At 69.7% G+C, this 55,494-nt stretch carries 53 protein-coding genes, 1 tRNA gene, 1 pseudogene and 1 riboswitch (2 of these 56 cut by a window edge); of the genes and pseudogenes, 27 read left to right on the plus strand and 28 right to left on the minus strand.

Annotation, left to right across the window (positions count from 1 at the left end):
- Positions 1-882, minus strand: the 5' portion of a protein-coding gene (locus tag ACH4EW_RS18255) for an ABC transporter ATP-binding protein (protein WP_398257975.1). The gene continues 255 nt to the left of window position 1, outside the view; 882 of the gene's 1,137 nt are visible here — the first part of the coding sequence; the start codon lies at positions 880-882; its stop codon lies beyond the left edge, outside the window.
- A gap of 180 nt (positions 883-1,062) precedes the next feature.
- Between ACH4EW_RS18255 and ACH4EW_RS18260 the strand changes: the two genes are divergently transcribed.
- A tRNA-Thr gene (locus ACH4EW_RS18260) sits at positions 1,063-1,136 on the plus strand.
- A gap of 482 nt (positions 1,137-1,618) precedes the next feature.
- Here ACH4EW_RS18260 and ACH4EW_RS18265 read toward each other — a convergent pair.
- Positions 1,619-2,092 (minus strand): ArsI/CadI family heavy metal resistance metalloenzyme, encoded by a 474-nt coding sequence (locus tag ACH4EW_RS18265; RefSeq protein ID WP_398257977.1) that lies wholly within the window; start codon positions 2,090-2,092, stop codon positions 1,619-1,621.
- 82 nt (positions 2,093-2,174) lie between these two features.
- On the opposite strand from ACH4EW_RS18265, the gene ACH4EW_RS18270 reads away from it, so the two are divergent.
- From ACH4EW_RS18270 to ACH4EW_RS18280, 3 genes are read left to right on the plus strand one after another with little or no spacing between them, the layout of a single operon-like run.
- On the plus strand, positions 2,175-2,576 hold the full coding sequence (locus tag ACH4EW_RS18270) for an ArsR/SmtB family transcription factor (RefSeq protein WP_398257979.1): 402 nt from the start codon (positions 2,175-2,177) through the stop codon (positions 2,574-2,576).
- Positions 2,573-3,688 (plus strand): ACR3 family arsenite efflux transporter, encoded by a 1,116-nt coding sequence (gene arsB / locus ACH4EW_RS18275; RefSeq protein ID WP_398257981.1) that lies wholly within the window; start codon positions 2,573-2,575, stop codon positions 3,686-3,688. The genes ACH4EW_RS18270 and arsB overlap by 4 nt, the downstream gene beginning before the upstream one ends.
- The gene (locus ACH4EW_RS18280; RefSeq protein ID WP_398257983.1) at positions 3,681-4,094 is read left to right on the plus strand and encodes an arsenate reductase ArsC; all 414 of its coding nucleotides are present in this window, start codon (positions 3,681-3,683) and stop codon (positions 4,092-4,094) included. Before arsB ends, ACH4EW_RS18280 begins: the two co-directional genes overlap by 8 nt.
- A 140-nt stretch (positions 4,095-4,234) precedes the next feature.
- On the opposite strand, the pseudogene ACH4EW_RS18285 reads toward ACH4EW_RS18280, so the two are convergent.
- Together ACH4EW_RS18285 and ACH4EW_RS18290 are read right to left on the minus strand one after the other, a co-directional pair.
- Positions 4,235-5,861: pseudogene (locus ACH4EW_RS18285) on the minus strand (tyrosine-type recombinase/integrase).
- Positions 5,862-6,029: 168 nt separating this feature from the next.
- On the minus strand, positions 6,030-6,455 hold the full coding sequence (locus ACH4EW_RS18290; protein WP_398257985.1) for a hypothetical protein: 426 nt from the start codon (positions 6,453-6,455) through the stop codon (positions 6,030-6,032).
- 401 nt (positions 6,456-6,856) lie between these two features.
- Between ACH4EW_RS18290 and ACH4EW_RS18295 the strand changes: the two genes are divergently transcribed.
- Together ACH4EW_RS18295 and ACH4EW_RS18300 are read left to right on the plus strand one after the other, a co-directional pair.
- Positions 6,857-7,324, plus strand: coding sequence for an NUDIX domain-containing protein (locus ACH4EW_RS18295; RefSeq protein ID WP_398257987.1), 468 nt, complete (start codon positions 6,857-6,859; stop codon positions 7,322-7,324).
- Between the two features lie 3 nt (positions 7,325-7,327).
- Positions 7,328-8,086 (plus strand): hypothetical protein, encoded by a 759-nt coding sequence (locus ACH4EW_RS18300; RefSeq protein ID WP_398257989.1) that lies wholly within the window; start codon positions 7,328-7,330, stop codon positions 8,084-8,086.
- Between the two features lie 351 nt (positions 8,087-8,437).
- Here ACH4EW_RS18300 and ACH4EW_RS18305 read toward each other — a convergent pair whose 3' ends face one another.
- Together ACH4EW_RS18305 and ACH4EW_RS18310 are read right to left on the minus strand one after the other, a co-directional pair.
- Positions 8,438-9,601: a M20 family metallopeptidase gene (locus tag ACH4EW_RS18305; RefSeq protein WP_398257991.1), complete on the minus strand. Its 1,164-nt coding sequence runs from the start codon at positions 9,599-9,601 to the stop codon at positions 8,438-8,440.
- 55 nt (positions 9,602-9,656) lie between these two features.
- Entirely contained in the window at positions 9,657-11,210 is a 1,554-nt protein-coding gene (locus ACH4EW_RS18310; RefSeq protein ID WP_398257993.1) for an AbgT family transporter, read from the minus strand.
- Positions 11,211-11,376: 166 nt separating this feature from the next.
- Between ACH4EW_RS18310 and ACH4EW_RS18315 the strand changes: the two genes are divergently transcribed.
- A complete protein-coding gene (locus ACH4EW_RS18315; protein ID WP_398257995.1) occupies positions 11,377-12,459 on the plus strand; it encodes an AsnC family transcriptional regulator in 1,083 nt (360 codons plus the stop codon).
- A 152-nt stretch (positions 12,460-12,611) separates the two neighbouring features.
- Here ACH4EW_RS18315 and ACH4EW_RS18320 read toward each other — a convergent pair whose 3' ends face one another.
- Positions 12,612-14,012: an NAD(P)/FAD-dependent oxidoreductase gene (locus ACH4EW_RS18320; RefSeq protein WP_398257997.1), complete on the minus strand. Its 1,401-nt coding sequence runs from the start codon at positions 14,010-14,012 to the stop codon at positions 12,612-12,614.
- Between the two features lie 63 nt (positions 14,013-14,075).
- A complete protein-coding gene (locus tag ACH4EW_RS18325; RefSeq protein WP_398257999.1) occupies positions 14,076-14,750 on the minus strand; it encodes a rhomboid-like protein in 675 nt (224 codons plus the stop codon).
- Between the two features lie 163 nt (positions 14,751-14,913).
- Here ACH4EW_RS18325 and ACH4EW_RS18330 point away from each other — a divergent pair, with 163 nt between their 5' ends.
- Positions 14,914-15,402 (plus strand): GNAT family N-acetyltransferase, encoded by a 489-nt coding sequence (locus ACH4EW_RS18330; RefSeq protein WP_398258001.1) that lies wholly within the window; start codon positions 14,914-14,916, stop codon positions 15,400-15,402.
- 53 nt (positions 15,403-15,455) lie between these two features.
- A complete protein-coding gene (locus tag ACH4EW_RS18335) occupies positions 15,456-16,133 on the plus strand; it encodes a pentapeptide repeat-containing protein (protein WP_398258003.1) in 678 nt (225 codons plus the stop codon).
- 35 nt (positions 16,134-16,168) lie between these two features.
- Here the strand turns inward: ACH4EW_RS18335 and ACH4EW_RS18340 are convergent, their stop codons facing one another.
- Complete coding sequence (locus tag ACH4EW_RS18340) at positions 16,169-16,666, minus strand: hypothetical protein (RefSeq protein WP_398258005.1); 498 nt, start codon at positions 16,664-16,666, stop codon at positions 16,169-16,171.
- 276 nt (positions 16,667-16,942) lie between these two features.
- On the opposite strand from ACH4EW_RS18340, the gene ACH4EW_RS18345 reads away from it, so the two are divergent.
- Positions 16,943-18,352 carry a M1 family metallopeptidase gene (locus ACH4EW_RS18345; protein WP_398258007.1) on the plus strand — a complete coding sequence of 470 codons (1,410 nt, stop codon included), beginning with the start codon at positions 16,943-16,945 and terminating at the stop codon, positions 18,350-18,352.
- Between the two features lie 225 nt (positions 18,353-18,577).
- Here ACH4EW_RS18345 and ACH4EW_RS18350 read toward each other — a convergent pair whose 3' ends face one another.
- Positions 18,578-19,153, minus strand: coding sequence for a TerD family protein (locus ACH4EW_RS18350; protein WP_398258009.1), 576 nt, complete (start codon positions 19,151-19,153; stop codon positions 18,578-18,580).
- 192 nt (positions 19,154-19,345) lie between these two features.
- Between ACH4EW_RS18350 and arfB the strand changes: the two genes are divergently transcribed.
- Positions 19,346-19,780, plus strand: coding sequence for an alternative ribosome rescue aminoacyl-tRNA hydrolase ArfB (gene arfB, locus ACH4EW_RS18355; protein ID WP_398258011.1), 435 nt, complete (start codon positions 19,346-19,348; stop codon positions 19,778-19,780).
- Positions 19,781-19,878: 98 nt separating this feature from the next.
- Here arfB and ACH4EW_RS18360 read toward each other — a convergent pair whose 3' ends face one another.
- Positions 19,879-20,385 (minus strand): flavin reductase family protein, encoded by a 507-nt coding sequence (locus tag ACH4EW_RS18360; RefSeq protein ID WP_398258013.1) that lies wholly within the window; start codon positions 20,383-20,385, stop codon positions 19,879-19,881.
- 370 nt (positions 20,386-20,755) lie between these two features.
- Between ACH4EW_RS18360 and cdgB the strand changes: the two genes are divergently transcribed.
- Both cdgB and ACH4EW_RS18370 read left to right on the plus strand, forming a co-directional pair.
- Positions 20,756-22,399 (plus strand): diguanylate cyclase CdgB, encoded by a 1,644-nt coding sequence (gene cdgB, locus ACH4EW_RS18365; RefSeq protein WP_398258015.1) that lies wholly within the window; start codon positions 20,756-20,758, stop codon positions 22,397-22,399.
- A gap of 152 nt (positions 22,400-22,551) precedes the next feature.
- Positions 22,552-23,505: a CBM35 domain-containing protein gene (locus tag ACH4EW_RS18370; RefSeq protein ID WP_398258017.1), complete on the plus strand. Its 954-nt coding sequence runs from the start codon at positions 22,552-22,554 to the stop codon at positions 23,503-23,505.
- A 93-nt stretch (positions 23,506-23,598) separates the two neighbouring features.
- Here ACH4EW_RS18370 and ACH4EW_RS18375 read toward each other — a convergent pair whose 3' ends face one another.
- The 4 genes from ACH4EW_RS18375 to ACH4EW_RS18390 all read right to left on the minus strand — a co-directional run bounded on the left by ACH4EW_RS18375 (position 23,599) and on the right by ACH4EW_RS18390 (position 27,816).
- The gene (locus tag ACH4EW_RS18375) at positions 23,599-24,450 is read right to left on the minus strand and encodes a ketose-bisphosphate aldolase (RefSeq protein ID WP_398258019.1); all 852 of its coding nucleotides are present in this window, start codon (positions 24,448-24,450) and stop codon (positions 23,599-23,601) included.
- Positions 24,451-24,508: 58 nt separating this feature from the next.
- Positions 24,509-25,489 carry a 1-phosphofructokinase family hexose kinase gene (locus ACH4EW_RS18380; protein WP_398258021.1) on the minus strand — a complete coding sequence of 327 codons (981 nt, stop codon included), beginning with the start codon at positions 25,487-25,489 and terminating at the stop codon, positions 24,509-24,511.
- 162 nt (positions 25,490-25,651) lie between these two features.
- Complete coding sequence (nagA, locus tag ACH4EW_RS18385) at positions 25,652-26,884, minus strand: N-acetylglucosamine-6-phosphate deacetylase (RefSeq protein ID WP_398258023.1); 1,233 nt, start codon at positions 26,882-26,884, stop codon at positions 25,652-25,654.
- Positions 26,884-27,816: an ROK family protein gene (locus ACH4EW_RS18390; RefSeq protein ID WP_398258025.1), complete on the minus strand. Its 933-nt coding sequence runs from the start codon at positions 27,814-27,816 to the stop codon at positions 26,884-26,886. Before ACH4EW_RS18390 ends, nagA begins: the two co-directional genes overlap by 1 nt.
- A 203-nt stretch (positions 27,817-28,019) precedes the next feature.
- On the opposite strand from ACH4EW_RS18390, the gene ACH4EW_RS18395 reads away from it, so the two are divergent.
- The gene (locus ACH4EW_RS18395) at positions 28,020-28,289 is read left to right on the plus strand and encodes a DUF3263 domain-containing protein (RefSeq protein WP_398258027.1); all 270 of its coding nucleotides are present in this window, start codon (positions 28,020-28,022) and stop codon (positions 28,287-28,289) included.
- Positions 28,290-28,302: 13 nt separating this feature from the next.
- Here the strand turns inward: ACH4EW_RS18395 and ACH4EW_RS18400 are convergent, their stop codons facing one another.
- Together ACH4EW_RS18400 and ACH4EW_RS18405 are read right to left on the minus strand one after the other, a co-directional pair.
- Positions 28,303-28,521 (minus strand): hypothetical protein, encoded by a 219-nt coding sequence (locus ACH4EW_RS18400; RefSeq protein WP_398258029.1) that lies wholly within the window; start codon positions 28,519-28,521, stop codon positions 28,303-28,305.
- 82 nt (positions 28,522-28,603) lie between these two features.
- Positions 28,604-28,783, minus strand: a complete 180-nt coding sequence (locus tag ACH4EW_RS18405) for a hypothetical protein (RefSeq protein WP_398258031.1) — start codon at positions 28,781-28,783, stop codon at positions 28,604-28,606.
- Between the two features lie 67 nt (positions 28,784-28,850).
- Here ACH4EW_RS18405 and otsB point away from each other — a divergent pair, with 67 nt between their 5' ends.
- Positions 28,851-29,729 (plus strand): trehalose-phosphatase, encoded by an 879-nt coding sequence (gene otsB, locus ACH4EW_RS18410; protein WP_398258033.1) that lies wholly within the window; start codon positions 28,851-28,853, stop codon positions 29,727-29,729.
- A gap of 308 nt (positions 29,730-30,037) precedes the next feature.
- Here the strand turns inward: otsB and ACH4EW_RS18415 are convergent, their stop codons facing one another.
- A complete protein-coding gene (locus ACH4EW_RS18415) occupies positions 30,038-31,432 on the minus strand; it encodes a trehalose-6-phosphate synthase (RefSeq protein WP_398258035.1) in 1,395 nt (464 codons plus the stop codon).
- Positions 31,433-31,486: 54 nt separating this feature from the next.
- Positions 31,487-32,437, minus strand: a complete 951-nt coding sequence (locus tag ACH4EW_RS18420) for a glucosyl-3-phosphoglycerate synthase (protein WP_398258228.1) — start codon at positions 32,435-32,437, stop codon at positions 31,487-31,489.
- 153 nt (positions 32,438-32,590) lie between these two features.
- A riboswitch (SAM riboswitch) is annotated at positions 32,591-32,756 on the plus strand.
- A gap of 18 nt (positions 32,757-32,774) precedes the next feature.
- Between ACH4EW_RS18420 and thrC the strand changes: the two genes are divergently transcribed.
- From thrC to ACH4EW_RS18445, 5 genes are all read left to right on the plus strand, one after another.
- A complete protein-coding gene (thrC, locus tag ACH4EW_RS18425) occupies positions 32,775-34,076 on the plus strand; it encodes a threonine synthase (RefSeq protein ID WP_398258037.1) in 1,302 nt (433 codons plus the stop codon).
- A gap of 30 nt (positions 34,077-34,106) precedes the next feature.
- The gene (locus ACH4EW_RS18430) at positions 34,107-34,385 is read left to right on the plus strand and encodes a MoaD/ThiS family protein (RefSeq protein ID WP_398258039.1); all 279 of its coding nucleotides are present in this window, start codon (positions 34,107-34,109) and stop codon (positions 34,383-34,385) included.
- 423 nt (positions 34,386-34,808) lie between these two features.
- Positions 34,809-35,015 carry a cold-shock protein gene (locus ACH4EW_RS18435; RefSeq protein WP_003967346.1) on the plus strand — a complete coding sequence of 69 codons (207 nt, stop codon included), beginning with the start codon at positions 34,809-34,811 and terminating at the stop codon, positions 35,013-35,015.
- Between the two features lie 316 nt (positions 35,016-35,331).
- Positions 35,332-36,954: a chaperonin GroEL gene (gene groL / locus ACH4EW_RS18440; RefSeq protein ID WP_072487928.1), complete on the plus strand. Its 1,623-nt coding sequence runs from the start codon at positions 35,332-35,334 to the stop codon at positions 36,952-36,954.
- 392 nt (positions 36,955-37,346) lie between these two features.
- Positions 37,347-38,402: a hypothetical protein gene (locus tag ACH4EW_RS18445; RefSeq protein ID WP_398258042.1), complete on the plus strand. Its 1,056-nt coding sequence runs from the start codon at positions 37,347-37,349 to the stop codon at positions 38,400-38,402.
- Positions 38,403-39,028: 626 nt separating this feature from the next.
- Here ACH4EW_RS18445 and ACH4EW_RS18450 read toward each other — a convergent pair.
- Entirely contained in the window at positions 39,029-40,648 is a 1,620-nt protein-coding gene (locus ACH4EW_RS18450; RefSeq protein ID WP_398258044.1) for an adenosine deaminase, read from the minus strand.
- Positions 40,649-40,915: 267 nt separating this feature from the next.
- On the opposite strand from ACH4EW_RS18450, the gene ACH4EW_RS18455 reads away from it, so the two are divergent.
- From ACH4EW_RS18455 to ACH4EW_RS18465, 3 genes are read left to right on the plus strand one after another with little or no spacing between them, the layout of a single operon-like run.
- Positions 40,916-41,164: a hypothetical protein gene (locus tag ACH4EW_RS18455; RefSeq protein WP_398258046.1), complete on the plus strand. Its 249-nt coding sequence runs from the start codon at positions 40,916-40,918 to the stop codon at positions 41,162-41,164.
- The gene (locus ACH4EW_RS18460) at positions 41,154-41,390 is read left to right on the plus strand and encodes a hypothetical protein (RefSeq protein ID WP_398258048.1); all 237 of its coding nucleotides are present in this window, start codon (positions 41,154-41,156) and stop codon (positions 41,388-41,390) included. Before ACH4EW_RS18455 ends, ACH4EW_RS18460 begins: the two co-directional genes overlap by 11 nt.
- A 47-nt stretch (positions 41,391-41,437) precedes the next feature.
- Positions 41,438-42,283 carry a hypothetical protein gene (locus ACH4EW_RS18465; protein WP_398258050.1) on the plus strand — a complete coding sequence of 282 codons (846 nt, stop codon included), beginning with the start codon at positions 41,438-41,440 and terminating at the stop codon, positions 42,281-42,283.
- Here the strand turns inward: ACH4EW_RS18465 and ACH4EW_RS18470 are convergent.
- A complete protein-coding gene (locus ACH4EW_RS18470; protein ID WP_398258052.1) occupies positions 42,264-43,628 on the minus strand; it encodes an ATP-binding protein in 1,365 nt (454 codons plus the stop codon). The genes ACH4EW_RS18465 and ACH4EW_RS18470 overlap by 20 nt on opposite strands.
- The gene (locus ACH4EW_RS18475) at positions 43,625-44,314 is read right to left on the minus strand and encodes a response regulator transcription factor (RefSeq protein ID WP_398258054.1); all 690 of its coding nucleotides are present in this window, start codon (positions 44,312-44,314) and stop codon (positions 43,625-43,627) included. Before ACH4EW_RS18475 ends, ACH4EW_RS18470 begins: the two co-directional genes overlap by 4 nt.
- Positions 44,315-44,549: 235 nt before the next feature.
- Here ACH4EW_RS18475 and ACH4EW_RS18480 point away from each other — a divergent pair, with 235 nt between their 5' ends.
- Positions 44,550-45,155, plus strand: coding sequence for a Uma2 family endonuclease (locus ACH4EW_RS18480; RefSeq protein WP_398258056.1), 606 nt, complete (start codon positions 44,550-44,552; stop codon positions 45,153-45,155).
- Between the two features lie 98 nt (positions 45,156-45,253).
- Here ACH4EW_RS18480 and murQ read toward each other — a convergent pair whose 3' ends face one another.
- Both murQ and ACH4EW_RS18490 read right to left on the minus strand, forming a co-directional pair.
- Positions 45,254-46,219 (minus strand): N-acetylmuramic acid 6-phosphate etherase, encoded by a 966-nt coding sequence (gene murQ / locus ACH4EW_RS18485; protein ID WP_398258058.1) that lies wholly within the window; start codon positions 46,217-46,219, stop codon positions 45,254-45,256.
- 99 nt (positions 46,220-46,318) lie between these two features.
- A complete protein-coding gene (locus ACH4EW_RS18490; protein ID WP_398258060.1) occupies positions 46,319-47,236 on the minus strand; it encodes a MurR/RpiR family transcriptional regulator in 918 nt (305 codons plus the stop codon).
- A 147-nt stretch (positions 47,237-47,383) separates the two neighbouring features.
- On the opposite strand from ACH4EW_RS18490, the gene ACH4EW_RS18495 reads away from it, so the two are divergent.
- Positions 47,384-47,752 (plus strand): hypothetical protein, encoded by a 369-nt coding sequence (locus ACH4EW_RS18495; protein ID WP_093895806.1) that lies wholly within the window; start codon positions 47,384-47,386, stop codon positions 47,750-47,752.
- Positions 47,749-48,024: a DUF4031 domain-containing protein gene (locus tag ACH4EW_RS18500; protein ID WP_398258062.1), complete on the plus strand. Its 276-nt coding sequence runs from the start codon at positions 47,749-47,751 to the stop codon at positions 48,022-48,024. The genes ACH4EW_RS18495 and ACH4EW_RS18500 overlap by 4 nt, the downstream gene beginning before the upstream one ends.
- A gap of 116 nt (positions 48,025-48,140) precedes the next feature.
- Here the strand turns inward: ACH4EW_RS18500 and ACH4EW_RS18505 are convergent, their stop codons facing one another.
- From ACH4EW_RS18505 to ACH4EW_RS18515, 3 genes are all read right to left on the minus strand, one after another.
- A complete protein-coding gene (locus ACH4EW_RS18505; protein WP_398258064.1) occupies positions 48,141-49,394 on the minus strand; it encodes a Cmx/CmrA family chloramphenicol efflux MFS transporter in 1,254 nt (417 codons plus the stop codon).
- Between the two features lie 104 nt (positions 49,395-49,498).
- Complete coding sequence (locus tag ACH4EW_RS18510; protein ID WP_398258066.1) at positions 49,499-50,182, minus strand: hypothetical protein; 684 nt, start codon at positions 50,180-50,182, stop codon at positions 49,499-49,501.
- A gap of 184 nt (positions 50,183-50,366) precedes the next feature.
- Positions 50,367-52,655 carry a heavy metal translocating P-type ATPase gene (locus ACH4EW_RS18515; protein WP_398258068.1) on the minus strand — a complete coding sequence of 763 codons (2,289 nt, stop codon included), beginning with the start codon at positions 52,653-52,655 and terminating at the stop codon, positions 50,367-50,369.
- Positions 52,656-52,918: 263 nt separating this feature from the next.
- Here ACH4EW_RS18515 and ACH4EW_RS18520 point away from each other — a divergent pair, with 263 nt between their 5' ends.
- Positions 52,919-53,608: a copper homeostasis protein CutC gene (locus ACH4EW_RS18520; protein WP_398258070.1), complete on the plus strand. Its 690-nt coding sequence runs from the start codon at positions 52,919-52,921 to the stop codon at positions 53,606-53,608.
- Between the two features lie 66 nt (positions 53,609-53,674).
- Here ACH4EW_RS18520 and ACH4EW_RS18525 read toward each other — a convergent pair whose 3' ends face one another.
- Positions 53,675-55,494 carry the 3' portion of a HelD family protein gene (locus ACH4EW_RS18525; protein ID WP_398258072.1) on the minus strand. The gene runs 298 nt beyond the window's last position, so only the last 1,820 of its 2,118 coding nucleotides appear in the window; its start codon lies beyond the right edge, outside the window; the stop codon is at positions 53,675-53,677.

Below are 55,494 nucleotides of genomic sequence, written 5' to 3' on the forward strand. Positions count from 1 at the left end.
GCCGCCGTGCTCGACGATGTCGAAGTGCTCGGGGCGGATGCCGACCGTGACGGTCGTGTCGCCCTTGTCCGCGGCGGCGGAGAGCGCCTCGCGGGAGACCGGGACGACGCTGTTGCCGAACTTCACACCGCCGTCGGTGATCGGGACCTCGATCAGGTTCATGGCCGGGGAGCCGATGAAGCCGGCCACGAAGAGGTTCGCCGGCTTGTCGTACATGTTGCGCGGCGAGTCGACCTGCTGGAGCAGACCGTCCTTGAGGACCGCGACACGGTCACCCATGGTCAGGGCCTCGACCTGGTCGTGCGTGACGTACACGGTCGTGATGCCCAGACGGCGCTGGAGCGAGGCGATCTGCGTACGGGTGGAGACACGGAGCTTGGCGTCGAGGTTCGACAGCGGCTCGTCCATGAGGAAGACCTGCGGCTCACGCACGATGGCGCGGCCCATCGCGACACGCTGACGCTGACCACCGGAGAGCGCCTTCGGCTTGCGGTCCAGGTACTCGGTGAGGTCCAGCATCTTGGCGGCCTCTTCGACCTTCGCCCGGATCGCGGTCTTGTTGACACCGGCGATCTTGAGCGCGAAGCCCATGTTGTCCGCGACGGTCATGTGCGGGTAGAGCGCGTAGTTCTGGAACACCATGGCGATGTCCCGGTCCTTCGGGGGCAGGTGCGTGACGTCACGGTCGCCGATGCGGATCGCGCCGCCGTTGACGTCCTCAAGACCCGCGAGCATGCGCAGGGAGGTCGACTTGCCACAACCGGAAGGACCGACGAGGACGAGGAACTCGCCGTCCGCGATGTCGATCTCGAGCTGGTCCACGGCCGGCTTCGTGGAGCCGGGGTAGATACGGGACGCCTTGTCGAACGTGACACTGGCCATGCTGAATCTTCTCCTTCACCGGCAGGAACGTGCCGGACGATCCGAGATAAGGGAGTGGTCTGGTCCACTTGAGTGAACCCTCAGCGACGCTACCTGGCCATTTGAAATCTGTCAGCAGTTCGAGCGGCGCGAGATTTTGGGACCGCGCAGGGGCCGACGTTGGTTACACTGCTCCGGCACGCCTCCTTAGCTCAGCTGGCCAGAGCGCCGCACTTGTAATGCGTAGGTCGTCGGTTCGAATCCGACAGGGGGCTCTGGGAAGGCCCAGGTCAGACACTGTCTGACCTGGCCTTTTCCTTGTCCGGTGGGGCGCTGTCGGCGGACGCTGCCGGCTCGGATCGTGCCACCGAAGCCACGGGGTGCGCGAGGGGAGCGCATGAGCGCGGTGCCTGTGCGGCGGGGTGCGCGGGAGGCGACGCGACGGCGCTGCTCATCGGATCGGTGAGGATCCTCGGAGATCACGCCGGTTTTGTGGAAACGCTCCAACCTCCGCTTCTAGGCTGGGCACCGGGGCAGACCCAAAGGACACCCTCGCGTTCAAGACGCTCGTGACGCAGTCGAGCGCCGTGCTGCTGACTCACGGATTCGACGTGGAGGCGACGTCGGTGCGGGGTGTCGCGGCCCACCTCGTCGACATTGGCACCCTGCCGGTCATGCGTCGGCATGCCGCGCTGGCCCGCGGTTTTGGCGAACGCCGAGCAGGAGGACGAGCCGGAAGAAGGGTGAGCGGCGCCGTTCAGCTGCCGCAGGCGCAGCCCGAGGCCGCCGGCGCGGGCCCGGTGTTCTCCTCCTGCCCGGCACAGCAGGCGTCGCCGCCGGAGACCGGGCTCTTGCCGAGGGTGTCGGCGTCGGCCTTGACGACGTAGATCTCCCACGGCTCCTTGCCGGGGCCGGTGATCCACACCTTGTCCTGGAGCGCGTAGCAGCAGGAGGTGTCGTTCTCCTCGAAGATGGCCAGCCCGGCGTCCTTGAGGCGAGTGGTGGCGGCGGTGACCTCCTCGGTGGAGGCGACCTCGACGCCGAGGTGGTCCAGGCGGGTGGCCTGCCCCGGCTCGCCCTCGATGAGGACGAGCTTGAGCGGCGGGGTGGTGATGGCGAAGTTCGCGTAGCCGGGACGGCGCTTGGCGGGCTCGACGCCGAAGAGCTTGGAGTAGAAGGCCACCGACGCTTCGAGGTCGGCGACGTTGAGCGCGAGCTGGACACGGGACATGGCGGTCTCTCCCCGATCAGGTTGCATTGACGTCTGTCGATGCAACCTTGCGCCTTGAATCGAGAACCGTCAACATAGAAGTATGTCGAAACAAGGGTTTGTGGTGCTTGGCCAGGACGGCGCCGACGGATGCTGCCCGGGGCTGCTGACCGCACCGCTGGACGAGGACCAGGCCGAGACGCTGGCAAAGGTGTTCAAGGCGCTGGGTGACCCGGTGCGGCTGAGGCTGCTGTCGATGATCGCCTCCCGCGCGGGCGGCGAGGTCTGCGTCTGCGATCTCACCCCGTCCTTCGACCTGTCCCAGCCGACGATCTCCCACCACCTCAAGCTGCTGAAGCAGGCCGGGCTCATCGACTCCGAGCGGCGCGGGACGTGGGTGTACTACCGGCTGCTGCCGCAGATGACCGACCGCCTCGCCGAGATCCTCACCCGCCCCGCCGGCGCACCGCTTGCCGGGCCCGCGACCGCCGGGGCCGCCTCGTGAGCACCGGCACCGCCGCGCCGGCCGAGGCCGTCGCCGCCCGGCTGTCGTTCCTGGACCGGTTCCTCGCCGTATGGATCCTGGCCGCGATGGCCGCCGGCCTCGGGCTCGGCCGACTCGTTCCTGGCCTCGGTGACGCGCTCGCGAAGGTCACCGTCACCGGTGTCTCGCTGCCGATCGCGCTCGGCCTGCTGGTGATGATGTATCCGGTGCTCGCCAAGGTCCGCTACGACCGCCTGGACACCGTCACCCGCGACCGGCGCCTGCTCATCCCCTCCCTGGTCCTGAACTGGATCGTCGGCCCGGCCCTGATGTTCGCCCTGGCCTGGCTCTTCCTGCCCGACCTGCCCGAGTACCGCACCGGCCTGATCATCGTCGGCCTCGCCCGATGCATCGCCATGGTCATCATCTGGAACGACCTCGCCTGCGGCGACCGCGAAGCCGCCGCCGTCCTGGTCGCGCTCAACTCCGTGTTCCAGGTCGTCGCATTCAGCCTGCTGGGCTGGTTCTACCTCTCCGTACTGCCTGGCTGGCTCGGCCTGGAACAGACCGCACTCGACGTGTCCGTGTGGGAGATCGCCCGCTCCGTCCTGATCTTCCTCGGCATCCCCCTGCTGGCCGGGTTCCTCACCCGCCGTCTCGGCGAGCAGGCCCGGGGCCGCACCTGGTACGAGACGAAGCTGATCCCCAGGATCGGCCCATTCGCCCTGTACGGACTGCTGTTCACCATCGTCGTGCTCTTCGCCCTCCAGGGCGACGCCATCACCTCCAAGCCCCTGGACGTCGCCCGGATCGCGCTGCCCCTGCTGGTGTACTTCGCCGTGATGTGGGCCGGGTCCATGGCCGTCGGCCGCGCGGTCGGCCTGGACTACCCGAGGGCCACCACGCTGGCGTTCACCGCCGCGGGCAACAACTTCGAGCTCGCCATCGCGGTCGCCATCGCCACCTTCGGCGCCACCTCCGGCCAGGCCCTCGCCGGAGTCGTCGGCCCCCTGATCGAGGTTCCCGTCCTCATCGGCTTGGTCTACGTAGCCCTGGCCGCCCGCCGCTTCTTCCCCCAGCCCGCCCCCGCGGCCCCGTCGGCCGCTGCCCCGGAAGGTTCCGCACATGTCTGAGTCCAAGCCGTCCGTGCTGTTCGTGTGCGTCCACAACGCCGGACGCTCGCAGATGGCCGCTGCGTTCCTCACCCACCTCTCCCGGGGCCGCATCGAGGTCCGCTCCGCCGGGTCCGCGCCGGCCGACACGGTGAACCCGGCCGCCGTGCAGGCGATGGCTGAGGCCGGCATCGACCTGTCCGCCGAGACGCCGAAGGTGCTGACTGTCGAGGCCGTGAAGGCGTCCGACGTGGTGATCACCATGGGGTGCGGCGACACCTGCCCTGTCTTTCCCGGCAAGAAGTACCTCGACTGGAAGCTCGACGACCCGGCCGGGCAGGGCATCGAAGCGGTCCGGCCGATTCGGGACGAGGTCGAGCAGCGTATTCACACCCTGCTGGCCGAACTCCTGCCCGAGAACGCCTGACTCCCGATTACGCGAGGTCGCCACACCTCTTCTTCCGCGACCACTTTTACAACGCCGGAACCAACTGAGCGCCGAATGCACAGCTCGGACGCAGACGAAGGCAGGGCTCAGCCACGGAGCGGTCGGAGGGGTGGCGCGCGCTACGCCGTGAGCGTCTGACGGTCGGCGGCGCCGCACGTGCACGAGCAGGTGCACCCGCTTGTGGCCTTTATGGGAGTCGTAGGTCGAGCTGCGCGCTGTTCGATCGCCGAGCGAACCGCACGCGGGGCGCGGGGAACGAGCTTGACGACCGCCGCCGCCGCGGCGTGGGCGAGGTCGTCGAGGACGGACTGGTAGATGTCTCGGGTGATGCGGGTGTCGCTGTGCCCGAGGGTCTCCGAGACGACCTTGATGTCGACGCCTGCGGCGAGCATGAGCGTCGCGGCACCGTGGCGCAGGTCGTGGAGTCGGATGGGCGGCAGGTCGGCCTCGGCGACCAGGCGATCGAACAGGTCGGAGATCCTGCCCGGGTGGAGCAGGGAGCCGTCCTCTTCGGTGAAGATGCGGCCGGTGTCCTTCCAGGCGTCACCCCATTTGCGCTTCTCCTCCTCCTGAGCGATCCGGCGTCGCTCGATGAGTTCGACCGTCTCGTCGTCCAACGCGACGGAGCGGATACCGCTGTTGGTTTTGGGCAGCCCTTCGAGGACCTGCCAGCCGTCTTGGGCAAGCTGGGTGGCGATCTCCAGCGAGCGGTTCTTCTTCGAGTAGTCGACCCAGCGGGGCCCGCAGCCCTCACCTCGGCGCAGGCCACGGAAGGCGATCATCCGCCACATGGCCTCCAGACGGTGCCCGAAGACGTGGTCGAGGAACGTGCCGGTCTGCTCCGGCGTCCAGACCATCACGGGGCTTGGCTTCTCGCCGGTGGCCCGCCAGTGGGCGACGCGTTCGTCGGTCCACACGAGGGCCTTCGGCTTGGTGCCGGGCTCAAGCTCGACGTGCTCGGCGGGGTTGTAGTTGGGGATGATCCGCTGCGCGATGGCGGTGTTGAGGGCCGCGCGCAAGGTGGCCTTGATGTGGTGCTGGGTGTTGACACTGGTCACTCGGCGGAAGGGCGGCATCTGGTCGATAGCCGTCTTCAGCCACTTGCGGCGAGCCCGGTTCTCCAGGCCCTTCCACGGTATGGCGTTCAATTCATCAAGGGCTGCCTGCCGTTGGGCGCTCTGCTCCTGGATCTCGATGTTCGCCTCGTTGATGGCGTCGAACATCCGGTCCAGGTGCGGCACGTTGAGCTTGTCGAGCCGTATCTCGCCCAGGTGCGGCTTGAGGTGGATACGGACGTCCACGTCGTACCGCTTGTACCCGCTCACACGCAGACGCTTCTTGCCGCCGAGCCACAGGTCGAGCCACTCGGCCACGAGCATCTTGGGGTTGAGGGCCTGACCGGCTGCCAGGCGCCGGCCGGGTCTCGTCGTAGTCCGGCAGGGGTTCCTTGTTCTTGGCGCAGGACTCCAGCATGTCGCTGATCGCGAGGTGCCCTGCGGGGTCGTCCTCGTCCGGGATGGCCAGCAGGGCCCGGACCTTGCTGAGTTCCTTGGTGGCCTCGGTCGAGGACTCGAACCCGCTGCGGCGGAACTCTCGGCGGGTTCCGTCGGGTCGGTTAATGAGTTCGTGGCGTATGGACCAGTTGCCGTGACGCCGGTTGGTCAGTTTGGGGCATGACTTGCCGTAGTTCTTGCCGGTCTCGGGGTTGCGGCAGGAGCAGCGGCGCGTGACGGTGCCGCCGGACATGGTGGGGCTCGGCAACACTAGTCCTCGGGGTTGTCGACGAACGAGAGGTCGGCGGGGAGAGCAGGGGGGACCAACCCGCGCTCCCGCATCGCGTCGCGGAACTCGCCCAGTTCTCTGCAGTCGTCGAAGGCGAGCTGTTCGTACGATGCTGCGGTTTCGAGGAGGGCGTCACGGCGGGCGGTGTCGAGGGTGATGCTGGCCTTCCGGCGCCGTTCCTTCGCCCAGGAAGTCGCGGACTTTGTCCCGCGCCCAGGGGAGGTCGGAAGCGTACGAGCGGTAGCGCCACACGGCGAGTTCGGTGAGCGACGCCGGCTCGTGTGGCTGCACAAGATGGAAGACAGCGACGCCGCACGCGAAGACATGCAGGACACACTTCTGCGCGTCGGGGTGTTCCACACGTGCTGCCGAGGACTCCAGCCGATCCGTGCCCGCACTCCGTGTCATGTGTGCGCGGAGCCGGCGGGCGCGCTCGACGCCGATGAAGACCGGCAGGAACTTGTGGGAGTGTACTTCGATCACGCCGACGACGGGCGGCACGCCGCTCTTCGGTCCGAGGGCTGCGGCGAACCGCGCCTTCGCATTCGTCCGACGCACGGCTGAGCGCCGTATCGAGGACAGCCTGCGACTCGGCACGAGGTAGGTAACCGGTGCCGCCGCCTTCCCAGTTCGACACGGTCCGGTCGCTGACACCCAGGTACGCGGCGAAATCCCGAAGGCTCATGCGCAGGACATCGCGCAACAGCCGCGCTTCCCGGCCGGACCATCGCTGCACCGTGACCACCGCCGTACCCCCTGTCCACAGTCCGATGGGACACCCAAACACTCAGCGTAGCCAGGCAAGTGCAGCAACGGTGCGGCATTGCTGCAGCGCTCCTACCTCACTCCCCGGACCCGGTCTGCACCATGCTGAGTCCACCGAGCCGGGAAGCACCGACCGCCACCAGGCGGCGCTCCGCCCGTTCTCTCCCGTACCACGTTCAGAAGGAGCCAACGGTATGACCGACATCGTCAAGCGCAACGCCCGCGTCATCCTCCTCGACGGCGACGAACTGGTCCTGATCAAGCGCACCAAGCCGGGCAGGGACCCGTACTGGGTCTCGGTCGGTGGCGGGGTGGAGGAGTGCGACGCAACCATCGAGGCAGCCCTGCACCGCGAGGTGTTCGAGGAGCTTGGCGGCAAGCTGGAGCGCGCCGAACTCGTCCATCTGATCACCGACCAGCTGGAAGGCGGCATCGGCGTCCAGCACATCTTCGCCGCCCGTCTGGAGACGATGGACCTGTCCGCCCGTACGGGCACGGAGTTCACCAAGCCGGAGCGGGGCGGGTACGAGGTGGTCCGGGTGCCGTTCACCGCCCAGACCGTCCGTGAGTTGAACCTGATGCCGCCGGAGTTGGCCGAATTCATCGCCACGAACACGGACGCAATCGTCTCCGTCATCGGCACCCCGATCCGCGAGGCATGAGCGATGGCGCAGGTCTTGGACTTCGTCAGCCTCAACGGCCCTGACAACGTGGGCAAGACGACCCACCTCCTGCGGCTGGCCGAACGGTGGGACGGCTTCCAACCGCTGGGCGCCGTCCACGAGCACGACCCCGAGTCGTGGGAGCGGGTAGCGGGCAGCGACTACCCCCGGTGGTGGTTTGAGACATCCACGACCGTCGAGCTGACCGAGATGCTGCTGGCCGGCCACGCCAAGCGGGCCGCCGCCCGCGAGGCCGGGCGTACGGGCTTGCTCGACCGGGGCCTTCCCATGCTCCTCGCCGTGTCCGCCGCGACCTGTGTGGTCAAGGACGGGCTGACGGTGGGCGAAGCTCTCAAGACCGTTACGAGCATTGCTGGTTCACGTGCCGGAGCACCAGAGACCTCGGTCCTTCTGATCCCGTCACTCGACGCCGAGCGCAGCTATGCCATCACCAGCGCGCGCGAGGGCCGTCCCTGGACCGGGATCTACCCGACGTATCAGAAGACTCTGCATGCAGCCCTGCTCCACCAGGTCGGCAACGGCGCGTACACCGCCGTCGTGGACTGCGAGGGCCGCTCTCTGGACGACGTACACGGCCCCGTCCTGGCCATCTCGCACACCCTCCTGCTGGGCGTCCTCACCCACCTCGCGGAAGGCCCCGCAGCCTTTACAACCGCCGCGAGGACGCCGTGGCAGTTCGCCGAGCGCCGCCTGTTCACCGTCTTCCAACCCACGGCGCCGCGCCTTCAAAGACCTGCATGATGAACGGCCTACGCCCCGGCCGTCGTCGACCTACTGGGCGCAGGCCGTCGTTTGCCTGCGCTGGCTCTTCTACATGTCACCTATGTCTGAGGCTAGTTGAGCGGCTGGGCGACATGGACGCCCGAGACTGGCCCACCGCCACGCGAAGTCTGCCGGTAGCCACCCTCGCCCAAGTGGACGAGGGTGAGCTGGAAATGCTGTAACAGCAGCGAGGGCGAAGATGAGCGATGCCCACGGCGTGTTCACGCGGGTCCTGACCTGGTGCCCACGGGTGCGATTTCGGATGTCACGGTGCCTGGCAGGCCCGGTGGCTGCCGCTCGGTGCCGGCGGACGATCGGTGGACCGGGGCGTCAGGAGGTGCCGGCCAGCCGGTGCAGTATTCCGGCGACCAGTGCGGTCTGGTGAGCCACCGTGTCCGGGTAGATGAACTCGTTCCTCGCGTGGGCGCCCCCGCCCACCGCTCCCAGGCCACAGAGCACGGGAAGGCCCAGACCCGCGACGAAATTCGCGTCGCTGGCACCACCGACGGTGACGTCGGCGAGAGTCCGGCCGAGTTCTTCCGACACTGCTCGCGCGGTCTTCAGCAGGGGCTCCGACGCGGCGTTCAGCGTCATCGGCGGCCGGTTCCAGCCGTGCTGGACATCGATACGGACGCGCGGGTCGCTCACCTGGATCTCGTCGAACGCGGCGTCCACCCGGTCCTGCTCCGCCTGGGTGAGAACACGGATGTCGATGCTCGCGGACGCCTGTCCGGCCACGACGTTCGTTCCGGATCCGCCGCTGATACGCCCTACGTTGACCGTGGTTCCCTCCGCGGGTGCGGCTGTGGCCGCAGCATTCGTGACGAACTCGGCGAGCGCGTGGATCGCGCTGGCCCCGGCCTCGGGGTTCAGCCCGGCGTGTGCTTCCACTCCCGTGGCCGTCACCGTGAAGATCCCGCCGCCCTTGCGGCCTGTTTTGACGGCACCGTCCACGCTCGCCTCAAGTACCAGCGTGGCATCCACGGATGCCGCGACCCGTTCGATCACCGTTCGGGACGAGAGGGAGCCGATTTCCTCGTCGCCGTTGAGGACGAAGGTCACCGTGGGTACTGCCGCACCGCTTTCGCGGAGCAGTTTGAGAGCCCAGATGCCCTGAGCGAGGCCCGTCTTCATGTCGAAGATGCCGGGCCCGCTCAGACGTTCCCGGCCGTCTCCGTCGTGGTGGGAAGCGATCGGCCAGTTCGCGAGTGTGCCCCGCGGCCACACGGTGTCGTAGTGGCCGACGATCGCGACATGCCCCGGCCCGTGCCCTTCGTAGGTGATGACCACGGTGTCGCCCTGCTCGCCGCCCGGGTGCCGTGCCACTTCTGTGGGGGCGCCGAGCCGGCGGGCGACGACGTTGCTCAGCAGTTCAAGGCCGTGACCGAGACCGGGGAGGTCGTAACTGTGGGTCTCGCAGGCGACGAGGTCGGTGATGTCGGTGAGGATGTCCGCAGCGGCGGCGTCGGCGCTGCGGGCGAGCTCGGAGATCATGGTGCGGTCGCTCCGTGGGGATGTGGGGGATGCGGGGGACGTGGGGGATTCGGGGTCAGGCGCCGGGGCCGAAGGGGATGCCGAGCAGGTACCAGGCCAGGGCGAAGCCGACCCACACCACCCAGATGACAGCGGCCAGGGGGATGGTGAACGAGGCGAGCGTGCCGATCCCCGCCGACTTCCGGTAGCGCTGGATGAAGCCGAGAGCCATCGCGAAGTACGGGCTCATGGGCGTGATGCAGTTGCTGACGGAGTCGGCTACCCGGTAGACGGCCTGGGTGGCCTCGGGGCTGATCCCGATGAGCATGAGCATGGGGATGAACACCGGTGCGGCCAGCGCCCAGAGCGCGGATCCGCTGGTGATGGCCAGGTTCATGAAGGTGACCAGGACGGCTATCCCCAGCAGGACCACCCACCCGTGCACGCCGAGGTTCTGCAGCGCTTCCGCACCCCGTATCGCGAGCACCTCGCCGATGTGACTCCACTTGAAGTAGGCGAGGAACTGGGAGATGGCGAAGAACAGCACCAGGATCGGCGCCATGGACCGGGCGCCCTCGACCATGGCCGCCACCACGTCCCGGGACCCGGGGAGGGATCCGGTGAGCCGGCCGTACACGGTGCCCAGAAGCGCGAAGAAGACACCCAGAAGAAGGGCCATGCCCGAGAACAGCGGGGACTGGACCACGCTGCCCCCTTCGCCGCGCAGCGGGGACCCCGTCGGCAGCATGACGAGGACCAGAGCGGCCACGAAGGCCAGCGCGACCAGTCCGGTCACCCGCAGGGCGCGGTGCTCGGCGGCAGTGACCTCGACGTCGGCCAGTTCCGCGGCGTTCAGGTCCGAGGCGGGTTCGTCGGTCTCCAGATCGGGGCGGCGGGCCAGGACCTTCTCGGTGACCAGGGTGATGACGAGGGCGACGAGCACCGAGGACGCAAGGCTGAAGTAGTAGTTCGCCACAGGAGTGACGACGTAACCCGGGTCGATCGTCTGCGCGGCGGCGGTGGAGATCGTGGACAGCAGTACGTCGGTGGTCGTCAGCGAGGGCGAGGCGTCGTAGCCCGCCGAGATGGAGACGAAGGCGACTATGCAGCCGAGCACGGGGCTGCGGCCGGCGGCGCGGAACACCAGAGCGCCCAGGGGGATGAGCGTCACGTATGCGGCGTCGCCGGCGACGTGGCCGACCATCGCGGTCATGGACAGGGCGAAAGTCAGGTACTTGCCCGGTACCCGTGCGACGAGGCGACGCAGCAGGGTGCTGAACAGTCCGCTGCGTTCGGCCACCGCGATGCCGAGCATCACCGTGATGATCGTGGCCAGCGGGGGGAAGCTGGCGAAGTTCTCCACCGCCTCCTCGACCATCATCGCGATGCCGTCGTGGCTGAGCAGGCTGCGTACCTCGACGGTCTCGTCGCCTCCGGGCCGGACGGCGCCGAGACCTGCCGCGGACAGGACCGCGCTCAGCGCGACGACAAGCAGTGCCAGCAGCCAGAACAGCCAGAAGGGATGGGGCAGTCTGTTGCCCACTCTCTCGATCACGGCGAAGCTGCGGAAGGCTGCCCGCAGGACCTTCGGCTGCGGGGCCACCTCTTTGGTGGTCAGCTCATGGGGCATCGCAAAAGAAAACCTTTCCGCAAGAAGGGAAACGGGGGGAGCGAAGGGGGGTGATTCGGTCGAATCCGGACCGTCGTTCCGGGGTGGCCGACCGCGTTGCATCATCGTGTGCATTTACGGCCAGCAGGGCCGAAAATCGTCGAGAATCGCTTTCTGGAGGCCCTGCATGCACGATTTCGCCGACTCGTTCCCGGACGGCCGCTTGGAGGAGGCCGACCTCGCGCTCGCCAACTGTCTGCAGATCGCGCCGCGTGCCTCATGGGCCACGCTCGGCGACGTCCTGGGGGTCAGCGCCGCCACGGCGGCCCGACGCTGGCGGCGGCTGGCCGCCACGGGACAGGCATGGGTCACCGCGACCGGCGGTTCCAGCCTGTGGCGCTCGCTGTGTGATGCCTTTCTCGACATTCAGTGCCATCCGGCACAGCGCGGCCGGGTGGCACTCGCACTGGCCCGCGATCCGAGAACCAAATCGGTGATGGAGGTCGCCAGCGGCCGTGATCTGCATGTCAACGTCATCACCAGCGATCTGCAGGCACTGTCGCGCTTCGTCCTGGACCAGGTCAGCTGCCTCCCCGGGGTGGTGAAGGTCGATGTGCAGATCAACACGCACACCTATATCTCCGGAAGCGCCTGGCGGCTGGACGCCTTGTCCCGCAACCAGCGCGAGCGCCTGCAACCCGCGGCTGCGCCGAGCCGGCCGGCGCAAACCGGGTGGCTGTCACCCGCCGACCGCGCGCTCCTGCTCGCACTGGCTCCGGACGGCAGACTGCCGGTCACCGAGCTCGCCGAACGCACCGGCGCCAGTCACACGGCGACCCGCCGCAGGCTGTCCCGGCTGGAGCACACGGGCGCGGCCTCCTTCCGCTGCGAGATCTCCCAACACCTCACGGGCTGGCCGGTGACGACGCTTCTGTGGGGCCGGGTCCCTCCGGGCGACCGCAAGCGCGTAAGCGAGCGACTGGCCCGCATGCCCGAGATCCGCCTGCTGGTCGCCACCAGCGGCGGCACCAATTTCCGGGTATCCACCTGGCTGCGTTCCACCGCCGGCGCGCACGACCTGGAGGAGCGGATCACTGCCGCTCTGCCCGAGTTCGAAATCGTCGAGCACGCCGTCGTGCTGCGTACGGTGAAACGGCTCGGCTGGATTCTGGACGACCTCGGGCGGCGCAGAGAGTGTGCACCCATCGACCCGTGGTGCCCGAAGGACACCCGTATCCCGTCGGCGGACCCGGACGAGTACGGGAAGTGACGTGCGTTCGCGCGTATCGGCGTATGCCATCGCTGCCGTGCAGGACCAGCTGCTGTTGACTCAACTCTCGGAAGCCTCAGCGGTGTTCGAGCCTGGACCGGCCACGGGTACCCGCCACCACCCGGTGGCGGGCACCCGTCCGTCTTTTCCGGTCAGTGCCGCCCCGACAGCAGGTCCGCGGCCTTCGCGATGGGGTCCGTGCCAGGGCGGGGCGACGTGAGTTCGCGACGGTCGGCGGTGCGGTAGGCGGCGTACATGCCGTGGACGCCGAGCCAGCGGAAGGGTTCCGGTTCCCAGCGGCGGACCCGGTGGTTGACCCAGGGCAGCGTGGTCAGTTCCGTGGGGCCGGACTGGCCGGAGTCCTGCTGGATCAGGTCGCGCAGGGTGCGGGCGGCGAGGTTGGTGGTGGCCACACCGGAACCGACGTAGCCGCCGGCCCAGCCGAGGCCGGTGGCGCGGTCGAGGGTGACGGTGGCGCACCAGTCGCGGGGGACGCCGAGGACGCCGGACCAGGCGTGGTCGATGCGGGCGGCCGCGGTGGTGGGGAAGAGGCGGACGAGGATGTCGCGGAGCGCCTCGATGGTGGCGGGCTGGGTGCGGCCGTCGTTGTCCGTGCCGGAACCGTAGCGGTACGGGACGCCGCGGCCGCCGAGTGCGATGCGGTCGTCGGCGGTGCGCTGGGCGTACATGTAGGCGTGGGCCATGTCGCCGAGGGTTTCGCGGCCGTCCCAGCCGATGGTGTCCCACACGGACCGTGGGAGCGGCTCGGTGGCGATCATCGAGGAGTTCATGGGGAGCCAGGTGCGCCTCTGGCCCTTGAGGTTTGCGGTGAAGCCCTCGGTGCAGCGCAGGATGTACGGGGCGCGGACGGTGCCGTACGGGGTGTGGGCGTGCTTCGGCTTGATCTCGGTGACGGGCGTCGACTCGTGGATGGTGACGCCTAGCGCCTCGACGGTCGCGGCGAGGCCCTTGACGAGTTTGACCGGGTGCAGGCGGGCGCCGTGCGGGGTCCAGGTGGAACCCACGGCTCCGGTGACGTTGATGCGTTCGCCGGTCTCGCGGGCGCCGTGCAGGACGCGGTCCTTCTCGCCGAAGGCGATCTCGACGGCATGGAAGTCCTTGAGCCGGGCCAGCTGGGCGGGGGTGTAGGCGACTTCGAGGACACCGCCCTGGTGGATGTCGGCGTCGATGTTCTCCTCGGCTGCCACACGGACGACCTCGTCGACCGTGTCGTTCATCGCCTGCTGGAGGCGGACGGCGGCTTCGTGGCCGTGGAGCTTGGCGTAGCGGTCGCGGCCCGCGATGCCGTTGTACAGCCAGCCGCCGTTGCGTCCGGAGGCGCCGTAGCCGCAGAACTTGGCTTCGAGGACGGTGATGTCGAGGAAGGGGACGGCCTTCTTGAGGTAGTAGGCGGTCCACAGTCCGGTGTATCCACCGCCGACGATGCAGATGTCGGCGGTGGCGTCGCCGGGCAGGGGTTCCCGGGGGATGGGGGTGCCTTGGTCCGCGTACCAGAACGATATGCCGCCGTTGACGGTGCTGACGGTGCTCATGTTGCCCCTGCTTTGTCCGGTGTGAAGCCTTGAGTGAGGTCGTACTTTCTCTGGGGCGGGAGGTTACTGCGCCGGAGGGGCTTTCGTCCTGTTCCGGGACCGGGTCAGTGGGTAGCAGGCGAGGCCGATGAGTACGGAGATGAAGTGGCCGAGGTCGGTGAAGGTGCGACCGGCGATGAGAGGGATGCCGTAGAAGACGAGCACGGCGAAGAGATAAACGTACCGCCAGGGTGTCGGGATGCGGTACGTGAGGACCGCGATGACGCCCGCAAGCGCGTAACTGACGCCGATATCGAGCGTGTTGGCGGCGGCCGGTGATACGTGTCCGTGCCGGATGCCCCAGGCCAGGACGCCTTCGCTGGCAAAGGTGGCGAGGACATGCGCCGCGATGGCGACGGCGAGCCAGCGCAGGGTGCCGAGCCAGCGTTCGGCAGGGGCGTGGAAGACGGTGTAGAGGGCGGCGTAGGGAAGCCAATGGCCGCCGTCGATCCAGAGGGTGCTGGTGATCAGTACGCGTACGGGGTTCTCGGAGAGTTCGTGGATGTTGGTCGAGCGCTGGCGCAGGAAGTCCTCTTCGAAGCCCGGTGACATCTGGTGGACGAGGACGGTGGTGACGAAGAGCGCGGCCAGCCAGATGTAGGTGCCGGGTGCGCTGCGGATCCATGAGCCGGCGCTGCGGAGCCACGAGCCGGCGCCGTCGTGCGGCCGGGTGGGCGGGGCGGGGCTGCTCGGAGTCATCATCCGATTGATGCACAGTTCTACGACCGCCCGCGTGATTGACATTCCGGACGAGCTGATCGATACCCGGTCCACATGCAACGGGGCGGCAGGGCGGGCCTGTCTCGCGGTGCTGCCGGGGGGCGGGGCCAGCGGCGTACGAGCCCGGTCCTACTCTGCCCTCATGATTCGCACCGCTACCCCTGCCGATGTCCCCGTCATCCACGCCATGGTCCGTGAGCTGGCCGACTACGAGAAGTGCCTGCACGAGGTGCACGCCACCGAGGAGCAGCTGCACGAGGCGCTGTTCGGCGAGCGGCCCGCCGCGTATGCGCACATCGCCGAGTCGGACGACGACGGCGAGGCCGTCGGCTTCGCGCTGTGGTTCCTGAACTTCTCCACATGGCGCGGGGTGCACGGCATCTACCTGGAGGACCTGTACGTACGTCCGGAGCGGCGCGGCGGCGGGCACGGGAAGGCGTTGCTGACGGAGCTGGCGCGGATCTGTGTGGAGCGCGGCTACGAGCGCCTGGAGTGGTCGGTGCTGAACTGGAACACCCCGTCCATAGCGTTCTACGAGTCGCTGGGTGCGCGGCCGCAGGAGGAGTGGACGGTGTACCGGCTGACGGACGGGGCGCTGACGAAGCTCGGGGAACAGCTCGGCGGGCAGTAGGCCCTGGCCGGGTTACGGGGCCGCTGTCAGGAGCGATGGGCCACGATGGGGGCATGGCACACAGCAGCAGGAAGACGGAGACGATCGCAGCGGCACGGCGGCCGGAGGTGCGGCTGCCGCCGCTCGTTCCGTACGACGGAGAGGGACTGGAGCCGGACGGGGACTACGACGGCGTGCGGTTCGAGGGGACGGATCTCGCGGACGAGTCGGGTCCGGGGGCCCGGTTCATGGACTGTGCGCTGGACGGCTGTGCACTGGACCGTACGGAGCTGGTCAGGGCCCGGTTCATCGACTCGGTGCTGACGGGCGTACGGGGTGTGGGCGCCGATCTCGCGGGGGCGTCGCTGCGCGATGTGGAGGTGGTGGACGTACGGCTGGGCGGGGTGCAGCTGCACGGTGCGGTGCTGGAGCGGGTGCTGGTGCGCGGCGGGAAGATCGACTACCTGAATCTGCGGAAGGCGCGGCTGAAGGACGTGGTGTTCGAGGGCTGTGTGCTGTCCGAGCCGGATTTCGGGGGTGCGCAGCTGGCGCGGGTGGAGTTCCGCGACTGTGTGCTGAAGCGGGCCGACTTCAGTTCCGTTCGGATGGAGTCGGTGGACCTGCGGACGGTCGCGGATCTGGACATCGCCCGCGGGGTGGAGCGGCTGGCGGGTGCGGTGATCAGCCCGTCGCAGCTGATGGAGCTGGCTCCGGCGTTCGCGGCGCAGATCGGGGTGCGGGTGGAGGCGTAGACCGGCCCCCAGATCGTCAGCCCGCCGGGGCCGGGTCAGATACGGGGGAAGCGGGCCTGGAGGTCCCAGATCACGGGGTTGTCGGCGAGCCCTTCGTGCATGTCGGCGAGGTCGGCGATCAAATCGTGCAGGAAGTCGCGGGCCTCGCGGCGCAACAGCGAATGGCCGAAGGTGAGCGGGGGCTCGTCTCCGGGCATCCAGTCGGCCTCGACGTCGACCCAGCCGAAGCGGCGCTCGAAGAACATCCGGTCGGACGACTCGGTGAAGTCCAGCTCTGCGAACTGCCGCCGGTGCGAGCGGTTGCCGCGCGGGTCCTGGTCGATCTGCTCGACGATGTCGCACAGCGCCCACGCGAAGTCCAGCACCGGCACCCATCCCCAGGCTGTGGACACTTCGCGGTCCGCCTTGGTGTCCGCGAGGTAGACGTCCCCGGAGAACAGATCGTGCCGCAGGGCGTGGACGTCCGCGCGGCGGTAGTCGGTCTGCGGGGGATCGGGGAAGCGCCGGGAGAGGGAGTAACCGATGTCGAGCACAGTTCGATGGTGTCATGCCCGGTGACGGGGGGGGGCCGACACGATCGGGTGGGGTGGCCCTGCGGCGCCGGGCCCCGCGAATCCGGAAGGACACGGCCCCCGGAAGGACACGGCCCCCGGAAGGACCCGGACCAGGGGGCCGGGGCGGCAGCCGAAGTTTGCGAAGGCCGGCGCCGCCGCCCTCGCCGCCCTTGCGAAGCAGGGTCCCGTTGTGCCTGAACAAGCACATTCTGATATTTCGCGTCTACTGCCGCGACCGGCACTAGGATCGCCGCTGTGGATCAGCGAACATCTGTACGCCGCACGGCATGCGCCGCTGGCCTCGCCCTGCTGCTTCTGACGGCCTCCACAGCCTGCACCGGCGGTGTCGAAGGCACCCCTGGCGCCGCCGGACTGCGCGACCCTTACTTCCCGAAGCTCGGCAACGGCGGCTACGACGTCACGCACTACGACCTCGCACTCGACGTCGACCCGGCCGCCCACCGCCTGCGCGGCACCGCAACGATCACCGCGCGTGCCACCCAGGACCTCAGCTCCTTCAACCTCGACCTCGCCGGGCTCACCGTGCAGTCCGCGACCGTCGAGGGCCGCCCGGCCGCAGTCAACCGGGCGGGCCGCGAGCTGACGCTGCGCCCCGACGCGGAGGTCGAAAGCCGGCTCCGCAAGGGCAGGACGTTCCGTACGGTGGTCCGCTACTCCGGCTCCCCGCAGACCCTCACCGACCCCGACGAGTCGGAGGAGGGCTGGCTGAGGACCGCGGACGGATCGGTCGCGCTCGGTGAACCGACCGGTTCCATGGCGTGGTTCCCGGGCAACAACCACCCGAGCGACAAGGCGTCGTACGACATCACCGTGACCGTTCCCAAGGGCCTGACGGCCGTCTCCAACGGCGAGCTGACATCTCGCAGCGCCTCGGGCACCACCACCACGTACCACTGGCACATCGCCGAACCGATGGCGAGCTATCTCGCGACGGTCGCCATCGGCCGTTTCGACACGAAGACGTCGACCACCCCGGACGGCATCGAGGTGTTCACGGCCGCGGACCCGGCGGTGGCGGCGGACAGCGCGGGGATTCTCGACCGGGTTCCCGAGATCGTGGAATGGGAGGCGGAACGTTTCGGCCCGTATCCCTTCTCCGCCACGGGCGCGATCGTCGGTCGTCCCGGGGACGCCGAATACGCGCTGGAGACCCAGAGCCGGCCGTTCTTCCCGGGGCCGCCCGATGCCGGACTGCTCGTCCACGAGATGGCCCACCAGTGGTTCGGGGACTCCGTCACGCCCGAGAGCTGGCGCGACATGTGGCTCAACGAGGGCTTCGCGACCTATGCGGAGTGGCTGTGGGAGGAAGACCAGGAGGGCAACCCGGTCCAGAAGCGGTTCGACGCCGCCTTCGACGACGACGAGAACTGGGCCTTTCCGCCCGCCGATCCGCCGACCGCCGCGGACATCTCGCAGGCGCCGGTGTACGAGGGCGGGGCCATGGTCATCCACAGGATCCGGCAGGCTGTGGACGACGACAAGCGCTTCTTCGCGCTCGTCAGGGGCTGGACGAAGGCCTACCGGCACGGCAACGCGTCGACGGCCGACTTCACCGCCTACGTGGAGAAGACGACCGGTCAGGATCTGACGGAGCTGTGGAACACCTGGCTGTACGGCGGGAGCCGGCCTGACTCGAAGGACTGACCGGCTCCCTGGTGCCGGTCGCGGCACCAGGGCGTGTTTCGGAAGTCCCGTCTGGCCGCCTCGCATTGTTTGACCACTTCTTGTCCGAATGGGATGCGCAGGGGTTCGTTATTCGGCGGATTCCAGAGGTGGTTGTGCAATATCACGCGGGCAGACGGGAGCCCCCGGCCGCAGGAGATGCGGCCAGAGGTTCCCGGCGTGTGCTGACGTACTGGCTACGGCATGTCAGATGTTGACGCCGAAGTCCTGCGCGATGCCGCGCAGGCCCGAGGCGTAGCCCTGGCCGACCGCGCGGAACTTCCACTCCGCGCCGTTGCGGTAGAGCTCGCCGAAGACCATGGCGGTCTCGGTGGCGGCGTCCTCGCTCAGGTCGTAGCGCGCGATCTCCGTGCCACCGGCCTGGTTGATGATGCGGATGAACGCGTTGCGCACCTGGCCGAAGTTCTGGCTTCGGGACTCGGCGTCGTAGATCGAGACCGGGAAGACGATCTTGTCGACATCGGCCGGCAGGCCCGCCAGGTTGACGTTGATCTGCTCGTCGTCGCCCTCGCCCTGACCCGTGAGGTTGTCACCGGTGTGAACGATGGTCTGGTCCGGCGTCGACTTGTTGTTGAAGAAGACGAAGTGGCCGTCGGAGACGACCTTGCCGCCCGCGTTGACCGCGATCGCCGAGGCGTCGAGGTCGAAGTCGGTGCCGGTGGTGCTGCGGACGTCCCAGCCGAGGCCGACCGTGACGGCGGTCAGGCCCGGGGCCTCCTTGGTGAGCGAGACGTTGCCGCCCTTGGACAGGCTTACAGCCATGGGAAGTCCCTTTCATCGTCGCTTGCGGGCTTCATGTCGTCACGAAGCTACCGTTACAGGTCATAACGTGGGCAGGGGGCCGGGAGGTTCCTGCTCCCTTTACTTTCTTTACCGAATTCCCCCCGTCGGCCCGACGGGGGACACGGTTCGTACGGCAAAAGAAGGTGACGAACGCACTGCGGGCCGGGGAACATGGGTGTCATGTCCGGGCCCTATGTCATCCGCGGTTCGGTCTCCCTGCCGGAGGCCGAGCTCATGTGGCGTTTCTCGCGGTCCTCCGGGCCCGGCGGGCAGCACGTCAACACCAGCGACTCCCAGGTGGAGCTCCGCTTCGACCTCGCGGCGACCGAGTCGCTTCCCCAGGTGTGGAAGGAGCGGGCGCTCCAGCGTCTGGAGAGCAGGCTCGTGGGCGGGGTGATCGCGGTACGGGCGTCCGAGCACCGCTCCCAGTGGCGCAACCGCGAGACGGCTCTCGTACGGCTCGCGTCCCTGCTGGCCGAGGCCACGGCGCCGCCCCCCAGGCCACGCCGCAAGACCAGGATTCCGCGCGGCATCAACGAACGCCGCCTGCGCGAGAAGAAGCAGCGCGGCGAGACGAAGCGCGGCCGCTCCGGCCGCGACTGGTAGCCGTGTCTGCGTGATCCGGGCGCGCGATGCCGGGTCCGTTCACCCCGGCTCCGTGACGCCGGGCCCCGTTTCACCGCCAACTGCGTGATGCCGCCCCCTCACCCCAGCTGCCGGTACCGCCCCCGGAAGTACGTCAGCGGCGATCCGTCCACGCTCGGCAGGGTCGCGCTCAGCACCCGGCCGATCACCAGCGTGTGGTCGCCTGCCAGGACCCGCTGCTCGGTGCGGCACTCCAGCGTGGCCAGCGCGCCCCCGATCAGTGGTGCATGGCTGATCTCTCCCCTTGTACAGGGGATGTCCTCGAACAGCAGCCGGTCGCTGATCCGGCCCCTCATCGCGAACCGTCCGGCGATGTGCCGCTGGCTCTCGGCGAGTACGGAGACCGCCCACAGCGGCTGCTCCGACAGCAGATCGTCCATCCGTGAGCCGTTGCGCAGGCTGACCATGACCAGGGGCGGGTCCAGCGACACCGACATGAAGGCGGTCGCGGTCATCCCGACGTCCTCGCCGCGCCCGTTCTTGTCGAGCGGCGGCTCCTCGGCGGTGATCAGCACGACTCCGGCGGCCAGCCGGGCGAGGGCGCCTCGGAACTCATCGTTGCTCACCCCCTCAGCATGGGGGATGGGCTCGGAACGCGGGGCGGGAGGCTTCGTCTGCAACACGTCGGGCACGCTAGCCGCGGACGGCGTGCCGTCGCATCGGGCCAGGGGACCAGCCGGGTCCTAGGACCCGCGGCCCATCGCGGCGGCGGCCCGGCGCTGCAACGCCCGCATTTGCGTTCAAGAAAAGGGTGTACCGCATCCCCGGAGCACGCGAACCCCTTCATCATCTTTTGTGACTTGAGTCACAGAGGCCAAGATTTGCTGACCCTGTGTACCGAGTGCACAGCTCACTGTGATTCAGTTGCCGTGACACTGAAGCCAGTACGTCGATATGAAACCTGGAGTGCTGTCGAGGTCTCGGGGAGTGCAAGCAATGGAGGCCGAGTCGGAGCCGTACGTCCGTCTTGCGACGATGCGGCAGTTGCACCAGGTCGTGGCCGATCTCAATACAGCGCGGAGCCTGGCCGACACACTGCAGACCGTGGCCGACGGAATCGTCGCCGGTCTCGGCTACGAGCTTGCCTGCGTGAACCTGGTCCGCCCCGACGGCGATCTCGTCGTCGCCGCCTTCGCCGGCAACAGCGCCGCAGAAGCCCTGATCACCGGCCATGTCGGCTCGCGCGGCTCCTGGGAGCGCAGGCTTTCGATGGGTGAGGCGTGGGACGAGCTCCGCTTCATCCCCCACACCGACGGCTGGGTCCTCCTCGACGACGACGTACCGCAGTGGCACACCGAGGGCCCCGAACCCCGCTTCGAGGACGAGTGGCACCCCGAGGACCGGCTCTACGCCCCGATGTACGCGTCCGGCGGCGGTCGCGATCTCCTGGGCGTCATATCCGTCGATCGCCCGCGCAACGGCCGTCGCCCCGGCGCCTGGGGCCGGGAGGCGCTCCAGATGTACGCATCACAGGCGGCCATTGCGATCAGCAACGCCCGGCTGAGAGCAAACATGCAGCGCGCCCTGGTCCGTCTGGAGCGTGAACAGCAGGCGCTGCGGGCCAGTGAGGAGTCCTTCCGCCAGGCCTTCGAGTACGCCCCCAGCGGCATGGCCATCGCCGAGATGGGCGGCGACCAGCACGGCAGGCTGCTGCGCACCAACGACGCCCTGTGCCGGCTGCTCGGCCGCCCCGCGTCCGTCCTGCGCCGCTACTCCTTCACCGACCTCGTCCACCCCGAGGACGTCGGCACTCTGCTGCGCACCTCCGCCGAGGGCGGCCGCGCCGAGCTGCGGCTCGGGCGGCGGGACGGCACCTATCTCTGGGTCTCGCTGCGCAACTCCGTCGTCGCCGACACCACGGACGGTCCGCGTTTCCTGCTCACCCATGTCGAGGACATAGAGGAGCGCAAGCGCCACGAGCTGCACCTCGCGCACCGAGCCTCGCACGATGCGCTCACCGGTCTGCCCAACAGCGCCGAGCTGCGCTCCCGGCTCAGCTCCCGGCTCTGCGAGCGCCCGCACTCGATGGCCACCACCGCGGTGGAGGCGCTGGACGCGGCGTACGGCGACGCCGACGATCCGGACGCGCGGACACATGGCTACGAGGTGGACTCGGCGCCCGGCGGTCCGTACGACCACCATGTGCATTCCGTCGCCCCGGACACCGAGAACGACGACGGGGCGAAGGGCCTCGCGGTCCTCTTCTGCGACCTCGACGGCTTCAAGTCGATCAACGACCGCTTCGGCCACCACACCGGTGATGCCGTACTGATCGAGGTCGCCCACCGTCTCAGCACCTGTGTCCGCGACGGCGACACCGTCGCCCGGCTCGGGGGTGACGAATTCGTCGTTCTCGCCGACGGGCTCGTTGCCGCGGACGCCGCGGACCTGGCCGTACGTCTCCGTAACGCCATCATTCCGCCTATTCGGGTCGACGGCCGGGCCGTGCGCGTCGGGGCGAGCTTCGGTATCGGCTGGGCCGCCTGCGGAATGACCGCCGAAGAGGTACTGCGCTCCGCCGACCAGCGGATGTACGTGGAGAAGCGGTCCCGGGCGAAGGTTCACCGCAGGGCCGGCTGACGTTCACGACGGAGCTGTTCCCGCATCCCGCCGCGGTTCCAGAACGTGCGACGGCAATTCTTGGCGCGGGCCGTTCGGGGTAGGCTCGGCCGGTCGGCCCCGGCTGGCAATTTTCGGCGACGGCTGGCGACATGGTGAGGAGTGACCCAGGGATGACGGCCGGGAACGACGGCGCAAACAAGCCCGAGGACGACGATCCGTTCGGCTACCTGTACGAGGACGGACAGGCAGCAGGCGCCCAGCCGCCACGACAGGGCGGCTACGGCTACCCCCCAGCAGCCCCGCAGCCCGGCGTGCCCCGGACCTCGTACAACCAGGTGCGGGCCGTCGGAGAGCGCCAGTACGGGCAGCAGGTGCCGCACCAGCAGCCGTACGGCCATCCGAACGCGCAGTACGCCGCCCCGGGGCCGTACCCCGGCGGCGCTCCCACCACGCATGTCCCGCAGCAGGGCGGTCGCGGCCACACCGGCGGCCCCGGCAAGGGCGGCCCGAACACCAAGGGCCTGCTCCTCGGTGCGGTCGCGGTGGTCCTGGTGGTGCTCATCGGCATCGGCGCCGCGTTGATCACAGGCGAAGACAACAAGGACAAGAAGAAGGAAGAGGCCATCTCTTCCACCGGCCCCGGCAGCCAGGTCGAGGAGTCCCCGAAGCCCAAGGAGTCCGCGAGCTCCGAGGCTCCGGCCGAGCTGCCCAAGCAGGACGCGGCGACGCTGAAGCTCGGCGGTTCGGCCACCCTCGACCAGGCCATCAAAGGTGCGGAAGGCCCTAACGGGTCGTATGTCACCGGCTTCAACTCGGTCGGGTCGTCCGTGACATGGAAAGCGAACATGCCCACCGGCGGTTCGTACCGCCTGACGGTGCGCTATGCGATCCCTGCCAAGGACGCCAACGCCACGCTGACGGTCAACGGGAAGCCGAACTCACAGCCGATCGGTCTCAAGAACTTCGTCCACTCCTCGGACCCGGACTGGGAGAAGAACTGGCAGACCACCTGGGCGCCGGTCGACCTGATCAAGGGTGAGAACGAGATCAGCATCTCGTGCCAGGAAGGGAATCAGTGCGACGTGATCCTGGATTGGCTGGAAGTCACCCCTGCGAAGGGTTAGCCCATTGAGGGCGAACGCTTTGCGGCCTCTCCTGGTGTCCGAACCCGGGATGAGAAAACTTCACTGATGGGCTGACCGCGCTGCGTGCCGCGGTCAGCCCATCAGTGCGAGGAACCCCGCCACGGTCGCCGCCATCGCCTCGCGCCCCGGCGCGATGTACTTGCGTGGGTCCACACCCGTGGTGTTCTCGGCGAGGTACGCCCGTAGCGCGCCGGTGAACGCCGTGTTCAGCGCCGTACCCACGTTGATCTTGACCATGCCGGAGGAGGCGACGGCCCGGCGGATCTCCTTGTCCGGGACGCCGCTGGAGCCGTGCAGCACCAGCGGGACCGGGACCGCGTCGCGCAGCCGGCCGATCAGGTCGTGGTCCAGAGCGGCGGTGCGCTCGGTCATGGCGTGCGAGGAGCCGACCGCGACGGCCAGCGCGTCCACCCCGGTGTCGCGGACGTACGCGGCGGCCTCGGCCGGGTCGGTGCGGACGCCGGGGGCGTGGGCGCCGAGCGGGGCCTCGCCCTCCTTGCCGCCGACCTTGCCCAGCTCGGCCTCGATCCAGATGCCGCGCTCATGGCCCCAGGCCACCGCCTCGGCCGTGGCGCGCACGTTCTCCTCGTACGGCAGCTTGGAGGCGTCGAACATGACCGAGCCGAAGCCCTCCGAGTGCGCCTGGCGCAGCAGCTCCGCGGACTCGACATGGTCGAGGTGGAGCGCGAGGGGGGCTCCGGAAGCGCGGGCCACGGCGGCGGTCGCGGCGGCGATGGCACAGAGCCGTCCGCCGTGGAACTTCACGGCGTTCTCGGAGATCTGCAGGATGGCGGGCGCCCCGGCCCGCTCGGCGCCGGCCGCGATGGCCTCCGCGTGCTCCAGCGTGATGACATTGAAGGCGGCGATCCCACGCCCCTCGGTCCGGGCGGCGGAGACGAGTTCACCGGTGCTGACGAGCGGCATGCTGACCTCTTGCTCCTTCTTCGAACCAGCTGAACGCGGGTCCGGGACGGGCGCGGCCTCAGGCCGCCGGTGCGTGTTCCTCGATGCCGACGCGCGGCAGCAGCTCCTCGTACGCCGCGCGGTCGAAGTCACCGGCCGTCGGGGAGAGCACGGTCGCCGTCGACAGTGCCACCGCCCGCCGCAGCCGGTCCGGCCAGCTCAGGCCCTCGACGAGGCCGGACAGCAGCCCGGCCACCGCGGAGTCGCCCGCACCGGTCGGATTGCCCAGGACCTTGGCGGGCGGGGACGCCTGCCAGATGCCGGCGGGGGTGACCGCCAGCATGCCGTCCGGGCCCAGGGACGCGACGACCCCGTGCGCGCCGCGGCGACGGGCGTCGTGGGTGGCGCGCAGGGGGTCGCGGGAGCCGGTGAGCTGGGCGAGCTCGTCGGCGTTGGGCTTGATCAGATCGGGGCGGGCGGCGATGCCGCGGCGCAGCGGCTCACCGCTGGTGTCCAGGAGCACGGGGACGCCGGCGGTGCGGGCCAGGCGGACCAGTTCGGCGTAGGCGCCGACGTGGATGCCGGGCGGCAGGCTGCCGCAGAGGGCGACGGCGTCGGCCCCGGTGAGGAGCTCCTGGTACCGGCCTATGAGGGTGGTCCATGCGGCGGTGGTGACGAGCGGGCCGGGTTCGTTGAGCTGGGTGGTGTCGCCGGTGGCCCGGTCGACGACGGCGATCGTGCGACGGGTGTTCCCGGCGACGGTGACGAGGGCGTCCGTGATCGGCGCGGCGGCGGGCACGGAATCGTTCCCGGCTTCCGTGTCCGCGTCCTGCGGCGACAGGCCTGCCAGCAGCTCGCGCAGTACGGCTCCGGTGGCGCCTCCGGCGAATCCGGTGACCACCGTGTCGTGGCCGAGGGCGGAGAGCACCCGGGCCACGTTGAGGCCCTTGCCGCCGGGGCGCTCGGACATGTCGCTGACGCGATGGCTGGCGTGCGGGACGAGTTCCGGGACGCCGTACGTCAGGTCGAGTGCCGTATTCAGTGTGACCGTGAGGATCACCGCGGCCGCTCCCTGCTCTGGAGCGCGAATCCTTGGAAGGAATGCGCTTTCTCTGCCTGTTTCCCAGGCGATCCTCTCAAAGAGGCGGCGGTCGGCCCAGACCTCCGGGCCAACCGCCGTCTCTTCGTTACGTATTCGACTGACCGTCAATAGCGGGTCATTTCAACCGATTCGGGGGTCGATGATCCATTCGCCCTTGCGCATGACGCCCTTGAGCGTGAAGTCCTCGTCCAGGACCACCAGGTCCGCGTCCTTGCCCGGTTCCAGCGAGCCGACCTTGTCGTACACGCCGAGCAGCCGTGCCGGGTTGGCGGAGATGGACTGCACGACATCGCCGACCGGGATCCTGTCGATGGTCACGGCCCGGTGGAACGCGGTGTCCAGGGTGAGCGTGGAGCCCGCGATCGAGTTGCCCTCCACCAGCCGAGCGACGCCGTCCTTGACCTCGACCGCGAGCGGGCCGAGCTGGTACCGGCCGTCGCCGAAGCCGGCCGCGTCCATGGCGTCGGTGATCAGCGCGACGCGGTGGGCGCCCGCGTGGTGGTAGGCCAGCTCCAGGGCGGCGGGGTGCAGATGCGTACCGTCGTTGATCAGTTCTACGGTGATCCGCTCGTCCTCCAGCAGGGCGGCGATCGGGCCGGGCGCGCGGTGGCCGAGGCCGGGCATCGCGTTGTAGAGGTGGGTGGCGACGGTGGCGCCCGCGTCGATCGCCTCGACGGTCTGCTCGTACGTCGCGTCGGTGTGCCCGATCGCGGCGATCACCCCGTGCTCGGCGAGCAGCCGCACCGACTCGATGCCGCCCGGGAGTTCGGTGGCGAGCGTGAACATCTTCGCGGTGCCGCGCGCCGCGTCCATCAGCTTGCGGACCTCGGCCGGGGCCGGGTGGCGCAGCAGATCCTCGCTGTGCGCGCCCTTGCGGCACGGCGAGATGAACGGCCCCTCGAAGTGGATACCGGCCAGGTCGCCCTGCTCGACCAGTTCGGACAGGACGCCGGCCCGCTGGGCGAGGAAGTCCATCTCGCCGGTGACGGTGGAGGCGACCAGTGTGGTGGTGCCGTGCTCGCGGTGGGTGCGGATGCCGGTGAGGACCTCGTCCACGGTGCCGGAGGTGAAGGACGCGCCACCGCCGCCGTGGTTGTGCATGTCGACGAAGCCGGGGACGATCCAGTGGCCGCTCAGGTCGACGGTCCGGGTGGCGTCCGGATGCGGTGTGGACGCGGCCGGGGGACGTGGGGGGTTGCTGTCGGTGGGTGGTTTCCACGGGGTGCCGGCACCCTCCGCCGCACTGCCGACGATACGGGTGCCCTCGACGATCACCCGGCCGTCCTCGACGGTCCCGGCGGGAAGCACCACCCGGGCGCCTGCGAGAACTGTGCGGTCTGCGCGTTCGGCCATCAGGCGGATACCTCCGTGGAGAGAAGATCCCAGGCGAGCAGCCCTGCGCCCAGGCATCCGGCGGTGTCCCCGAGGGCCGCCGGGACGATGTGGGGCAGCTTCTGGAACGTGACACGTTCCTCGACGGCCGTACGCAGTGGTGTGAACAAGGTTTCCCCGGCCTCGGCGAGACCGCCACCGATGATGAGCGTGCCGGGGTCGAGCAGCGTCAGCGCGGTGACCAGCCCGGCAGCGAGCGCGTCGACCGCGTTCCGCCACACCTCCACGGCCGCCGGGTCGCCCGACTCCACGGCCTTCGCGCAGCCCGCGGCGTCCGCCGTCGGATCGCCGGAAGCGGCGGCCCAGGCCCGGGTCACCGCGGAGGCGGACGCCAGGGTCTCCAGGCAGCCGCGCTGGCCGCAGCCGCAGTCCGGGCCGTCCGGCCGGACCACGATGTGGCCGATCTCGCCCGCGTAGCCGTGCGCTCCGGACTCGATGGTGCCCGCGATGCCGATGGCCCCGGCGATCCCGGTGCCCAGCGGCACGAAGAGGAAGCGGTCGGCGCCCTTGCCCGCGCCGATCCGGCCCTCGGCGAGCCCGCCGGTGCGCACATCGTGGCCGAGTGCGACGGGGACACCGCCGAGCCGTTCGCCGAGCAGTTCCCGCATGGGTACGTCGCGCCAGCCCAGGTTCGAGGCGTAGACCGCGATCCCGTTCTCGGCGTCGATGATGCCGGGCACGGCGACACCGGCCGCCACAGCGCTTTCGCCGAGGTGCTCCTCGCCGTACGCCCGCAGGTCCGCGGCGAAGCCGAGGATCGACTCCACGACGGCGGCGGGGCCGCGCTCTCTGTCAGTCGCCCGCCGCGCCTCGTGCAGCAGGGCGCCGTCGGCCCCGACCAGTGCGGCCTTCATTCCGGTGCCGCCCACATCGAGGGCGATGACGTGTTTCACGGGAAACAGTTTCGCCCGAGGAACCCAAAAGGTCTAGTCCACTATGTGGTTTGTTGCGCGTCCATACAAAAGCGCACCCGCGCCCCTGGTGCGGTGGACTCGGGCAGCGGGCCCGGAGCGGGAGGACCGCGCAGGAGGCGGGGGCGGCAAAGGGCGCGGAGTAGCAGGTGGCGGCTCTCCGGCCGGGCGATAGGTTGGCTGATATGACCGATGCCCCCCCGAATGGCCCCGACGACACGGGCGCCCCCATCGGGCTCTCCGACAGGGACCGTGCCGTGCTCGCCGTCGAACGGCAGTCGTGGGCCGGGCCCGGGGCGAAGGAGCGCGCGATCCGCGAACAGCTCGGCATCTCGCCCACGCGCTACTACCAGCTGCTGAACGCGCTGCTCGACGACCGCCGCGCGCTGGAGGAGGACCCGGTGACGGTGAACCGCCTGCGCCGGATCCGCGATGCGAGGCGGGGGCGCCGCTGAAACCGGCACCCGCTCAGCCGGAGACAGTGATCATGACGGGTTCCGCAGTGCCGGTGACGCGTAGTGCCTCGACGAAGACCTCCGTGGTCCAGGCTGCCGCGTCGAGGGACCACACGGGCACCCGGCAGCGGAAGGCCAGGGCCCGGTGCATCCCCTCGGTCTGCATTTCGCCGGTCAGCGGCAGGGCCAGACCCGGGAGGCCCACGTCGGTGGTTTCCGGCTCGACGGACATGCATCCGTACGTGCACGCCAGCGCCTCCGTGCACGCCCATGAGCAGAGTGGAGTCCCGCACCGCATCACCCATCGTCTCTCCCTACACACCCGCGCCGCAGTTGAAGGTCATCGTGGCAGTGACGGCCTTCTCCGGGGAGTCGGCCTCGCCAATGATGTCCACGTCGATCAGGCTCCGCCACTGCGTCTTCTTCCTGCCCTCGCACGTCTTACGGGCGTTGGCCCGATGGGTGCTGCTGGCCTTGCCTTTGGTCGGCTTCACCGCGGACGCCGCCCGTGTGCCACGCCGCCCATGGCTGTGTCCGGCGGTACGCCTATAGGCTCGACCCATGGGCAGCAACCCGTACGTACCCGCGCCGAGCGAGATCCCGTCCGAGCTCCCGACCCCCACCACCCCACCCGGCCGAGAAGCCCTCGCCGCGATTCTCGCGCGCCCTGACCGTGCCGTCATCGCGCTCGATTTCGACGGGACGCTCGCCGACATCGTCCCGGACCCGGAACAGGCCCGCGCCCACCCCGGCGCCGTCGACGCGCTCGTCGCGCTCGCCCCGAAAGTGGCCTCCGTCGCCGTGATCACCGGGCGCCCGGCCGACGTCGCGGTCCGGCACGGCGGCTTCGCCGGAGTGCCGGGACTCGACCACCTCGTCGTCCTCGGCCACTACGGCGCCGAACGCTGGGACGCCCCCTCCGGCACCGTCCACAGTCCCGCCCCGCACCCCGGCATCGCCGCGGTCCGCTCCGAACTCCCGGTCGTGCTCGACCGGTTCGACTCGTGGCACGGCGCCTGGATCGAGGAGAAGGGGCAGTCGCTCGCCGTCCACACCCGCCGCGCCGACGACCCGCAGGCCGCGTTCGAGGCCCTGCGTGGCCCCCTCGGCGAGCTCGCCGCCCGGCACGGACTGATCGTCGAACCGGGCCGTCTGGTGCTGGAATTGCGCCCGCCGGGCATGGACAAGGGCGTGGCGCTCGCACAGTACGTACGGGAGGCGGACGCCGAGTCCGTCCTGTACGCAGGTGACGACCTGGGTGACCTCGCCGCGTACGCCGCCGTGGAGAAGCTCCGCGACGACGGCCCCGACGGCATCCCGGGCCTGCTGGTGTGCAGCGGCAGCGCGGAAGTGCCCGAACTGGCCGAGCGGGCCGATCTCCTGCTGACCGGCCCGGGAGCCGTGGTGGGCTTCCTCTCGACCCTGGCGCAGCACCTCTAGGGGTCGTCGAACTGCCAGGCCGCACAAGGTAGTTCGTGCACTGGGGCGAGCGGGCATCATTCTCGACGACGACGAGTGGGGTCCGCGAGATCCAGGTGGCCGTTCAGCATGGCGGAACCGAGGGGGCGGTGCGTGCAGGACGGCGCTGCCGTGGCGGGTGGTGGAGATGAGCCCCGACCGCCGTAACACCGCGGCGTGCTCGCCGGAGGTGGCCGGGGCGACCGAGAGGAGTCCGGCGAGTTGCCCCGTGGTACAGGGGGCGTGGCCGACGGCGACGCCGTGTTCTCGGCCTCCGGGCCGGTTCCTTCTCAGGCCTCCTGCCGCAGCGCGTCCAGCTGGTCCAGGAACCACTGCTGCGGCGGCAGCGCCACCGCCGCGGCGGCCAGCCGCTTCGTGCGGGCGGCCCGTTCGTCGTCTGCCATCGTCAAAGCCTCGTGCAGCGCCGCCGCCGTCGCGGACACGTCGTACGGATTCACCACGATCGCATCGCTGCCCAGCTCCTCGTACGCCCCCGCCTCCCGCGACAGCACCAGCGCGCAGCCATGGTCGGAGACGACCGGGACCTCCTTGGCGACCAGGTTCATGCCGTCGCGGATCGGGTTGACGAGCGCCACGTCGGCCAGCCGGTACGCGGCGAGCGAGCGGGCGAAGTCGTCCCTCACGTGGAGCACGACCGGTGTCCAGCCCGCCGTGCCGTACACGGCGTTGATCTCGTCGGCGACCCGCCGCACCTCGGCCGTGTACTCGCGGTACACCGCCAGGTCCTGGCGCGAGGGGTAGGCGAAGGCGACATGGACGACGCGCTCACGCCACTCGGGCCGCTCCTCGAGGAGCGCGCGGTAGGCGAACAGCCCGCGCACGATGTTCTTGGACAGTTCCGTTCGGTCCACTCGTACGATCGTCCTCCGCCCGGGGCCGACCTGCTCCCGCAGCGCCGCCATCCGCTCATCCACGTCCGCCTCGTGCGCGCGCCCGCGCAGGAAGTCCGCGTCCGCGCCGAGCCCGTGCACCCCGATCCCGGTCCGGCCGGTGCCGCCCAGGATCTCCGTACAGCAGCCGATGAACGCGTCCGCCCAGCGCCGCGTCAGGAAGGCCGCCCGGTCCGCGCCCAGGATGCCGCGCAGCACCTGCTCGGCAATGTCGTCCGGGAGCAGGCGGAAGTAGTCGGTGGGCGCCCACGGGGTGTGTGAGAAGTGGCCGATCCGCAGGTCGGGGCGGAGCTCCCGGAGCATGCCGGGCACCAGCGCCAGGTGGTAGTCCTGCACCAGCACCGCCGCACCCCGGCCCGCCTCCTCGGCGAGCGCCTCGGCGAAGGCCCGGTTGTACGTCTCGAACGACGCCCACTGCCGCCGGAACTCCGCGTCGAAGACCGGCTCCAGCGGTGTCTGGTACAGCATGTGGTGGACGAACCAGAGCACCGAATTCGCGACGCCGTTGTACGCGGCCGTGTGGACGGCCGCGTCGATGTCGAGCATCCGTACGCCCTGCTCACCGACCCCGCGCCGGACCGCCTCCCGGTCCCCGTCACCGAGCGCGGCGCACACCCACAGCTTGTCCTTGACGGCGCTCAGTCCGGAGACGAGCCCACCGCCGCCCCGCTTCGCGTCGAGCGATCCGTCCGTGGCGAGGGTGTACGACACCGGGCCGCGGTTGGACGCAACGAGGACCTGGGCAGCGGACTGGGCTTCGTGCTCGGAGACCATGTTGCGGAATCTAGCCGGATCACGAACCGCCCAAACGTGCGAAGTCAGGCCGTGTCAGGCCGCGTGGCGGGAAACGTACTCCTCGATCTCGCGCATCGGGGGCCGCTCCTCGGTGTCCACCGCATGGGTGCGCGGTACGAAGCCGTCCGCGCCGCGCTCGAACTGGATGAGCGAAGGCCGTACCAAGTGACCGCGGGACAGGCGGAGCTGAGCGGTCCGGTAGATCGCCGCCGCCATCCGTCCGAGCGCCTGCCCGTCCTGGTGGCGGTGCTTGCGCACCCCCACGTCGACCTGGGCCAGCGCGTCCAGACCCACCGTGTGCAGCGCATCGACCAGGAGGCCCAGTTCCACTCCGTAGCCGACAGGGAAGGGAAGCTGTTCGAGCAGGGAGCGGCGTGCGGCGTACTCCCCGCCCAGCGGCTGGACGAAACCGGCCAGCCGCGGCCAGTGCAGATTGAGCAGCGGACGGGCCACCAGTTCGGTGACGCGACCCCCCTGAACTGCGGTTTCACCGAAGGGGCGGTCGTACATCGCCTTCACGAACTGCACGTTCGGCTCGGTCAGCAGCGGGCCGACGATGCCGGAGACGAAGCCCGCCGAGAAGTCCTTCAGATCGGCGTCGATGAAGCAGACGATGTCACCGCCGGTCACCAGGAGCGACCGCCACAGGACCTCGCCCTTGCCGGGCACTGCGGGTATCCGGGGGAGTATCTCGTCCCGGTGCACCACCCGGGCGCCGGCCTCCCGGGCCACCTTCGCGGTGTCGTCCGTGGAACCGGAATCGATCACCACGAGTTCGTCGACCAGCTGGACCTTCTCCATCAGCTCGCGCCGGATCGTCGCGACGATCCGGCCGACCGTCGCCTCCTCGTTCAGCGCAGGCAGTACGACGCTCACGCTGCCGCGGAGCGGGTCCCTGGCCTTGGCGGCCAGGAGACGGTCCAGCGGGCGGTCGGCTGCCGACCAGGAACGCCTGGCCAGCCAGCGTTCGACCTCTTCCAGCACGGTCGATACTCCCTGTATGTGATCCATCTCGCGGTTTGGACGACTATCTCAACTCTCCGATGCTTCGGTTACAGTCTTGAACAACGCGGACGGCCGTCGCATGCCGGGGTCGGTCCGCCGATAAACGCCTGGATCGACGATCCAGTGCCACAGCGCTCATCCAGAGGGACTGAGGGAACGGCCCGTTGAAGTCCCGGCAACCCTCCCATCCCCCAGCTCTCGGCTTCGCTCGAGCAGGGGAGGCCCCATTCCGCGAGGCCACGGTGGGGAAGGTGCCAATTCCGTCTTGTGGCGAAACGCGTCGCAAGGAAGATGAGGAGAAAGGGCCTCCGCCATCATGGCCGTGCAGACTGTTGCAGCAAGTACCAACTCTTCCGCCGTAGCTCTCGACCTCGGTCCCGCCGCGGCGCTTTCCTGCCGCGAGTGCGGCGAGCGTTTCGAGCTCGGCCCCATTTTCGCCTGTGCGTCCTGTTTCGGACCGCTCGAAGTGGCGTACGACCTGCCGAGCGGCTCCCCCGACGAGCTGAAGAAGCGCATCGAGGCCGGGCCCGACAACATCTGGCGTTACGCGCCGCTGCTGCCGGTACCCGCCGATGTCGCGGACAAGCCCAACCTCAACCCCGGTTTCACCAAGCTGGTCAGGGCCGACAACCTCGCCCGCGAGCTGGGCGTCACCGGCGGCCTGTACGTCAAGGACGACTCCGGCAACCCGACGCACTCCTTCAAGGACCGTGTCGTCGCCATCGCCGTCGAGGCCGCCCGTGCCTTCGGTTTCACCACCCTCTCCTGCTCCTCCACCGGCAACCTCGCCGGTGCGGTGGGCGCCGCCGCCGCCCGCGCCGGCTTCCGCTCCTGCGTGTTCATCCCGCACGACCTGGAGCAGGGCAAGGTCGTCATGGCCGCGGTGTACGGCGGTGAGCTGGTCGGCATCGAGGGCAACTACGACGACGTCAACCGCTTCTGCTCGGAGCTCATCGGTGACCCGCTCGGCGAGGGCTGGGGCTTCGTCAACGTCAACCTGCGTCCGTACTACGGCGAGGGCTCCAAGACCCTGGCGTACGAGATCTGCGAGCAGCTCGGCTGGCAGCTGCCCGACCAGATCGTCATCCCGGTCGCGTCCGGCTCGCAGCTCACGAAGATCGACAAGGGGCTTCGGGAGCTGATCGAGCTCGGTCTCGTCGAGGACAGGCCGTACAAGATCTTCGGCGCCCAGGCCGAGGGCTGCTCCCCGGTCTCCACCGCCTTCAAGGCCGGTCATGACGTCGTACGGCCACAGAAGCCGAACACCATCGCCAAGTCCCTGGCGATCGGCAACCCGGCCGACGGCCCGTACGTCCTGGACATCGCCCGCCGCACCGGCGGCGCGGTCGAGGACGTCGATGACGAGCAGGTCGTCGACGCGATCAAGCTGCTGGCGCGCACCGAGGGCATCTTCGCGGAGACGGCGGGCGGGGTGACGGTCGGCGTGACGAAGAAGCTGATCGAGGCCGGTCTGCTCGACCCGACGCTGACCACCGTCGTACTCAACACGGGTGACGGCCTCAAGACCCTGGACGCGGTGGCCGCCACCTCGCAGGCGACCGCGACGATCCGCCCGAGCCTGGACGCCTTCCGCGCCGCCGGCCTCGCCACCAGCTGACCACCCGAGACTGAAGAAGGGCACCCCACCATGAGCGTCAAGGTCCGCATCCCCACCATCCTCCGCACCTACACGGGCGGCCAGGCCGAGGTCCCGGCCGAGGGCGCGACCCTCTCCCAGGTCATCGAGTCCCTGGAGCGGAACCACCCGGGCATCGCCGCTCGTGTGCTGGACGACCAGGGCAAGTTGCGCCGCTTCGTGAACGTGTACGTCAACGACGACGACGTGCGCTTCGAGGGAGGCCTGGAGACGGCGACGCCGGACGGCGCCGGAATCTCGATCATCCCGGCCGTCGCGGGCGGTTGCTGACCGTCCGTCCGATCTCATGGCGTTATCGGAATTGCCCCCTCCGCGAGAGAAGCGGAGGGGGCAATTCTGCATGGTTGAGCGCGGTACAGTGTGGGAAGTTCCCCCAGCTGCTCGTGCCGCCCGCATATGAGAATGCGCCGGGTCACGACAAGAAGCAGCCAAAGTGGTGGATCTCCTTGCGCCAAAAGTCGCCTTTGCCCGGCCCGACTTGCCCTGGAATCGCATGAATCCCTCATATTCGGGCGTTCGGTGCTGCCCAGATTTCTCGTCCGATTGACCTGTTGCAGAGGGCAGTTGGACAGATACATTCGGCCGCGGTCGACGCGCTTCCGGCGCACGCACCCTCTCCTGTCGGAGGGTGAGTTCTGACCCGGGTCCGCGAAGTGCGGTCCTGCGCAAGGGCCAGTAATAGGGGAGTTAGGCATGGCTCAGGGCACCGTCAAGTGGTTCAACGCGGAGAAGGGGTACGGCTTCATCGCGGTCGACGGTGGTGCGGATGTTTTCGTCCACTACAGCGCGATCCAGATGGACGGGTACCGCACCCTCGAAGAGGGTCAGCGAGTTGAATTCGAGATCTCGCAGGGCCAGAAGGGGCCGCAGGCGGACATGGTCAAGCTCGCCGTCGGCTGAGCTCGACGCGGTCGGCCAACGACACTACTCACGCACGGAGGGCCCGTACCCCAGGGGTACGGGCCCTCCGCGCGTCCGCAGTCAGGTCGCCCGGCCGCCACCCCTCAGCGAGCCTTCTTCGAAGGCGCTTGCACTCTGGGGGGTCGAGTGCTAATCATTGGCGTTAGCACTCTCCAGGTGAGAGTGACAGAACTTGGACCGGGCCGGTGAGGCCCGCAGGTCCGGTGGGGCAAGGAACCACCGGTCACGCAGGCCGTCCGTCGCGGGCGCCACTCGGTCCGGAGAAATCCACCCCTGTCCGGGAGGACCACTTCACATGGCCAAGATCATCGCGTTCGACGAGGAGGCCCGGCGCGGTCTCGAGCGCGGCATGAACCAGCTCGCCGACGCCGTCAAGGTCACCCTTGGCCCCAAGGGTCGCAACGTCGTCCTTGAGAAGAAGTGGGGCGCCCCCACGATCACCAACGATGGTGTTTCCATCGCCAAGGAGATCGAGCTGGAGGACCCGTACGAGAAGATCGGTGCGGAGCTGGTCAAGGAGGTCGCCAAGAAGACGGACGACGTCGCCGGCGACGGTACGACCACCGCCACCGTTCTCGCCCAGGCTCTCGTCCGCGAGGGCCTTCGCAACGTCGCCGCGGGTGCCAACCCGATGGCCCTCAAGCGGGGCATCGAGAAGGCCGTCGAGGCCGTCTCCGCCGCCCTCCTGGAGCAGGCCAAGGACGTGGAGACCAAGGAGCAGATCGCTTCGACCGCCTCCATCTCCGCCGCCGACACCCAGATCGGCGAGCTCATCGCCGAGGCCATGGACAAGGTCGGCAAGGAAGGCGTCATCACCGTCGAGGAGTCCCAGACCTTCGGTCTGGAGCTGGAGCTCACCGAGGGTATGCGCTTCGACAAGGGCTACATCTCGGCGTACTTCGCCACCGACATGGAGCGCATGGAGTCGTCCCTCGACGACCCGTACATCCTGATCGTGAACTCCAAGGTCAGCAACGTGAAGGACCTCCTTCCGCTGCTGGAGAAGGTCATGCAGTCCGGCAAGCCGCTGCTGATCATCGCCGAGGACGTCGAGGGCGAGGCCCTGTCGACCCTGGTCGTCAACAAGATCCGTGGCACCTTCAAGTCCGTTGCCGTCAAGGCCCCGGGCTTCGGTGACCGCCGCAAGGCCATGCTCGGCGACATCGCCATCCTCACCGGTGGCACCGTCATCTCCGAGGAGGTCGGCCTCAAGCTGGAGAACGCCGGTCTCGACCTGCTCGGCCGCGCCCGCAAGGTCGTCATCACCAAGGACGAGACCACGATCGTCGACGGTGCCGGTGACAGCGACCAGGTTCAGGGTCGCGTCAACCAGATCCGTGCCGAGATCGAGAACTCCGACTCGGACTACGACCGCGAGAAGCTCCAGGAGCGCCTCGCGAAGCTGGCCGGCGGCGTGGCCGTCATCAAGGCCGGTGCCGCGACCGAGGTCGAGCTCAAGGAGCGCAAGCACCGCATCGAGGACGCGGTGCGCAACGCCAAGGCCGCCGTCGAGGAGGGCATCGTCGCCGGTGGTGGCGTGGCTCTGCTCCAGGCCTCGGCCGTCTTCGAGAAGCTGGAGCTCTCGGGTGACGAGGCGACCGGCGCCAACGCCGTGAAGCTCGCCCTGGAGGCCCCGCTCAAGCAGATCGCCGTCAACGGTGGTCTTGAGGGCGGCGTCGTCGTCGAGAAGGTGCGCAACCTGGCCGTCGGCCACGGTCTGAACGCCGCGACCGGCGAGTACGTCGACATGATCGCCGAGGGCATCCTCGACCCGGCCAAGGTCACGCGCTCCGCCCTGCAGAACGCCGCGTCCATCGCCGCGCTGTTCCTCACCACCGAGGCCGTCATCGCCGACAAGCCGGAGAAGGCCGCCGCGGCCGCTCCGGGCGGCATGCCGGGCGGTGACATGGACTTCTGATCCTGACGGATCGGTAGTTCCTGTACAGCTTTGCCACATCGGCCCCCAGGGATTCGTCCCCGGGGGCCGATGTCGTTCCTCGGACGCCGGGCCGCACGTACGGTGCCCGCGGGCCGGGGGAAGCGGTCACTCGGGCGGGCGACGCAGAATCGGCCAACTGTGGCGGGAACAGAGCCAGTTCGCCGTGCCTGCCGTCGATGGCCGATGTCGGCAAACCCGAATTCAAGCCGTTTTTTTCCTATGAGTCGCATTGAATACGACACGGGGTGTGAGTCATCGTTTTTGCGGGTTAGTAGGTATCGGACAGCTCGCAGCAACTCCGGTACACACACCGCACGAACGGCCTGTTCAGGCCGTCCTTCCCCCGCACCGCACACACCGAGAGGTGACTCATGCCTGTCTCCACCACGCCCGGAACCCAGTGGGCCGACTCATACACCAACCTGAACGGCCAGCTCTACAGCGAGCCGGTGCCGTTCCGGCACGCCGACGGCCGCATCGGCTGGGTGCATTTCACGCACGACGGCTCGCTGTGGTTCAAGGAAGAGCTGCGCAGCGGCGGCATCGGCGCCTGGACGAAGATCGAGAACACTTCGGGCGGCAAGGAGTTCCCCGCCACGGTGACCGGCGGCGACGGCCGCGTGCGCATCTATTACTACACGGACGACGGCAGTCTGTACGGAGTCAACCAGACGGTCATCAACGGGAGTGCGTACAGCCGCCCCTTCAAGATCGGCGACGGCTGCGCCCGATATCCCGCCGCCTGCCTGTCCGCGGACGGCAGGACCAACATCTTCTACAACAACGCGAACGGCGAGGTCTTCCACGTCCGCCACACCTCGGGCGTCTCCGGCAACTACACCACACCCGTCAAGATCGGCGGCAGCGCAGACCTCAACCTCCGCGGCCTCGGTGTGGCCCTCGACGGGTCGGGCCGCATCGTCCTCGGAGCCAAGGGCAAACAGAGCAGCCTGTACGTGCTCCAGCAGCAGTACGCCAACTCCGGCGTGTGGACCACCGAGCAGGAGCGGGCCACCAACGTCGTCTCGGGCATCACCGCCGTCGGTGACGCCGCCGACCGGGTCTTCCTCTTCTACCGGTCCAACAACAACCACGACGTCTACTTCGTCGCCCAGGACGCCACGTACATCGGCCTGCACGCGCCGCGGAACATGGGCGGACAGGCCAAGGGCAACGTGCATGCCGCCCTGGCGCAGGACAACCGCATCAACGTCGTCGTCCACGGCTACAACGAAGACGCGCTGTGGGTGTCCGTGCAGAACACCCAACTCAGCATCGCCTTCGACGGTTTCGTCAGCCTCGGCGGCGTGATCGGCACTACGTACCCGAGCCCGCGCGTCGGCCGTGGCGCGTCCAACCTGCTGCACGTCTCGCTCGTCGGCGGCGACAACCGCTCGCAGTTCAACAAGGCCCAGGGGTGGACGTGACCGCTTCCTGACGGCCCTGTGCGCGAGGGCCCGGCGGCCGGGTAGTACGTGGCCGCCGGGCCCTCGTCATCGCCGCCCGGACCTCGTTCATGCGACTGTGTACGCCGGTGGCCGGGACGGCTCCGGTCGGTCCGGTGGATGTGGCGACGGGGTTGCCCCGGCACGGCCCGCACCGGCCGCCGATCAGGGCCTGTGCGCTGCCCGGCGCGCGGCACTCGCTGCATTCGAGGGTGCGCAACCCCGTCCGCTGTTGTGCTGGAGCGACTCGTTCGGGTGGCATCTTGTCGATGAGCCGCCTGCGGACGAGGGCTGCCGCGTGGTGGACGGGGGTGGGGAGGCCGTCGCTGAGGGCGTGGAGCAGCTCCGCCTCCGTGGCGCCGCCGTCGCCACCATCCGTGGCAAGCCGGTCACGGGAAGTCAACTCGCCGGGTGGGTAGGGTGGGTGGGAAGTGGCCCACCTCCCGTTCCTTGGAAAGAGCGCTCGGACTTCGCGGCTTGAGCTCCGGGAGATTTCGCCCCGTGACGGGGCGCGATGCGGGAAGCGGGGAAGGGGCGACGGGGGCCTGTGAATTTGTGTCCGGGCCCGGGGCTCGAGCCCCGGGCCCGGACATCTGTGCTGTGCGCGGTTACCGGTTACGGCTCTCGAAGGTGGCGAAGGCCGCCTCCTGGCGCCACTCGGTCGCCGCCTTCGGGTTGTCGGCGAGGTAGCGGGCGCAGAGCGCGCTCGGGTGGTCGGTGCCCGGCCGGTCACTGCGGCAGGCGGCGACCAGGCGGTAGCCGGAGGGGGCGGAGCCGGTGGCCCACAGGCTGCGGCCGTTGCGGAACGCGTACTCCAGCGAGGCGCGGGCCAGGTCCTTCAGCTCGGTGTAGCGGAGGCCGTACGTCTTGGCGGCGTACTGGAACTCGTGGCTGATGTCGATCCGCGAGACCCCCGGGTCGTCGGTGGACAGGACCACCGGGACGCCGTAGCGGCGGTACGCGTTGAACGGGTGGTCGTCGCCCGCGATGCCGAGGATCTGCTTGTTGCTGGAGAACGGCACCTCGACCGCCACCTTGCGCTGCGCCATCGTCCGGGCGAGCTGCCGCCAGTCGTCCTCGTGGATCAGGTCGACGCCGTGTCCGATGCGTTCGGCCCCGGCGACGAGCACGGCCTCGCGGATGTGGAAGGTCAGGTCCTCGGGCTTGACCAGGCCGGGGGCAAGCTCACCGGCGTGCAGGGTGAGGTGGACGCCCGGGTACTGGCCGTGCAAGTACTTCAGCATCCGCATCTGGAGGCTGTAGTTGGCCAGCGCGCTCTCCCCGTCCTCGGGCTGCACGAGGTTGACCGCGACGAACCTCGGGTCGCGTTCCGCGAGTCGCATGCCGACCGCGATCTGTGTGAACACCCGCGCCGGGGAACTGCCCCGGGACACCTGGGAGATCCACCTGACGGGAAGCCGGCAGCCCGGCTCGGGGCGAGCGGTGTCGCAGTGCGCGGCTGCCCGGAACTGGGCGTTGGCGTCGTCGGCCTCCTGCACCGCATCGTCCACGACCCGGTCGAGCCGCCCGCCGGCCAGGAGCTTGCGGTGGAAGGCGGCGAAGTCGGGGTCGTAGCCCACGGCGTCGGCCAGCTTCTTGGCGCTGTCCGATGCGGGGGTGACCATGGTCTCCAGATAGAACTGGTTCTGCTTCACCACGGTGTCGGCCACGTTGGCGAGCAGCTTGCCGCGGTCCCAGGTCGCCAGGCTGAACTTGCCGAAGGTGTCGAAGAAGTGGTCGTGCCCGGACTGGTTGGACGGGAAGTCCTGCATGGACCAGGCCCGGACGATCTGCTGCCGGAACGCGGCGTCGGTCTGTGCGTCGACGGCGGGCCTCCTGCCCGGTCCGCACGGCGGTGCGACAGCCGTCATCGTCGCGTCGATGCACAGCCCCTTCTCGCCCGCGAGCTTGATCAGGAACTCGGTCTTTGCCGCGCCCGACAGGTGGTTGTGGAGGTCGCCCCCCTTGGGCAGCGCCTTGAAGAAGGCCTTCAGCCTGTTGGGCCTGTTCCGCAACGAGTCGAGGTACGCGGAGGTCCTGCGCTCGGCCGGGGTCACCGCGCGGGGCGACGCGTACGCGGCGGGCCGCGCCGAGGGGTCCTTCACGGGCGCGGAGGCGGATGCGGCCGTGGCCGGGATCGCCGGGAGCAGGGCGAGTACGGCGAGTGCGCCGAGCCCGGCCGGAAGCAGGGGCTTGGGACGGTGGACCGTCCGGTTCGATGAGATCACCGCCGAATGATTGCGCTCGGGGAGTCCATTTCTCACCTAAACCGCGTCTATGGCCGGAAACGTCCACCCGATCGAGTGCGCGAGCGGTCACAACAAGTGGTTTTCCGCCCGCGCCTCTTACGACCTCGATCGGGCGTCTTGGACGCCGACATGACAACTCCCTGTGACATACGTGCGGTTGTTGGTTCGGCGCCTCTTCCGGGCCGGCGACGCGTTGGACACGCTGGGTATGCATTGTCATTACTCAGCGTGGGAAAGGGATGGGGCATGACGACGACGGAACGGCGCAAAACGGCTGAGGGCACGGTGCGGGCGGCGGAGGACGCTGTGGCGCGGCTGAAGGAGGGGTTCTCCGGGGTCGGGATCACGCTGCCCTCGCTGCGGATCGACCCGGTGTCGTGCGCGGGCAACGAACCGGCGACGCCGCTGGTCGACCTCGGCCGGTGCAACCTCGACACGGCGCTGCGGCTGAGTGTGGTGCTGGAGGCACAGGGGCTGGCCGGTCATGACGGATGAGGGCCTTGAGCCGTGTGTGCCCGAGCCCGGATCGTTCGCGGTGGACACCCGGGACGGGCGCGTGGGGCGCGTGATGGGGTGCGTCGGACCGTACGTACAACTGCGCCCGCCGGGTGGTGGCGCGGAGTGGGACTGCCCTCCGGAGCTCGTCCGGCCGGCACCGCCGGGGCTGGCACTGCGGGCGCGGGTGACGGAGATCAACCGGGAGGGGCGGCTCCCGCGCTGAGCGCGCAGTCAGGAAAAGTTCAGGGCGTACCTGCCAGCGTGCGTTCCATGACAACCGACACGTATACGTCCCGTGCGCCCGGCACGTACTCCCCAAAACGCCAGATGCTCAACAAGGTCCCGGAAGTGACCATCTACTTCTGGGTGATCAAGGTGCTGTGCACCACCGTGGGTGAGACCGCGGCCGATCTGCTCAACGCCAATCTGGGCATGGGGCTGACCAACACCTCGTACCTGATGAGCGCGCTGCTGGTCGTCACCCTGTTCTTCCAGTTCCGGGCGCGTGCCTACGTGCCCGGTCTGTACTGGCTGTCCGTGGTCCTGATCAGTGTGGTCGGCACGCTGATCAGCGACAACCTGACCGACAACCTCGGCGTTCCGCTCCAGACCACGACCGTGGTGTTCGCGGTGGCGCTCGCCGTCACGTTCGTCGCCTGGTACGCGAGTGAGCGGACGCTGTCGATCCACTCGATCCGCACGACGCGACGTGAGGCGTTCTACTGGCTGGCGATCCTGTTCACGTTCGCTCTGGGTACGTCCGCGGGAGACCTCGTGGCGGAGAAGCTGAACCTGGGGTACTGGCTCTCGGCGGTGGTGTTCGCCGCGCTGATCGCGGCTGTGGCCCTCGCGCACCGCACGCTGGACTTCAACGCGGTGTGGTCGTTCTGGATCGCGTACGTCCTGACCCGGCCGCTCGGCGCCTCGTTGGGCGACTACCTGTCGCAGCCGACGGCGGACGGCGGGCTGGGGCTGGGCACGGTCGGCACCAGTCTGCTGTTCCTCGTCATCATTCTCGCGCTCGTCGTGTTCCTCACCAGGACCCGGCGCGATGTGGCGGAGGCCGGCACGGCCGAAACGGCCGGCGTACCGGAGGTCAGCCGGCAGGGAGGGTGACGACGAAGCGTGCGCCGGGCGCCGCGGCGTCCAGTGCGATGTCGCCGCCCGCGGCCCTGGCCAGTCGGCGGGCCAGGGCCAGACCGAGACCCGCGCCGTCGTGTCCGTCCTCGGGGCGGGCACGGCGGCCGGGTTCGAAGAGCGAGACGACGAAGTCCTCGGGAACACCGGGACCGTCGTCGCAGACGTACACCGTGACCTCGCCCGCCCCTGGCGTGCAGGTGAGCGTGATCGAGTGGGAGGCGTAGCGGCCGGCGTTGTCCAGGAGCGGTGTCAGGATGCGCTCGGCGGTCTCCTCACAGACGCCGATGCTCACGTCGGCCCCGTTTCCCGATGCCTCGACGGTCACCGCGGGGGCGTCGGGGAACAGGGCCGCGTTGCGTTGCGCCAGGCGGTGCGCGATGTCGGGGAAGCGGGAGCGGCCGGGGATCTGCGCGGTGCGGGCCCGGACCTCCGAGAGCAGCGAGTCGCAGATCTGACGCATGGTCGCGGCGGCGCCCGCGATGGCCTCCAGGGAGGTCTCCTGCTGCTCCACGCTGCGCGGTCTTCCGGTCAGCCACTCGGTCTCCGCGGTGATCCGGGCGAGCGGGGTGCGCAGCTCGTGGGAGAGCTCGGCGGCCTGCTGCTGCTCGTGGCGCAGGACCGAGGCGAGCCGGTCCAGCAGGGCGTCCAGGCTGGAGGCGAACGCGGCGAGTTCGGCGGGCCGGTCCTCGGAGCCGAACCGTTCGGCGGCGCCCGCGGCGCTCCACCGGGTGGCCTGTTCGCTCATCACGGCGACGGGGCGCAGGGCCCGGCGCACGACGAGGCGGGTCAGCAGATAGATGGTGGCCAGCAGCAGCACGGCCAGCGCGATCGAACCGACCAGCGCGGTGTCGGCGCTGGAACGGTACGGGTCGAGGCTGACGGAGCTGACGACGGTGCCGGCCTGCGCGGAGACGTGTCCCTGCCGTGCCGGGGTGTCGATGGGGAAGGCGTACAGCCGCCATGCCCCGGGACCTTCGGTCTCCGTGAACGTCTCGCGCCGCCCGGCGAGGCCGGCCGCTTGTGCCTGAAGATCTGCCGGGGCGTTGGCGGGCTTCTCGACCACCTTGTCGCCCTGGTAGATCCAGACCCCGGCGTCCAGGGCCTGGTCCTCGGCCGGTTCGCGTACGACGAGACCGCCGTCCGGGCGTACGTCCACCGTGGCCGCCACGGCCTCGGCGCGGGTGCGCAGGACGTCGTCGGCCTGCCCGTGGAGCCGCTGGCTGAGGGCGACGTTGAAGACGACGGTCAGGACGCCGATCCAGAGGGCACTGGTGGCCAGGGCCATGAGGGCGAGGCGGCCACGCAGGGTGCTCCTGTTCATGCCGTGCGGGGGGTTTCGAAGCGGTAGCCCACGCCTCGGACCGTGCTGATGCTCTGCGGGCTGTCCGCCTCGCGCAGTTTGCGACGCAGTCGGGTCAGGTACTGGTCCAGGGTGTTGTCGCTGACCCGCGCCCCCTCCGGCCAGCCGGCCCGTAGCAGTGCCCTGCGCCGCATCACCGCGCCCGGGGCCGCCATCAGGCAGGCCAGCAGCCGGAACTCCGTCGGGGTCAGCGCCACGGGGTGGCCGTGCACGGTCAGCTCGTGCTTCACCGGGTTCAGCCGTAGCGCGCCCGCACTGTCGGCCAGGGCGTTGTCGTGGTGGCCGACACGGTGCAGGACCGCCCGGACGCGGGCCGCCAGCTCGCTGAGGTGGAACGGTTTGACCAGGTAGTCGTCGCCGCCGGAGGCGAAACCGGAGAGCCGGTCGGTGAGGTTGCCGTGCGCGGTCAGGAAGATCACCGGGACGCCGAACCCCGCACCGCGCATCGCCTGGCACACATCGCGTCCGTCCGAGTCCGGCAGCCCCACGTCGAGCACGACCGCGTGCACCGACTCGTCGATGGTCTTCAGGGCGGTCGCGCCGTCGACGGCGGTCACGACGTCGAAGTCCTCGTCGCGCAGGCCGCGGGCCAGGACATCGCGCAGGCCGTGGTCGTCCTCGACGACAAGAATGCGTGCAGCGGTCACCCGGCCAGTATTGCGCGGGCCGGATCGGTTCTGCGGTGAGAAGGACGAAGGGTGGCACCCCGGCTAGGGCGCCGCCCCGGTGCGCGACAAGCAGCCTGGAGCAACCCGTGGCCGGGCCACGGGCGGAGGGTCAGTGCGCACGTCACACGATCGTGGGACGCTGTTGGAAGCGGTGAACTTCCGCAGAACCGTCGATCTACGCTCCTTTGTCAGGCCACAGGAGAAGGGACCCGCGATGACCGCCGCGATGGTCGAGAACGACCAGGCCTCTGAAGGCCGCCCGTGGGATTACCTGCTGCAGACATGGCGTGAACTGGACGTGCCCGAGGGGTGGCGCGCCGAGATCGACGAAGGGCAGATCGTCTTGGTACCACCGCCTCATGCGCACCACAACGGAATCGCCGAGATGGTGCAGCATCGCCTGTATCGGGCCCTCCCCGAAGGGCTGGGCATCTACCAGACCCTGGGCGTGCACGTCGCGCCGCTCGACAAGCTTTACGTCCCCGATCTAGTGATCATGCCGCGCGAGCTGATCATGGCTGCCGACCCGGACACCAGCGATCCGATGGATGCCTCCGAGGCCCTGCTCATCGTCGAGATCACGTCGAAGGCGAACGCCCGGGAGGACCGCACGAAGAAGTACCGTGCCTATGCGCGCGCGGGCGTGCCGATGTACCTGTTGATCGACCGGTTCGACACGCGTGGAGCTATGGCCACGCTGTTCACGGAGCCGAACGAGGACGGGACGTACAAGCACTCCGATCCGGTGCCGTTCGGAAAGCCGCTCACGTTGCCGGAGCCCTTCGGTACGACGCTCCTCACAGAGGAATTCCCGGTCTGAGAAGGCACGGAAGGGCAGGCACAGGGGCGGCACCCAGCCATTGGGCGCCGCCCCTGTCCGTGTGGCCTGGTGGGGGGTGCCGAGGCGGAGCCGGTGGGTCAGGTGCTGCGCGGGGCGGCGGCGAGGGCGGCGCGCAGGTGGCCGCCGGATGCGGCCAGGAGGTCCTCGGCGGTGGGACCGTCGACCTGACCGAGGATGGTGAGGATGGCGTTCTTCACCTCGCCGTCGGTCGCGGCGAGGGCGGCCTCGATCTCCTCTTCGGACGCGCCCGTGGCCAGCGAGACGATCCGGCGGGAACGGGCGTGCAGCTTCTCGTTGGAGGCGCGGACATCGACCATCAGGTTCCCGTACGTCTTGCCGAGCCGGATCATCGTGATCGTCGAGATCATGTTGAGGACGAGCTTCTGTGCCGTACCCGCCTTGAGCCGGGTGGAGCCGGTGAGCAGTTCGGGGCCGACGACGACCTCGATGCCGTGCTCGGCCGCGGCGCCCAGCGCGGAGCCCGCGTTGCAGGAAAGACCAATGGTCAGCGCGCCCTTGGTACGGGCGTGCTCGACGGCGCCGATCGCGTACGGCGTACGACCGGAGGCGGAGATGCCGACCACCGTGTCGTCGGCGGTGAGGCCCAGGGCGTCGAGGTCGGCGGCGGCCAGCTCCTTGCTGTCCTCGGCGCCTTCGACGGCCTTGACCATGGCGGACGGGCCGCCTGCGATCAGGCCGACGACCTCGGAGGGATCGGTGTTGAAGGTGGGCGGGCACTCGCTGGCGTCCAGCACGCCGAGCCGGCCCGCGGTGCCCGCGCCCGCGTAGATCAGCCGGCCGCCGCGGGCCATGCGTTCCGCGGTGCCGTCGATCGCGGCGGCTATCTCGGGCAGCCGGGCGCCGACGGCGGACGGGACGGACCGGTCCTCGCCGTTCATGATCCGGGCAATCTCAAGCGTGTCCAGACGGTCGATCTCGGCCAGCTCGGGCCGGAACGCCTCGGTGGTGAGCGTTTCGAGCTGGGCGCGCAGTTCCCCGTATCCGTCGGGGGTGGTGGTGTCGGCGCCGGTGGTGGAGGTCATAGGGGGGTGGCTCTGCTTTCTCGGTCTCGTACCGGTTCAGCGGGTGCGAACGCGGGTGCGGGTGCGATTGCGGGCGGTGGGAGTCGGTTCGGTTCGGGGTCAGCGCGGGCGCGGGGTGTGGCGGTGGGCCAGCGCCTCGTAGGAGGCGGCGAGTGCCGGTGCCGCCGTTTCGTACGTGCGCTGCGCGACGCCTATGAACAGGCAGTCGACGACGAGCAGCTGGCTCGTACGGCTCGACATGGCTGCGGGCCGCAGCTCGCTCTCCCGGGCGGTGGACGTGGTCAGCACATGGTCGGCGTACTGCGTCACGGAGCCGTCGGGGCGGCCGGTGATCGCGATCGTCGTCGCACCGTGGTCGAAGGCGACCCGCAGCGGCTCGATGACATCGACGGTGGAGCCGGAGTGCGTGATCGCGATGGCCACATCGCCGGAGCGGAGCTGCACGGCGTTGGTCACCGCGAGGTGCGGGTCCGTGTGGGAGTGCGCGATCAGGCCGATGCGGGCCAGCTTCTGGGCCAGGTCCTGGCCGACGAGGGAGGAGGCACCCACGCCGTAGATGTCGATGCGCCGGGCGGTGGCGGCGGCGGCCACCGCGGCGCCGAGCTGGACGGTGTCGAGCCCCGCGGCCGTGTCGGCGAGGGTCTGCTGCTCGTCGTAGGCGAGCTTGGCGACCACATCGGCGATCGGGTCGTCGACCGCTATGTCGGCGGTGACGGAGGGAGCCCGGCCCGACTGCTGGTGTGCGGCGAGGCCGGCGAGGGCCAGGCGCAGATCGCGATAGCCGGGGTAGCCGAGGAGGCGGGCCGTGCGGACCACGGTCGCCTCGCTGGTGCCGGTGAGTTCGGCGAGACCGGTGACGGTGAGGGCGGCGCAGCCGGCGGGGTCACAGGCGACGGCCTCGGCGACGCGCTGCATGGAGCGGGTCATGGACGGCGCGAGCGTGCGCACCTTGGCCGCGAGAGCCGCCGGGGCGGGCGGCGAATCAGTGATGAAACTTTCCTTCAGGTCATTGGTCACATTTGAAAGATATTTTCAACCAGGTTGCTCGTCAACCCCCTTGGGTCCCTGCCGCTGACACCACGTCCGGCACAGCACCGCCGACAGCGCGGAAACGGCAAAGGCGGGCACGCGAAGCGGGTTCGTGGGCAGGGTGACAATGGGCCCATGGAGATGAATCCCTTGGAACAGGCGTTGCACACGGCCCGCGCGCTGGTCATGGCCGATCTCGCCGCAGGTGACGTCGCCGAGGCCGGGATCGTCTCGCTGGTCGAGGACGCGGTGACGCACCGCCGCTGGTGGGTCGAGCAGTGGCCCGACGGCGCCTCGTTCGTCGTCGGCCTCGTGGCTCAGGACGTGCAGGACGCCCTGCTCGAACGGTACGGGCGGTGGCCGCTCTGCCCGGTCTGCGACGCGGGCGACCCGCACGCCCTGGACGTCGAACCGGAACTGGGTCCGGACCCGCACTGGGTGTGCACCAAGGCAGCCGTGGCCGTCGCACCGGTCGGTTCGCTGAGCGGGATACTCCGGCGGTGACGGTCTACATCGACCCGCCCGACTGGCCGGGCCACGGGCGGTTCTGGTCGCATCTGGTCAGCGATGTGTCCTTCGAGGAGCTGCACGCCTTCGCGGCATCCATCGGCTGCCCGCCACGCGCGTTCGACCGGGATCACTACGACGTACCGGAATCGCGGTACGAGGACGCGGTACGGGCCGGGGCGAAGCAGGTCGGCTCGAAGGAACTCGTCCGCCGTCTCACGGAGGCCGGGCTGCGGCGGCCCAAGGGGCGCCCGGCGCCCGTCCGCTGACGGGCCGTGCCCCGCCGCGCTCCGTCAGCCCCGGCCCGGGCCCGCCGTTCGAGCGTCCGGGCCGCCCGGCGCGGGTCGGACCGCGGAGGTACCCGCCTTTGCGGACGGCCGCGTGGTCAGACGGCGGAGCTACCCGCCTCCGCGGACGCCCCCGGCGCCTTGCCGGGCACTTCCGACACCTCTGCCGACGCCGCGGCGGGCGACCCGGTCACCCGCCGCGACCTGCCCCCGCCCTGCAGCCGCAGCGAGAGCACCACGGCCGCCAGCGCCAGCACCATCATCGCCGCACCCGCCCACGCGGTCGCCGTGAAACCGAAGTCCGCGTCGATCACCTTGCCGCCCAGCCAGGGGCCGCCCGTGTTGCCCAGGTTGAACGCGGCCGTCGTCGTCGCACCGGCGAGCGTCGGAGCGGCGCCCGCGACGTTGAACATCCGGGCATTCAGCGCCGGGGCCGTGTAGAACGACGACAGTCCGAGCAGGAACGAGAGCCCGACCGCGGCGACCTGGTTCGAGGCGAACAGTGCCAGCGCGACCAGGAAAATCGTCGAGGCCGTGATACCGCTCATCAGCACCCCGAAGAGATGCGCGTCCGCGACCCGGCCGCCGATCGTCGTACCGACCAGCGCACCGGCCCCGAACAGCGCGAGCACCGTCGGCACCCAGCCCGAGTCCAGCCCGGCGACATCCGTCAGCAGCGGTGCCAGATAACTGAACGCGCAGAAGACACCGCCTGCCGCGAGGGCCGTGATCACGATCGACAGCCACACCTGCCGGTCCCGGTAGATGCTCATCTCCCGCTTGAGCCGCGGCTTCTGCTCCGGCAGTGGAATGTGCGGAATCAGCGTCGCCACCCCGACCAGTGCCACGGCGGACGCCGCACCCACCGCCCAGAACGCCGACCGCCACCCGAGGTTCTCACCGAGAAAGGCGCCCAGGGGAACGCCCAGCACATTGGCGACCGACAGACCACCGATCATCACGGCCATCGCACGGGCTCGCGCGTTCACCGGCACCATCGCGATGGCGACCGCCGCACCCACCGCCCAGAACCCGGCGCAGGCGAAGGCGCTCACGACACGGGACGCGAAGAGCACCTCGTACGTCGGAGCCAGCGCACCCGCGACCTGGCCGAGGCCGAAGACGGAGATCAGGGTGATCAGTGTGGTGCGGCGCGGCAGCCGGAGCGTGGCCACGGCGAGCAACGGGGCACCGATCACCATGCCGATCGCGAAGGCGGATATGAGAAGTCCGGCCTGGGGGATGGACACGTTCATGTCGTCGGCGATGGGCGGCAACAGTCCGGAGAGCATGAACTCACTGGTGCCCAGGGCGAAGACCGAGAGGCCCAGAATGTATACGGCAAGTGGCATGCGTGAGCGGCGAGCGGAAGAATCGGGCATGACAGCTGCCAACAGCGGCCACGGGCGTTACATTCCCGCTGCCGACGGCTTCCGGCCACCGTCCCACCGCGCGCTCAGCGGCTCAGCAGCTCCAGCTCGGTCGACAGGTTCTGCCGGGCCCGCGGTGCCCAACGGTCCACCCCGTGCGGTGTACGGAACAGGCGCGGCAGCCCGAGCAGCTGACGCAGCACCGCCGCCCGCCCTTCCCGGAACGCGTCGTCGGGCACGAAGCCGTACTCCTCGCGCACCTGCGCCGCGTACGCCGCGTACTCCTGCGGGGGCGCTGCCAGGATCGCGAGATCCGCATCGCACAGCACCTCGCCGTTGGTGTCGCCGTCCGCCGGGTCGTGGGTGACGGTGAGCCGTACGAGACGGGCGACCTCGGCCGTGACCTCGGCCGGCACCCCGGCCTCCGGCAGGGCGCGCTCGGCGAGGGCGGCGCTGCGTTCCTCGTTCTCGGACCGGTCGGGCCGGTAGACCGCGTCGTGGAACCAGGCGGCGAGGCGTACGGCATCCGCATCGGCCGCGTATGCGGCGAGCGTGTCGATGTGATCGAGCACCGCGACCAGGTGCGCGGTGGTGTGGTACCGCCGCTGCGGCTCGGCCCAGCGCGCCAGCAGATTGTCGGCGTACGGCAACGGATCGGGACCGGACGCCCCGCCCCGGGCACCGACGAGCGCCTCCCGCCAGCGGCCACGGAGAGAGGTGCGGGCACTGCCTGCTCCGTGGGCGCTGCTTCCGTCCGAGTTGTCGGTCATGAAATGACCCTAAGGGCTGTCCTTTGCCCGGCGCCGGGCAAAGGTCGCGCAACCAGTACCGCGGAGCACGGCGACGGGCCCTTGAGATCCCACCGGTGAACCTTCGGCCCGTGTGAACCCGCGGCCCCTCCGGCGCGCTTCGTGAACGCGGGCCGAAGGGGCGTCGTCGGGTCGGGACGCGGTGCTACGCCGCCTTGAACCCCCGCAGCCGCAGCGAGTTGCCGACCACGAAGACCGACGAGAACGCCATCGCCGCGCCCGCGATCATCGGGTTGAGCAGCCCGGCCGCGGCGAGCGGCAAGGCGGCCACGTTGTAGGCGAAGGCCCAGAACAGGTTCGTACGGATGGTGCCCAGCGTCTTGCGGGAGAGCCGGATGGCGTCCGCCGCGGCCCGCAGGTCCCCGCGCACCAGCGTCAGGTCACCGGCCTCGATCGCGGCGTCCGTGCCCGTGCCCATCGCCAGGCCCAGGTCGGCCTGGGCGAGGGCGGCCGCGTCGTTGACGCCGTCGCCGACCATGGCGACCGAACGGCCTTCGGCCTGGAGGCCCTTGACGACGTCGGCCTTGTCCTCCGGCATGACCTCCGCGTACACCTTCTCGATCCCGACCTCGGCCGCGACCGCCTCGGCCACCGCCCGGTTGTCGCCGGTCAGCAGGATCGGGGTCAGACCGAGGGCCCGCAGCCGCTCGATGGCCTCCGCGCTGGTGTCCTTCACCGCGTCGGCGACTTCGAGGACCGCCCGTGCCTCGCCGTCCCAGGCGACCGCGATGGCCGTCCGGCCGGCGGCCTCCGCCGCGGCCTTCTGCCGGGCCAGCTCCACCGGCAGGCGGATCTCCCACTCGGCGAGCAGCTGCTCACGGCCGACGAGGACGGCGTGGCCCTCGACGACGCCCTGGACACCGAGGCCCGCGACGCTGGTGAAGTCCTCGGGGGTGGGCAGGGCGGCACCGGTGCGCTCGACGGCCCCGGCGGCGACGGCCTGGGCTATGGGGTGCTCGGAGGAGTGCTCCAGAGCGCCCGCGAGCCGCAGCACATCGCTCTCGCCCGTACCGTCCGCCGTGTGCACGTCCAGCAGGGTCATCCGGCCGGTGGTGACCGTGCCGGTCTTGTCGAGGACGATCGTGTCGACGCGGCGCGTGGTCTCCAGGACCTCCGGGCCCTTGATCAGGATGCCGAGCTGGGCGCCGCGTCCCGTACCGACCATGAGGGCGGTCGGAGTGGCGAGGCCCAGGGCGCAGGGGCAGGCGATGATCAGTACGGCGACGGCGGCGGTGAACGCCGCGGTCAGGCCGGCGCCGTTGACGAGCCAGAAAGCGAGCGTGCCGAGCGCGAGGGCGATGACGACGGGGACGAAGACGGCGGAGATCCGGTCCGCGAGGCGCTGGGCCGCGGCCTTGCCGTTCTGCGCGTCCTCGACGAGCCTGGCCATCCGGGCCAGCTGGGTGTCGGCGCCGATCCGGGTGGCCTCGACGACGAGCCGGCCGCCCGCGTTGAGCGTGGCCCCGGTGACGCCGTCGCCGACGCCGACCTCCACGGGTACGGACTCGCCGGTGAGCATCGACGCGTCCACGGCCGATGCGCCTTCCACGACGGTGCCGTCGGTGGCGATCTTCTCACCGGGGCGGACCAGGAACCGGTCCCCGACCTGGAGGTCGGCGGTCGGCACGGTCATCTCACGGCCGCCGCGCAGCACGGTCACCTCCTTGGCCCCGAGTTCGAGAAGCGCCTTGAGGGCCGCACCCGCCTTCCGCTTGGAGCGGGCCTCGAAGTAGCGCCCGGCCAGGATGAAGGCGGTGACTCCGGCGGCGGCCTCCAGGTAGATGTTCCCGGCGCCGTCGCTGTGGCCGATGGTCAGCTCGAAGGGATGCGTCATGCCGGTCATCCCGGCGGTGCCGAAGAACAGTGCCCACACCGACCACAGGAACGCGGCCGAGGTGCCGACCGAGACCAGCGTGTCCATCGTTGCCGCGCCGTGCTTGGCGTTGGTCCAGGCGGCGCGGTGGAAGGGCCAGGCGGCGTACGTGACGACGGGGGCCGTCAGGGTCAGCGAGAGCCACTGCCAGTAGTCGAACTGGAGCGCAGGGACCATCGACATGGCGATCACCGGCACGGCGAGCACGACGGCGGTGAGCAGCCGCTGCCGCAGGGGCCGCAGCTCGTCGGCCTCCGCGGCCTTCGCTGCCTCGGGGGCGTCGTCCTCGGGACGCATCGGGGGCGCGGGCTCGTGCGCGGTGTAGCCGGTCTTCTCGACGGTGGCGATCAGATCCTGTACGGAGACGTCCTCGCCCCGGTAGCTGACCTTGGCCTTCTCGGTGGCGTAATTGACGGTGGCCTCGACGCCGTCCATCCGGTTGAGCTTCTTCTCGATACGGGCCGCGCAGGAGGCGCAGGTCATGCCGCCGATCGCGAGCTCGACCTCTGTGGCGGTGCCGGCGGCTGTGCCGGCCCCGGTTGTGGCGGTGTGCGCGGACACGATGTCCTCCCGGGCGGAGACGGTGATACCCCTATGGGGTATGCATTGTTGATTCAGGTATACCCCCCACCCCTATAAAGCGCAAGGTGATCCGCCGTCGGGACCCGGAGCGTGTGCGCCCGATCGCCTGATATGCGTCCGCCCCCGCGTATCTTCACGTCGCGTTGAGGCTGGGCCCTCGGCCGGCCGCGCCGTAGGCTGGTTAGTGGACTAGACCTGTCGGCCTGTTGACCTGTTGCGTCTTCCTGGAGGGATGGGAGCCCATGAGCAACCGTGCAGTCCTGGAGGTGATCGCTCTCGACGCACAGGACGCGGTCGCTGCCCGGGCGGGTGGTGCAGACCGGCTTGAGCTGGTCACCGACATGGCGGCGGACGGCCTGACCCCGTCCTGCGCGACCTTCGCGAGGATCCGGGCCGCGGTGGACATTCCGCTGCGGGTGATGCTCAGGTCGGCGGACGGTTTCGAGGCCGGCGACATCGATGTGCTCGTGGCCAGGGCGCGCGAGCTGAGGGCGGAGGGGGCCGAGGAATTCGTCCTGGGCTTCCTCGACGCCGAGGGCCGCCCGGACCTGGTCGCCGTCGAACGCCTCGTCGCCGAGCTGGACGGCTGCCGCTGGACCTTCCACCGCGCGATCGACCGGGTCGCCGACCGGGACGCCCTGCGCAAACAGCTGGCGGACATGCCCGGCCTGGACACGTACCTCACGGCGGGCTCCCCGGAGGGCGTCGACGAGGGCATCCCGACGCTGCTGGGCGAGGCGGCACGCAGGGGGGAGCCCGGGTACGAGCCGCAGATCCTGGTGGGCGGCGGGCTCCGCCTGGACCACCTGCCGGAGCTGCTGTCCGCGGGCATCGACGCCGTACACATCGGCGGTGCGGCACGCCCGGCCGGCTGGACGGGTCCGGTGGACGCGGCGGCGGTACGGCAGTGGCGGGCGGTGCTCGACGCGTAGCGGGCCGGGGGCGTGCGAGGGAAGAGGTCCGCCGCAGGCGCCTCCACCCGCACACGCCCCCACCCCCTACAACAGCTCGCCCGGCACCCCCGCCGCATGCACCACCGTCAACCCCGACACCGCACGCGTCAGCGCCACGTACAGCCGGCGCAGCCCCGTGCGCTCGTCCGGCTCGCCGTCCACCACCGCGGCCGGCTCGTCCAGTACCACGTAGTCGTACTCCAGGCCCTTGGCCAGCGACGCCGGGACCAGGGTCAGCCGGGACCCGGCGGTCGTCTCCTCACCGGGGGACAGATACGCGTGGCCCGCCGCGGCAAGCGCATCCGCCAGCGCCGGAATCCGCGCATCCGCCGCGATCAGGCCGATCGACCCCTCCCGCGTCAGCGACTCCTCGCACGCCGCCAGGACCGCCGCGTCCAGCTCCGCCGGATCGCCCACCTCCCGTACCTCCAGCGAACCCGGCGACTCACGCACCGACTCCACCGCGGTGAGCCCCGGTGAGATCACCGGCAGCAGCCGTGACGCATACGCGATCACCTCGCGCGGCACACGGAAGCCCGCCGTCAGCTCCTCCACCACCGCGTCCGACTTGCCCAGGTGGTGCAGCGCCTGCGCCCAGCTCTCCGTCGACCACGGCGTCGTGCCCTGAGCGAGGTCACCGAGAACCGTCGCCGAACCCGTCGTGCAGCGGCGGCCCACCGCCCGGTACTGCATGGGGGACAGGTCCTGCGCCTCGTCGAGCACGACATGGCCGAGCGAGTGCGTACGCGCCACCAGATCGCTCGCCTCGTCGATCAGCACCGCGTCCGCCGCCGACCACTTCGCGGACTTCACGCTGCGGACCTGCTTGGTCCACAGGATCGCCTTCTGCTCGTCCTCGGTGAGCAGTCCCTGAGCGTGCGTGGCCAGGAACTCCGCGTCGATGAGCAGCCGCAGCACCAGCTTGGCCGGCTCGACGGCCGGCCAGATCGCCTTCACGGCCGCCTTCACGGCAGGGTTACGGGCCACCGCGTTCTGCACCCGGTCGTCGGGCGCCTCGCCGGCCTCCTCCATCCGGACCAGGACGGAGTGCGCGATGCGCTGCGGAAGCGCCTCATGGGCGGCCCCGTACCGCATGTCGCGGGCCAGCAGTTCGGTGACGATCTCCTCCAGCTCGTACGCCGGCACCCGCCAGCGGCGCGAACCGCGCACCACCATCACCGGCTCCGTCGGCAGCGTCACATGCGAACGGAGCGCCCGCCGCAGCACCTCGGCCATCCTGGCGTCGCCCTTGACGACGGCGGCGGCCGCCGAGTCCGTGCCACGCACCTCGATGCCCGCCGCCACCAGATCGTCGACGGTCGCCTGCTTCACCTCCAGCTCACCGAGGGCCGGGAGCACCTGCTCGATGTAGTGGAGGAAGGAACGGTTCGGCCCGATGACCAGAGTGCCGGTACGGGCCAGGCGCTCCCGGTGGGCGTAGAGGAGGTACGCGACACGGTGCAGGCCGACGGCCGTCTTACCGGTGCCGGGTCCTCCCTGTACGCAGACCGTCCCGCCGAGACCGCTACGGACGATCTCGTCCTGCTCCGGCTGGATCGTCGCGACGATGTCACGCATCGGTCCGACACGCGGCCGCTCGATCTCCGCCTGGAGGAGCTTGCTGGTCTGCGCGGCCTCGGTGGGGTCGGTCAGGTGCTCGTCCTCGTACGCGGTCAGTTCACCGCCGGTGTAGCCGAAGCGGCGGCGCTGGCCGACGTCCTGGGGGTCCTGCTTCGAGGCCCGGTAGAACGGCTGCGAGACGGGCGCACGCCAGTCGATGACCATCGGGTCGCCGGCGGCGTCATGGACGTGGCGGCGCCCGATGTAGAACTGCTCGCCCTCCCGTCGCCCACCTTCGGCCGAGG

This window comes from Streptomyces sp. NPDC018000 (genome assembly GCF_044328025.1).
Classification (GTDB): domain Bacteria; phylum Actinomycetota; class Actinomycetes; order Streptomycetales; family Streptomycetaceae; genus Streptomyces.

Bases quoted from the DNA above. Each gene is read 5' to 3' on its own strand.
- nagA (WP_398258023.1), bottom strand. From the start codon at position 26,884: ATGGCCGAACGCGCAGACCGCACAGTTCTCGCAGGCGCCCGGGTGGTG.
- ACH4EW_RS18370 (WP_398258017.1), top strand. From the start codon at position 22,552: ATGACGGCCGGGAACGACGGCGCAAACAAGCCCGAGGACGACGATCCG.
- thrC (WP_398258037.1), top strand. From the start codon at position 32,775: ATGGCCGTGCAGACTGTTGCAGCAAGTACCAACTCTTCCGCCGTAGCT.
- ACH4EW_RS18505 (WP_398258064.1), bottom strand. From the start codon at position 49,394: ATGCCACTTGCCGTATACATTCTGGGCCTCTCGGTCTTCGCCCTGGGC.
- ACH4EW_RS18335 (WP_398258003.1), top strand. From the start codon at position 15,456: ATGGCACACAGCAGCAGGAAGACGGAGACGATCGCAGCGGCACGGCGG.
- ACH4EW_RS18460 (WP_398258048.1), top strand. From the start codon at position 41,154: ATGACGGATGAGGGCCTTGAGCCGTGTGTGCCCGAGCCCGGATCGTTC.
- ACH4EW_RS18320 (WP_398257997.1), bottom strand. From the start codon at position 14,012: ATGAGCACCGTCAGCACCGTCAACGGCGGCATATCGTTCTGGTACGCG.
- ACH4EW_RS18295 (WP_398257987.1), top strand. From the start codon at position 6,857: ATGACCGACATCGTCAAGCGCAACGCCCGCGTCATCCTCCTCGACGGC.
- ACH4EW_RS18455 (WP_398258046.1), top strand. From the start codon at position 40,916: ATGACGACGACGGAACGGCGCAAAACGGCTGAGGGCACGGTGCGGGCG.
- ACH4EW_RS18445 (WP_398258042.1), top strand. From the start codon at position 37,347: ATGCCTGTCTCCACCACGCCCGGAACCCAGTGGGCCGACTCATACACC.
- ACH4EW_RS18465 (WP_398258050.1), top strand. From the start codon at position 41,438: ATGACAACCGACACGTATACGTCCCGTGCGCCCGGCACGTACTCCCCA.
- groL (WP_072487928.1), top strand. From the start codon at position 35,332: ATGGCCAAGATCATCGCGTTCGACGAGGAGGCCCGGCGCGGTCTCGAG.
- ACH4EW_RS18510 (WP_398258066.1), bottom strand. From the start codon at position 50,182: ATGACCGACAACTCGGACGGAAGCAGCGCCCACGGAGCAGGCAGTGCC.
- ACH4EW_RS18430 (WP_398258039.1), top strand. From the start codon at position 34,107: ATGAGCGTCAAGGTCCGCATCCCCACCATCCTCCGCACCTACACGGGC.
- ACH4EW_RS18330 (WP_398258001.1), top strand. From the start codon at position 14,914: ATGATTCGCACCGCTACCCCTGCCGATGTCCCCGTCATCCACGCCATG.
- ACH4EW_RS18395 (WP_398258027.1), top strand. From the start codon at position 28,020: ATGACCGATGCCCCCCCGAATGGCCCCGACGACACGGGCGCCCCCATC.
- otsB (WP_398258033.1), top strand. From the start codon at position 28,851: ATGGGCAGCAACCCGTACGTACCCGCGCCGAGCGAGATCCCGTCCGAG.
- ACH4EW_RS18480 (WP_398258056.1), top strand. From the start codon at position 44,550: ATGACCGCCGCGATGGTCGAGAACGACCAGGCCTCTGAAGGCCGCCCG.
- ACH4EW_RS18305 (WP_398257991.1), bottom strand. From the start codon at position 9,601: ATGATCTCCGAGCTCGCCCGCAGCGCCGACGCCGCCGCTGCGGACATC.
- cdgB (WP_398258015.1), top strand. From the start codon at position 20,756: ATGGAGGCCGAGTCGGAGCCGTACGTCCGTCTTGCGACGATGCGGCAG.
- ACH4EW_RS18415 (WP_398258035.1), bottom strand. From the start codon at position 31,432: ATGGTCTCCGAGCACGAAGCCCAGTCCGCTGCCCAGGTCCTCGTTGCG.
- ACH4EW_RS18310 (WP_398257993.1), bottom strand. From the start codon at position 11,210: ATGCCCCATGAGCTGACCACCAAAGAGGTGGCCCCGCAGCCGAAGGTC.
- murQ (WP_398258058.1), bottom strand. From the start codon at position 46,219: ATGACCTCCACCACCGGCGCCGACACCACCACCCCCGACGGATACGGG.
- ACH4EW_RS18400 (WP_398258029.1), bottom strand. From the start codon at position 28,521: ATGTCCGTCGAGCCGGAAACCACCGACGTGGGCCTCCCGGGTCTGGCC.
- ACH4EW_RS18265 (WP_398257977.1), bottom strand. From the start codon at position 2,092: ATGTCCCGTGTCCAGCTCGCGCTCAACGTCGCCGACCTCGAAGCGTCG.
- ACH4EW_RS18325 (WP_398257999.1), bottom strand. From the start codon at position 14,750: ATGACTCCGAGCAGCCCCGCCCCGCCCACCCGGCCGCACGACGGCGCC.
- ACH4EW_RS18495 (WP_093895806.1), top strand. From the start codon at position 47,384: ATGGAGATGAATCCCTTGGAACAGGCGTTGCACACGGCCCGCGCGCTG.
- ACH4EW_RS18350 (WP_398258009.1), bottom strand. From the start codon at position 19,153: ATGGCTGTAAGCCTGTCCAAGGGCGGCAACGTCTCGCTCACCAAGGAG.
- arfB (WP_398258011.1), top strand. From the start codon at position 19,346: ATGGGTGTCATGTCCGGGCCCTATGTCATCCGCGGTTCGGTCTCCCTG.
- ACH4EW_RS18270 (WP_398257979.1), top strand. From the start codon at position 2,175: ATGTCGAAACAAGGGTTTGTGGTGCTTGGCCAGGACGGCGCCGACGGA.
- ACH4EW_RS18375 (WP_398258019.1), bottom strand. From the start codon at position 24,450: ATGCCGCTCGTCAGCACCGGTGAACTCGTCTCCGCCGCCCGGACCGAG.
- ACH4EW_RS18300 (WP_398257989.1), top strand. From the start codon at position 7,328: ATGGCGCAGGTCTTGGACTTCGTCAGCCTCAACGGCCCTGACAACGTG.
- ACH4EW_RS18315 (WP_398257995.1), top strand. From the start codon at position 11,377: ATGCACGATTTCGCCGACTCGTTCCCGGACGGCCGCTTGGAGGAGGCC.
- ACH4EW_RS18470 (WP_398258052.1), bottom strand. From the start codon at position 43,628: ATGAACAGGAGCACCCTGCGTGGCCGCCTCGCCCTCATGGCCCTGGCC.
- ACH4EW_RS18520 (WP_398258070.1), top strand. From the start codon at position 52,919: ATGAGCAACCGTGCAGTCCTGGAGGTGATCGCTCTCGACGCACAGGAC.
- ACH4EW_RS18435 (WP_003967346.1), top strand. From the start codon at position 34,809: ATGGCTCAGGGCACCGTCAAGTGGTTCAACGCGGAGAAGGGGTACGGC.
- ACH4EW_RS18280 (WP_398257983.1), top strand. From the start codon at position 3,681: ATGTCTGAGTCCAAGCCGTCCGTGCTGTTCGTGTGCGTCCACAACGCC.